This is a genomic window from Methylobacterium sp. GXS13 (assembly GCF_001455965.1).
Taxonomy (GTDB): domain Bacteria; phylum Pseudomonadota; class Alphaproteobacteria; order Rhizobiales; family Beijerinckiaceae; genus Methylobacterium.
In genome coordinates, this window is record NZ_LKKO01000043.1 from 1 (window position 1) to 51,747 (window position 51,747).

Genomic DNA, 51,747 nt, shown 5'->3' on the forward strand with positions numbered 1-51,747 from the left:
CGACCTCGTCGCCAACGCCGCCGACGCCAACATGCCCGCCGACGACCTGGAGCACGCGATCGACCTCGGCGAGGCGGTGCTCGACGGCCGCGCCGATCTCGCCCTTCTGAACCGGCGCTCCCTGGCCTGGCGGGGCAAGATCGCCACCGCCCCGGTGCCCGACGGCCTCCGGGACGGCGACCTGCTCCTGCGCCGCTGGCGCCCGGACGATACGGCCCCGTTCGCGGCGCTCAACGCCGACCCAATGGTGATGGAGTTCTTCCCCCGGCTGCGGACGGAGACGGAGAGCGCCACCGAGGCGGGCCGCTGCGACCGGCGCTTCGTGGCGGACGGGTTCGGCCCCTGGGCGGTCGAGCGGGACGGGCGCTTCGTCGGCTTCGTCGGCGCATTCCGAATCATGCAGGCCATGCCGTTCCCGGGGGGCGAGCGGATCGGCGCGACGATCGAGCTGGGCTGGCGCCTCGCCCGGGATGCCTGGGGCCACGGGATCGCCACGCGGGCCGCGCGGCTGACGCTGGCCGACCTCGTCGGGCGCTGCGGCCTCCGCACCGTCGTGGCCTACACGGCCTCCGGCAACGACCGCTCCCGCGCGGTGATGGAACGGCTCGGGATGGTCCCGTCCGGGACCTTCCCGCATCCGGCGGTGCCGGACGGGCCGCTGCGCACCCACCGGCTTTACCGGCTCGACCCCGTGGAGGTTTCGGCATGAGCGCGTCGATCAACGTCGTCGGCGGCGGCGCCTGGGGGACGGCGCTCGCCAACGCGGCTGCCGCGGCCGGGCACCCGGTCACCCTCTGGCTGCGCGACCCGCAGGCCGCCGCCAGACTTCAGGCCGAGCGGGAAAACCCGCGCTACCTGCCGGGCGTGCCGCTCCAAGCTGGCATCCACGCGACCGCGCTCTCCGAAAAACTCGCGGGCGCCCGGGCGACCCTGCTGGTCGTGCCGGCCCAGACCGTGCGCGGCGTGCTGGAGGCCTTGCGCGAGCCCCTGGCCTCGGCCGGGCCGGTGATCCTCTGCGCCAAGGGCATCGAGCGCGGCACCGACAGCTTTTTGAGCGCGGTGGCCGAGCAGGTCCTGCCCCCGGGAACGCCGGTGGCGGTCCTGTCCGGCCCGAGCTTCGCGGCCGACGTCGCCCGCGGCCTGCCCACCGCCGTGACCCTGGCAGCCGCCGATCCCGAGCTTGCGGCCGCGTTGAGCGCGCTGCTCTCGGGGCCGAGCTTCCGGCTCTACCACACCGACGACGTGCGCGGCGTCGAGATCGGCGGCGCCGGCAAGAATGTGCTGGCCATCGCGTGCGGGATCGTGGCGGGCCGGGGGCTGGGCGAGAGCGCCCGGGCAGCCCTGATCGCCCGGGCCTTCGCCGAGTTGATGCGCTTCGCCCGCGCCTTCGGGGGCCGGCCCGAGACCCTGATGGGCCTCTCGGGCCTGGGCGACCTCGTGCTCACCGCCTCCTCGCCGCAATCGCGCAACTTCGCCTTCGGGCAGCGCCTCGGCGCCGGGGCGAGCCCCGAGGCGGCGTCAGGCGGCAAGCTCGCCGAGGGTGCCTTCACGGCCGCGGCGCTCGCCGGCCTCGCGGCGGCACGGGGCATCGAGATGCCGGTGGCCCAGGCGGTAGCGGCGATCGTGGCCGGCGAGGCCGGCGTCGAGGACGTGATCGCCGGCCTGCTGGCCCGGCCGCTGCGCGGCGAGACGGATTAGGGTTTCAAAAGGTCCGAGACCTTTTGCGGGTCCAGGGCGGAGCCCTGGTCGCCTGAAAGGTGTCTCAGGGGCTCCGCCCCCGAACCCCGCCAAAGGGCTGAGCCCTTTGGAAACCCGCGATCCGTCGTGCGAGCGCCCTAACCCCGCCGATGCTCCCGGAATGCCGCCGTGATCGCCCGGAGCGCGTCCTTGCTCCGCGGGTCGGTGAGGGACGAGTGCAGCACGAGGGCGAGCGCGGGGATCGGCGGGAGCCTCAGCGCGTCGCCGACGTCGATCACGTCGGCCGGGGCGAGCCGGCGCGGGAAGGCCGCGACCGCCAGGCCGGCCGACAGGGCGGCGCTGATCGCCGCGGTGCCGCCGACGAACACCTCCGCCCAGGGAATGCCGGCCCGGTCCAGGAACTGGATGGCGACGTCCCGGACGGAGCAGCAGGGCGAGGTCGCAGCCAGCCGCAGCGTCTCGCCGGCCCGGTGCTCGAAATGCGGTGCCGCGAACCAGCCGAAAGGCTCCGGCCCCAGGATCTCGCCCTCGCGCCGGTCGTCGTCGCTGCGGATGATCACCGCGTCGAGCGTGCCGGCCTCGAACCCGTCGAGCAGGGGTCGGGCATTGTCGAGCAGCACCTCGATCGCCAGCGCCGGGTCGAGGCACTTCAGCCGGGCGAGCAGGCCCGGCACCTCTGGGCCCATGACGTGGGCGGCGATCCCGAGCCGGAACCTGCGGCGCGGTTCCGCCAGGCCCGCCACGGCCCGCTCATGCGCGGCCAGGAACTCGCGTGCCGCGCCGATGAAGATCTCGCCCTGCGCCGAGAGCCGGACCTGACGCGGCGTCCGCTCGATCAGCCTTTGGCCGAGCCGGTCCTCCAGGCGCCGCAGCTTCACGCTGACGGCGCCCTGCGTTACCCCGAGCGCCTCGGCGGCGCGGGTGAAGCTCTTGTGGTCCGCCACCGTTACGAAGGTCCGCACCGCGTCGACGTCGAGGGTCAGCACCGGCACCATCCCGTTTCGTCATCACTGAAATAGATTTGCATTCGATTGTGTTGTGATCAAGCACGCGCCAGGGTCCGCTACGTTCTCGTATCACCCGTGACGGTGCGGATTCATGCCGAGCAAGCTTGGTGACCTTCAAGACATTCCGGATTCCCTGCCCGGTTCCGGGTCGGATCACGGTCCCATCGATCGCAAGACCGGAAATAGCCTGGCGCTGGCGGCCGTCTGCCTCTCGGCCCTGATGCTGGGGCTGGAGATCTCCAGCATCCCGTCGATCCTGCCGACCCTGGAGCGGGTCCTGGGGGCGGATTTCCGGCAGCTCCAGTGGATCATGAACGCCTACACGGTGGCGATGACCACCTGCCTGATGGCCATGGGGACCCTGGCCGACCGGTTCGGCCGCAAGCGGGTGTTCCTGATCGGCGTGACGGCGTTCGGGGCGGCCTCCCTCGTCTGCGGGCTGGCGCCGAGCGCCCCGGTCCTGATCGCGGCCCGGTTCCTTCAAGGATTGAGCGCCGCCGCGATGCTGGCCTGCCAGACCGCCGTGCTGTCGCACCAGTTCCGGGACGGGCGCGAGCGCGGGACGGCCTTCGGCTGGTGGGGGATCGTGTTCGGCTTCGGTCTGGGCTTCGGCCCGCTGATCGGCGGCGTCACCGTGGCGGCCCTGAGCTGGGAATGGGTCTTTCTGGTCCACGTCCTCCTGGCGCTGGTCGCCCTGGGCCTGGCGCGGGCCGGTGTCGTCGAATCCCGCGATCCGCACGCCCGGCGCGTCGACGGCCCCGGCATCGCGACGCTGTCGGTGGCGGTGTTCAGCCTGGTCTACCTGATCACCCGGGGGCAGCCGCTCCAATGGGACGATCCGGCGAGCCTGCTGGCGCTCGCCGGCGCCGTGAGCTTCGTGGCGTTCGTCGTCGTGGAGACCCGGGCGGCGCGGCCGATGTTCGACTTCGCGGCCTTCCGGAACCGCCGCTTCGCGGGGGCCCTGCTCGGATCGAGCGCGATGAACTTCAGCTTCTGGCCGTTCGTGATCTACCTGCCGATCTACTTCCAAGCGGTGCTGGGCTACGACAGCGTGACCGCGGGCCTCGCGCTCCTGGCTTATACCCTGCCGACCCTGGTGGTGCCGCCCTTGGCCGAGCGGCTGCTCCTGCGCCACGGCCCGGGGCTGGTCATCCCGCTCGGCCTGTTCACCATCGGCGCCGGCTTCCTGCTGATGCGCCTGGCCGCCGCCGGCGCGGAGGCGAGCTGGCTGACGCTGCTGCCCGGCTGCATCCTGGCCGGCACCGGGCTCGGCCTCACCAACACGCCGGTCACCAACACCGCCACGGGCGCCCTGCCCCCGGAGCGTGCCGGGATGGCCTCGGGCATGGACATGAGCGCGCGGATGATCGCGCTCGCCGTCAACATCGCCCTGATGGGCTTCCTCCTGCTCCAGGGCGTCCGGTCCGGCCTCGGCCCGCTGGCGCAGGGGACGGCGCTCGACGCCCTCGCGGAGGCGGTCGCCGCCGGCAACCTTGCGGTGGCCGGGGCCGCGGATCTCACCGAATCGATCGCCCGGCAGGCGCTGGTCCGGGGCTTCGACGGGGTGATGCTCTATGGCGGGCTCTGCGCCTGGGCCTTCGCGGGGGCGAGTCGGCTCGTGCTCGGCCGCAACGGGCGGTGAGCGGTTGCCCGAGGGGCCTGTGCGCATCGGGGAGAGCTGCGCTATGGGGGCCGGGCCGCCGCGACGGGGCGGCCCACGAGAGACGGCGTGATGGCGTACTGGCTGTTCAAATCCGAGCCCGCGACCTGGTCGTGGGATCAGCAGGTCGCGGCCGGTGAGGCCGGGACGCACTGGAACGGCGTGCGCAACCACCTCGCCAAGAAGCAGCTGATGGCCATGCAGGTCGACGAGCAGGGCTTCTTCTACCACTCGAACGAGGGCAAGGCGGTGGTCGGCATCGTCGCGGTGATCCGGCCCTACTACCCCGACCACACCGACGAGACCGGCCGCTTCGGCATGGTCGACGTGAAGGCCGTCGAGGCCCTGCCCCGGCCGGTGACGCTGGACGCGATCAAGGCCGATCCGGCGCTGGCCGACATGGTGCTGGTGAACAACTCGCGCCTGTCGGTGCAGCCGGTCACCGAGGCCGAGTGGGACCGGATCCGCGCCATGGCCGAGACCCCGTAAGGTCCCGGTTTCGAAAGGTCGATGACCAGCGCCTTCAAGGTGTCTGGCTAGGTGCGTGTCATGGGATCGGCGCTACCGAGCCGATCACGCGCCCCCCTTTTCCCGGACAGGTGAAGCGAAGCGGAACCTGATCCGGGACCCAGCACACGAAGCGCCGCGCCAGCGGCACGGGTCGATCAGGCGGACGCTGCGCGCCGTATTGTGCTGGGTCCCGGGTCGCATTCCGCTGGCGCTGCATGCGCCCGGGAAAAGGGCCGTGCAGACCGGCCCGACGCCACGGCCTGGCTCTCAGACCAACATCTTGAAAGGGCTTGCCCTTTGGGAACCCCTTTTCCTCAGGCGGCGCGGTTGAAGGCGTTCCTCGCCGGCACGAAAGCGTCCGCGCCGACATCGACCGGCGGCAGCGTGTCCATCACCCGGGAGGCTGGCAGGGTCACGATCACCTCGGTGCCCTCGCGCGGCCGCGAGGACAGCTGGAACTGGCCGCCGTGGAGCTCCACCAGCCCCTTCACGATCGGCAGGCCCAGCCCCGACCCCTGCTCGGCGGTCTTGATCGCCAGGGAGCCGCGGCCGAACGACGACATTACGGTGCCGAGCTCGTCCTCGGGGATGCCGGGGCCGCTGTCCTTCACCGAGACGTACTGCCCGCCCGAGGCGGTCCAGCCGACCTTCAGCCAGATCTCGCCGCCGGGCGGCGTGAACTTCACGGCGTTCGACAGGAGGTTCAGCACGATCTGGCGCAGGGCCCGCTCGTCGGCCCAGAGCCGCGGCAGCGAGCCGTCGACGAGGTCGTGGAAGGTCTGGTTCTTCGCCTTGGCCCGCAGGCCCATCATGTGGCGGCACTCCTCCACGATGTGGGCGAGCTGCACCGCCTCCTCGTTGAGCTCGTAGCGGCCGGCCTCGATGCGCGACAGGTCGAGGATCTCGTTGATCAGGTTGAGGAGGTGCATCCCGCTGTCGTGGATGTCGTTCGAGTACTCGCGGTAGGACGGCGCCGTGTGGATGCCGAACACCTCGTTCTTCATCACCTCCGAGAAGCCCAGGATGGCGTTGAGCGGCGTGCGCAGTTCGTGGCTCATGGTGGCGAGGAAGCGGGACTTGGCGAGGTTCGCCTCCTCGGCCCGGCGGCGCGCCTCGTCGGAATTGGCCTTGGCCTGCTCCAATTCGCCGAACACCGCATCCTTCTCGGCGCGCGAGCGCAGGGCGCCCACCGTCGAGGCATAGAGGCGGCGGGACAGGCCCAGGAAGAAGATCTGCGCGCCCCCGGCCATCGCCACCAGCAGCAGCGCGTCCATGCCCTTGGAGAAGGCGGCCAGCGACGCGGTGGCCAGCGCCAGCGGCATCAGGGCGGTCACCGCCGCCGCCGGTACGGTGGCGGCCAGCATGGTGGTGACGGCGGCCGCGATCACCAGGCCGAACAGCGCGAAGGTCCAGCCACCGGTGGCGCCGAGGCCGATCATCGCCGACCACGACAGGCTCTGCAGCACCTCGCCGATCAGGAACCGGCGGCGCCAGCGGGCGAGCGGGATCGTCGCCGCGTCGGCGCGCAGGAAGCTGCGGCTTAGCGTGGTGTTGAGCGTGATCATCAGGAACACGCCGAGCGCCCAGAGGGCGGCGACGACCGGCGCGATCCAGAAGGTCGCGGCCGTGGCCATGATTGCCGCGAACAGGACCAGCGGGATGCCGGCCCCGGCGCGGTACTGGGCGTAATGGCGCAGCAGCTCGTGGTCGAAGGCCCGCTCCAGGCCGGTCTGCGAGGTCAGCTTCTCGCGGGCCGAGCGGATCTCGCGGGCGACACCGAGGCGTCGCGCCGCCTCCTCCGTCGAAGGGCCGCGACCGCGCTGCACCATCTCGACGGTGAGATCGGACATGGGTCTCTTGAAACTCGGCTCGAACGCGGCGCGGGCCAGCTGGGAAGGGTTGGTGATGGCGCCAGGATGGGGCGGATGTCTTAAGAAGCGGCTGCCGACATCGGTCGGATCTTATGCATCGGCCCCGGTTTCGCGGCGGCCCGAGCTCGGGGCGTCCGTGCGCTGCCACACATCGTTGCCGGCCCGGGGCCGATTACGGTAAACGACACGCGTGGCGGGCCGAGTGCCGCGATCCGGTGCGCGCCGGATTCCGCGTGTCGACCGAGGGCCGCCGACCATGCCGAAGCTCACCGTCAACGGCGTCACCCACGCGATCGACGCCGATCCGGACATGCCGCTGCTCTGGGTCCTGCGCGACCGCCTCGACGCGACCGGCACCAAGTACGGCTGCGGTATCGCGCAATGCGGCGCCTGCACGGTCCATCTCGACGGGCAGCCGGTGCGGTCCTGCCAGACGAAAGTGGGCGATGTCGGCACCGCGCAGGTGACGACCATCGAGGGCATCTCGGGCCGGGTGGCCGAGGCCGTCCAGGCCGCGTGGCGCAAGCTCGACGTCGTGCAGTGCGGCTACTGCCAGTCCGGGCAGATCATGTCGGCGATCGGGCTCCTGTCCGGCAACGCCAAGCCCAGCGACGCCGACATCGACGGCGCCATGGACGGCAACATCTGCCGCTGCGGCACCTACCAGCGCATCCGCGCCGCGACCCCCGAGGCCGCGCGCGACCTCGCCTGAAGACCCTGCCCCTCCCCGCGGTCCTGACCGGAGCATCGCCGCCATGCTGAACGCCCGTCGACCGAACGCATCGCCTGTCCGACCCAGCCGCCGCGGCCTCCTGGCCGGTGCCGGCGCCATCGTGGTCGCCTTCCGGCTGGACGCGAAACCCGCCCGGGCCGCCGCCGGCCCGGACCTCGCGAGCGTCAAGGCCCAGCCCAACGCCTTCGTGCGGATCGCCCCGGACGACACCGTCACGGTGGTGATCAAGCATCTCGACATGGGCCAGGGCAACACCACCGGGCTGGCCACGATCCTGGCCGACGAGCTCTGCGCCGACTGGAAGACGGTCCGCACCGAGTTCGCGCCCGCGGACGCGACGCTCTACAACAACAGCCTGATGGGCCCGATCCAAGGCACCGGCGGCTCCACCGCGGTGGCCAATTCCTGGTTCCAGCTGCGCAAGGCCGGCGCCGCCGCCCGGGAGATGCTGATGGCCGAGGCCGCCTTCCGCTGGAAGGTCCCGGTCTCGGAGATCACCGTCGCGGACGGCGTGGTGCGCCACGCCGCGTCGGGCCGGCAGGCGCGGTTCGGCGAGCTCGCCGCCTCGGCCGCCTCCCTGCCGGTCCCGTCCGAGCCGCGGCTCAAGGACCCGAGCGAGTGGAAACTCATCGGCCAGACGGTGCCGCGCCTCGATTCCGTTGCCAAGACCAACGGCTCGGCGATCTACTCCCTCGACATCCGCCGCCCGAACCAGGTCACCGCCGTCGTCGCCCGCGCGCCGCGCTTCGGCGCCACCGTGAAGGGTTTCGACGCCGCCGCGGCCCGGACGGTCGCCGGTGTGCTCGATGTGGTCCAGGTCCCCACCGGCGTGGCCGTGATCGCCCGGGACACCTGGGCGGCCATGAAGGGCCGCGAGGCGCTGACCGTCACCTGGGACGACAGCACCGCCGAGACCCGCTCGTCCGAGGCGATCCTGGCCGAGTACCGCGAGCGCGCCAAGGGCCCCGGCCTCACCGCTTCGGAGCGCGGCGACCCGCAGGCGGCGCTCAAGGGCGCCGCCAAGGTGATCGAGGCCGAGTTCACCTTCCCGTACCTCGCCCACGCGGCGATGGAGCCCCTGAACGCCACGATCGAGCGGGCTGCCGACGGCGGCTACGACGTCTATGCCGGCTTCCAGTTCCAGACCGTGGAGCAGGCGACCATGGCAGCGATCCTCGGGGTGACGCCCGACCGGGTCCGGCTCCACAGCAACTGGGCCGGCGGCTCCTTCGGGCGCCGGGCGACGCCCACCGCCGACTACCTCGCGGAAGCCGCCACCGTGCTCAAGGCCTCCGGCGAGAAGGCCCCGGTCCACCTGGTCTGGACCCGCGAGGACGACATGGCCGGCGGCTATTACCGGCCGACCGTGCTGCACAAGGTCCGGGCCGGCATCGACGCCAAGGGCGCAGTGGTCGGCTGGGACCACGTCATGGTCGGCAAGTCGATCATGATCGGCTCGCCCTTCGAGGCGATGATCGTCAAGAACGGCATCGACTCGACCACCGTCGAGGGCGCCTCCGACACGCCCTACGCGCTGCCGGCCTACCGCTTCGGCGTCCATAACGGCCGCGAGGGCGTGCCGGTCCTGTGGTGGCGCTCGGTCGGCCACACCCACACGGCGCACGTGATGGAGGTGATGATCGACGAGCTGGCCCATGCCGCCGACGTCGATCCGGTGGCCTACCGGCTGTCGCTGCTCGCGCAGGCGCCGCGCCTCTCCGGCGTGCTGAAGCTCGCCGCCGACAAGGCCGGCTGGTCGGCCAAGGCGCAGAACAAGCCGCAGGAGAAGGGCCGCGGGCTCGGCGTCGCGGTCCACGAATCCTTCGGCTCCTACGTCGCCATGGTGGCCGACGTCACAGCACAGGATTCCGGGATCCGGGTGAACCGGATCGTGGCGGCGGTGGATGTCGGCATCCCGGTCAACCCGGACGTGATCCGCGCCCAGGTCGAGGGGGCGGTCGGCTTCGCCCTCTCGGCGGTGCTGCGCAACCGCATCACCCTCAAGGACGGGCAGGTGCAGGAGCACAATTTCGACGCCTACGAACCGACCCGGATGAGCGAGATGCCGAAGGTCGAGGTGCATATCGTGCCGAGCCAGGCGGCGCCGACCGGGATCGGCGAGCCCGGCGTTCCGGTGCTCGCCCCGGCCATCGCCAACGCGGTGTTCTCCGCCACCGGCCAGCGCCTGCGCGCCCTGCCCCTCGACCTCTCCGGCGTGAAGGGCGCGTGACGAATCGCACGCCGCGCCGGTCTACGCCGGCGTAGGACTGAGGGGCCTTCCCCCCAAGGCAAGAGACCCGACTGACGACGGCGCGGCGCGACACCGCGCCGTTTTTTTTGGTTTCTGCGCGGCCGCTCGCCATCTTGGAGTCGATGCCCGCACCCGTCCCGTTCGAAGACACCGCCACCCGCGGACGAGCCGGTCGCCTCTGCCGGGACAGCCCGCTCTACGGGCCGCCCCTGCCCCAGGAGCCGCGGCCGATCGTGCAGGGCAGCACCGGCGCGCGGCTCTGCGTGGCGAGCCAGGCCCCCGGGACGCGGGCCCATCGCACCGGCCTGCCGTTCACCGATCCGTCGGGCGTGCGGCTGCGGAGCTGGCTCGGCCTCGACGAGGCGCGGTTCTACGACCCCGCTCAGGTGGCGATCGTCCCGATGGGCTCCTGCTTCCCCGGTCTCGACCCCAAGGGCGGCGACCGGCCGCCGCGCCGGGAATGCGCCGAGCGCTGGCGCGCCGAGCTGTTTTCCGGCCTGCCGAACCTCGATCTCATCCTGGTGATCGGCCAGTACGCGCAGGCCTGGCATCTGGGCCGGATGGAGGACGGCCTGACCGGCACCGTGCGGCGCTGGCGCGCGATCCTGGCCGAGCCCCGCCGCCCCCGGCTCCTGCCCCTGCCCCACCCGTCCTGGCGCAACAACGGCTGGCTGAAGCGCGAGCCCTGGTTCGAGGCGGAGTTGCTGCCGGTGCTGAAGGCGGAGGTGGCACGGGTGCTGGGTGCCTAAATCCAGCTGCGGATTTCGCCGAGCTGCCGCTTCCGGTCCCAGGGTTTGGGTCTATGCTGCGGTTCGTGAAGTTCATCGCGCAGGAACCGAAACGGTCGGCGAACATCGCCAAGCACGGATTCGATCCGGCCCAGTTCGAGGAGGCCTTCAGCTTCGACCGTTACGCAACTGCCCCGACCAAGCCGAGCCGCACCGGCCGTGCGCGTTTCCTGCTCATCGGGACTTGGTTCGGCGAGGCCGTGGTTGTCGTGATCGTCTCGCCGCTGGGGACCGAAGCCTTCGACGTCGTGAGTGTCCGCCGCGCCAACCGGACGGAAAGATCCCGCTATGAAGCCCTCTGACCACGCCCCCGGCTATGTCCCGAACGCGGCCTATTCGCAGGCAGATTGGGACGTGGTGTCCGACAATCCCGAATTGACGACCGAACAGCTGGCCCAGATGCGGCTCGGCTCCGAAGGTCTGCCGCCGGACCTCGCGGCCGCCCTGGACCAGCGCGGCCGGCGCCCCGCGAAGGCGCAGGGCGTCCCCGTCTCGCTGAACGTCGATCCCGACGTGCTCGCCGCCTACCAGGCCGGCGTCGCCGGCTGGCAGGCGCGCATGAACGCGGCCCTGGCCGAGGGCATCGCGCGCGGCAAGCTGCGCACCAAGGCCGTCAAGCGCGGCTGATCGGCTCCGGTCCTGATTGACAGGGATCGCCGCGGCATGGTCGGTGCCGCTAGCCTGAAGGACGACTCGATGACCGTGCGTGCCGACCCCCGCGACCGCCTGATTGTGGCCCTCGATCTCCCGAGCGTGCCCGAGGCCGAAGCGCTGATCGACCGGATCGGCGATGCCGCGACCTTCTACAAGATCGGCTACCGGCTGGGCTATGCGGGCGGGCTGGCGCTGGCCGAGCGGCTGGCGGCGCGGGGCCTCAAGATCTTCCTCGACCTGAAGCTCCACGACATCGGCAACACCGTCGAGGAGGGCGTGCGCTCGGCCTCGGGCCTGGGCGCCACCTTCCTGACCGTGCACGCCTATCCGCAGACCATGCGGGCGGCTCTGCGCGGGCGGGGCGAGGGCCTCAAGATCCTGGCCGTGACGGTGCTCACCTCCTACGACGACGCCGACGCCGCGGAGGCCGGCTACGGCCTGCCGGTGGCCGAGCTGGTCGCCAAGCGCGCCGCCCAAGCCGCGGAGATCGGCGTCGACGGCTTGGTCTGCTCGGCCGCCGAAGCGACCTCGGTCCGGCGCATCGTCGGGCCGGACCGGCTGATCGTCACCCCGGGTATCCGCCCGGCGGGCGCCGAGGCCGGCGACCAGAAGCGCGTGATGACCCCCGGGGACGCCCGCAAGGCCGGGATCGATCACGTGGTGGTCGGGCGCCCGATCACCGGCGCTGCCGACCCGCGCGCGGTCGCCCAGGCGATCGTCGCCGAACTGGCCTGATCCCCGGCATTGCCTTCGGGCAACCGGAATCCATCTCAACTTCGCAACCGATGAGGCGCAGGATGGCGAAGGGCTACTGGATCGGGCGGGTCGATGTCCGCGACGCGGAGGCCTACAAGGATTACGTGGCCGCCAACGGCATGGCCTTCGCCAAGCATGGCGGGCGCTTCCTGGTGCGCGGCGGCGCCTTCGAGGCGGTGATGGGCCAGCCCCGGTCCCGCAACGTGGTGATCGAGTTCCCGAGCTACGCCGACGCCCTCGCCTGCTGGAATTCCGACCTCTACCAGGCGGCCAAGGCCAAGCAGCGCGGCGGAGTCGATGCCGAGATTTTGGTGATCGAGGGCTATGACGGCCCGCAGCCGAGCGTGTCCGAGCCCACGCCGGAAGCCGGACGGGCCTCCGAATAGGGTTTTCGGCCCCGGGCCTCGAAGCTGGTCTTTGTCTGACTGAGGCCGTGTGAGGCGTCCTACGCCGATCCATCCTGGGGGGCGGTCCGCCCCGTCGGCGCGAGGCCCCGCAGCAGGAACGCGGTCATGGCCTCGAGCGAGGGCACCGGCTGGAGCGCGGTTTGTCCGACCAGCAGCGGATGCGTGTAGCGGGCGATGCCGGCATGGATGCAGGCGGCCGCTTCCGCCGGGTCGGCGGCCTCGAACTCGCCCAGGTCCACGCCCTCGCGGATGATGCGCTCGAACCCGGCGGTGACCCGGGCGATGTGGTGGCGGCAGACCTCCCAGCTCTCGCCCATGGCCGCCTCGACCATCTCGTGCAGCCGGGGAAATTCCTGGCAGCGCCGGGTGCAGTCGCGGTGCAGCAGGTCGATCGCCGCCACCAGCCGCTCGGTGGCGCTGAGGCCGGGCCGGGCCGCGACTTCCGAGACCAGGGCCTCGATCTCGCCGATCAGCCGCTCCAGCACCGCCTCGTTGATCGCCTTCTTCGACTCGAAGAACCGGTAGACGTTGGCCGGGCTCATCTTCAGCGTCCGGGCGATGTCCGCCACGGTGGTCTTCTGGTAGCCGATCTCGCGAAAATACGCCGCCGCCGTCGCCAGGATCCGGCAGCGGGTGGTGGGCGCGCTCTCCTCTGCGAGCAGGGGGGTCGGGGCATCCAGGGACATGCACCCTCAGTAGGGCACGGGCGCGGCGGGCGTCAAAGACCCTGGCTCGAGCCCTTGCGGAGGCGGAACGGCCTGCGGCGGGTCGGCGCGTGCGGAACCGTCCCCGGCCGCACCGATTGCCCCGGCATCCGGCCGTCTCCGAAGGCGGCGAGCGAGCGAGATGCGCAGAATGAACCTGACCGACAAACGAGCCCTGATCACCGGAGCCGATTCCGGCATCGGGCAGGCGACCGCGGAGCTGTTCGCCCGCGAGGGCGCGGACGTGGCGATCACCTACCACTCCGACGAGACCGGCATCCGCGAGACCGCCGCCCGGGTCGAGGCGGCCGGCCGCCGCGCCCTGGTGCTGCAGCTCGATATCGGCGATGCCGCCGCGGTGAACGCCGCCTACGATCGCATCGGCAGCGAGCTGGGCGGCCTCGACATCCTGGTGGCCAATGCCGGCCAGGCGATGAGCGGCATGCCGGTGGCCGAGATGGACGACTCGGTGCTGGAGCGGATCCTGCGGGTGAACCTGATGGGCCCGCTGTTCTGCGCGCGCCCGTTCATCGGGATGCGTCGCGCGGAGGGCGGCGGCGGCAAGATCGTGTTCGTCTCCTCCGTGGCCCAGCATCTGCCGACCCCCGAGAGCGCCCCCTACGGCATGTCGAAGGCCGGGCTCGGCTCCCTGTGCCGGAGCCTGTCGCGGGAGCTCGCCGAGGACCGGATCAACGTCAACAACGTCGCCCCCGGCCTGATCGAAACCCCGATGACCGCCGACCGCTTCGAGAAGACCGAGGTGCTCGATCAGTCCCTGGAGCGGATCCCGTGGCACCGCGCCGGTCAGCCGGACGAGATCGCCAAGGCGATCCTCTATCTCGCCTCCGGCGCGTCCGACTACGTCACCGGCCACACGCTGGTGGTGGATGGCGGCCTGACGATGCAGTGGGGCGGCGCCTGAAACGGCGGCGGGCGCCGGGTTTCTACCCGGCGCCCGTCGCTGACCTCAACGCGTCGAAAAAAAGGCCCGCCGGCAGGGTGCCGGTCGGGCCGATACCGATCGTGGGCTATGAGCCGAACTGCGAGCCGAGCTGCTCCAGATACTCGGCGAGATCGAGGCCGCCGACGCGCTTGCCGTAATCGAAGCGCATGCCCTGCTGGATGTCGATGCTGGCATCGCGCGTGGTCAGGGTGAACGGCCGAACGCACACCCAGGCCCCGTCGCGGCGATGCTCAAAGTAGCCGAGGATCTCGTGCTTGGCCATGTCCTGCCCTCTGGAAAGTGTTCGAGGACATAACGGTCAGGCTGCCGTTCGGTTCGCAGGGGCAGGACTGTTTTTCACGCGTGATCCGGTGCGGATCGCGTATTCGTGCTCTGAACCTCGCCCGGCCCGTCTCCGTAGAGCTTGACTATAACAGGTCAAGGCGGCGCGCAGCCGCTCGCTTACCATCCGCGCGTTTTGGGTCCCGGAGCAGTGGTGTATCCGCTCCCCGCCGGCCGGGACCCGTTGCCTCAGCGGTCGGCCTTCTCGCCGGCCGCGGTCAGCGCGAGGTAGCGCTCGGTCGTCGGCTTGATCAGCGCGCGCACCGCCTCCGCCATGCCCTGCTCCTCCTTGAGAGATTGCTGGAAGCCGGTCCGGTGGCCCTGCTGACCGGCCGCGTCGGCGATCGTGAGCAGCGACTCGTAGGCCGCGATCTCGAAATTCTCGAAGGCGTGGTTGGCGTAGGTGTTCTTCAGGATCTCGTCCTGGGCCGGCGTATGGCCCAGCGCCATCATGTTTCCGACGAAGCCCAGGAACCCTTCCTTGAGCGCCGACGGCCCGTCGCCCAGGCTCTGCAGGGCTTCCTCCAGGCGCTGGCGCTGGCCGTGGGTCTCGCCGATATGCCGGCGGAGGGCCTGCTCCATCTCCGGGTAGTGCTCCAGGCGCTCCACCTGCCGCTCCATGATCTGCAAGGCCTGCATCTCGACGGCGTGGGTGTTCTTCAGGGCCGTGACGTAGATCGAACGTGCGTCCAAGGTCATGCTGCTGGCTCGCGATTGGGGTGGATCGTGGCGATCCGGTCGCCAGGGCAACCCCGTATGCGCACGGCCAAGTTCCGGCCCAGGCTGCCCTATGGCAGCCCCTCCTCCTGCAACGCCGTCCGCACCGCCGGACGCCCGCGCACCCGGCCGTACCAGGACTGGAGGTTGTGCAGGTGGTCGAAGTGGATATCGGCCCGGTAATAGGAGGTCAGCCACGGGGCCTGTCCCCAGCCGGTGAGCGCGAACAGGTAGGCGTCGGCCACCGTGAAGGTGTCGCCCAGGAGGAAGTCGTGCGCGGCGAGCTGCGCGTCGATCCAGGCATAGCGCGCCGCGAGCTTCGGCTTGGCGGTCTCGACCCAGCGCCCCGCCAGCCGGGCGTAGAGCAGGGGAACGAAGCCCTTGTGGATCTCGGACGAGAGGAATCCGAGCATCTCCTGGAGGCGGTAGCGATCGACGCTTCCGTTCGGCGGGGCGAGACCCGCGTCCGGCTTCAAGTCGGCCAGATATTGCAGGATGGCGGGGCCCTCCCGCAGGACGGTGCCGTCGCCGAGATCGAGGGCCGGGACATAGCCGTGCGGATTGACGGCGACGTAATCCGCGCCCGCCTCCGTCCTGTGCGTCGCGGGATCGACGCGGCAGAATGTCAGATCGAGGTCGAGTTCACGGGCGATGATATGGGGCGCAAGCGAGCAGCTCGCGGGGATGCAATACAGTTTCATAGACAATCTCTGAAGACGTGCGGTAACGTCGGTGCCGGTATCGGTGGTGTCCTGAATTTTACGTAGCGCAGTCGAGACGATGTTGGAAGAACGCAGTAGTTTTAGTGCAGGGAACAAGAATTATACTTTGGGACATGTGGGGCCCGGCCGATGAGGGCGACCGTGACCGGGTGCTCCGTCGAGCACGCGATGCACCTGCTCGGCGGCCGCTGGCGCCTGCTGCTGGTGTCCTACCTGATCGACGGCCCGAAGCGCTTCAACGAACTCCGGCGCGACCTGCCGGGCATCTCGCCGCGGATGCTGACCCTGGACCTGCGCGCCCTCGAATCCGCCGGCCTGATCAGTCGGACCGTCTATCCGACGACGCCGGTGAAGGTGGCATATGCCCTGACCGAGGACGGGATGCGGCTGAAGACCGTGGTGTCCGTCGTCCAGGAATTCGGCCTGTGGTTGAAGCAGCGCGACGCGGCCTGAGCGGTTCCATCCGCCTCCCATCCTGTCCGGTGCGGTCAATGCAGGGATTGGTTCGCCGGCGCGCGCTGCCGGTCCGCAAGATGTTTGCCGATTTCGAGAAGCAGGGTCTCCGTCAGCGTGACGATGCGGGTATCGCCCAGGTCCGAGACGGCGTTGTGCAGGGACAGGCACAGGTCGGCGGTCTTGTTCAGGGCATCCTCGATCGTGTTGCCGTCCCGGGTCGCGAAGGCGATGCCGGCGGCCTTGCTGTCCGAGATCTCGACGACGACGCCTCGCCCCGTGGTCGGCCGGCCATTCTCGTCCAGGTAGAAATGGCCGCGGGTAAAGACCCAGCGCAGCCGCCCGTCCGGGGAGCAGACCCGGTACTCCGCGGTATAGGAGCTGCCGGATTGCACGCAGTCCAAGATAACCTGCGAGATATGCGCCTGATCGTCGTGATGGACGGCCCGCATGATCTCGGCGAGGCTGACGCCGGCTCGCGACCGGGCCGGGCTGATGTTGAACAGCAACGCCGTGACCGGATCGGCCCGGGCGTCGTCGTTGGGGATATCCCACATCCAGAAGCCGACGCCGCCGGATGCTTCGAGCGCCGCGATTAGTGCCGCCTCGGAGACGACATCGTCCGAATGGTCCACCTGGATATCCCCCGATATCGGTATCACGCTTTTTCGCCATGCCGGTTACTGGATCGGCATGGCCAATCTGGCGGGATGTATCAGAAATCGACGGTCGAATAGAGCGCTGTGGCAACAGCCGGGCCGGGTCCGCGTGCGGCGGGACACATCCGGATCCGACGATCGGCGGGTCGCCGCAGGGCCATCGCGCGGTCGCGGATCCCATCGACCCGACGGCCTTGAGACAGGCGTGATTCGTGCGGGTCCGGCTCCCCGCCGCCGAGGCTGTGGCCGATACCTGTGGACCACACAAAGTACCGATAGATTTGCCTTTCAGAATCCAAACCTTTATAAAACAGCTCAATTCGCTTCAAAAAAATGAATTTAGGCTAGATCATGTCGGGACTGCGATACATTCTTCTCGGATGCTCGGCTCTATCGCTGGCTGTCGTGTTGGTCTTCTGGACCGTGAGCGGGCATGCGGGGGATCTGACCGTGTTTTTGGTGATGGCGTTTCTGGTCGCCAACAGCATCTATCTTCTGTTTTCCCAGCCAACATTGAAAGCGAGTTCCGTGTTCGACCGTGCAGCCACAGGGCTTGCTTTCGCCTCGCTCGAACTGCAGCACCAGGCCAAGGAGGCCAAGGTCCGGGAAGCCGAAGCCGAGCGGATTCGGGCGCAAGAGGCGGAGCAGAACACATCAAAACTGCGAGCGGCCGAGGAATTCATCAGCTACGTGCGCCAGAACCCGCTCATGCGGGGGCGGCAGGCGGTGGAGATCAAGCAGATCACGCTGCTCAGCGACCCGAAAAGCATCACGCTTCCGGCCCTCGAACTACCCCGTCCCGCTCCGACGGAGCTGAATGGCCGGCACCACGCCGACCCGGTTACCCCGATCACGCCTCAGCCGCCGCCGCCCGGTGCGATGCCGCGGCTCGAGAACTAAGCGCGCGCCCTGCGACCCTGCCGGTCGCAGACGTGAACACCGATGTCTCCTCGATCGCGGCAGCGCCAGGGGTCGTCATGACGCTTGCAGAACCTTTGCGGGTCTTCGCGTTTGGCGGGTCGCACGCGCTCTGTAGGGAGTAGCCGGTCGCGAGCAGCTTGCGGCCCGCCGGCGCCGTATCGATCACCAGCGCGCGATTCGGGTCGGTGCCGTCGTCGAGGATCCGGTGCGACTTGACGAGCCGGATGGAGCAGACGGCGTCATCGTCCCCCGCCCCCAGGATGAGATCGCCGGGGCGCTGCTCCACGCCGCAATCGGCCTTCTCGGTCGCCAGCACCGTGGCCACCGGGTCACGGTAGCCGTGCCAGGCCACGGTGGGTGCGGCGGCTTGCCCCGCCCCGCGGAGGCCAACGCGCCGGTGGTGAGGACGACGAAGAGCGGCCACCGCACGCGCATCAACGGAATATCCGGTCGTCGTCACGCCGCCCGACACGCCGATCTGCCATGGCGACCACCCGGCCTTGCGCGGATCGTGTGCGCCCGTGATCCGCCCGTCAGGGCGATTCGAGCTCAGATGCTTCGCCGCGTTGCGCGCTTGCTTACGCGGATCGCACAGGTCCTGTCCGGCGGCGGCGATTTGTGCCGTGGCACGCCTTGCCCCGTCCGGTGCCCCTGCCGCCACCTGTCCCGGCCGTCCGGGCGAGCGCCGCTCTCCCGTTTCCGATGTCTCCTCGGCCACGGTGGAACCAACTTGGCGGTCCGCGGCTTCTTGAGCGGGTTCCGGGAAGGATTTGCTCCTCTCACGGCTCCGAGGAAAACAACCGCCCTCGACGGCGGATATGAGAGGAAATATCCTTTGCGCACCACGCTCATCACCGCAGCCCTGCTCGCTGCCTTCGGCGCCGCCGTCGCGTCGCCCGCATCCGCCGCGCCGATCGCTCCCGGTGCCGTCGCCGCCCCGGCCGACATCGTCTCGACCGTCCAGATGGACCGTATGGAGCGCCGCATGGAGCGTCGCCACATGGAGCGCCGGATGATGCGGCGTCACATGGAGCATCGCATGATGCACCGTCACATGCGCCACCGCATGATGCGCCGCGAGATGATGCACCGCATGTAGTCGATCGACTGGCCCCCGCCGGCAGACGCGTCGGCGGGGGCCTGGCTCTGCTTCAGAAATCCGCCGAGAGGGATGCCAGGAACGTCCGCGGCATGCCGTAGGTCAGAATGCTCGATCCTGCGGAACTCCAGTATCGTTTGCCGGCCGCGTTCTCGACGTTGAAGCGGGCCGTCAGCGGCGTTCCGTTCGCCGTGAAGCTGTAGCGGACGCCGAGATCGAGGCGCGTCCAGTCCGGGATCTTCTGCGTGTTCGCCTGATCGTAGTACTGGGCGGACGTGTAGATCACGCGCCCGGTCAGGGTCATGCCGCGCAGCATCCAGGCCGGCAGATCCACCTCGCCGCCGAGATTGGCCTGCACGTTGGGCACGCCGGGCGCGACGTGGCCGTCGAAGCGGCCCGCCTCCGTCTTCACCAGGCGGCCATCCGACAGGGTCAGGCCGCCCAGCACGCGAAACCCCTCGGCCGGCGCGCCGAAGACGTTCAGGTCGATGCCCTGATTGCGCTGCTCGCCGTTCAGCCCGAAGATCTGCGTCTTCGGGTCGAGAATCCCGGATGGCTGCGTGATCTCGAAGAACGCCAGGGTGAGCCCGACCGGGTCGAGATCGAGCTTGGCCCCCGTCTCGATCTGGCTCGTCACCACGGGCGGGAATACCGTTCCGGCATTGCGTGCGAGGTCGGGGACATCCGGCCCGAAGCCGAAACCTTCCGCGTAGCTGGCGTAGAGCGACAGCCGATCCCACGGCTTGACGATCAGCGCCGCCACCGGGGTCGAGGCCGGCTTGTCGTAGCGCGATGAGAAGAGGCCATTTGGCAGGATCGTGTCGCGTTGCGCGTTCTGGAAACGGCTGCCGGCGATGAGTTGGATGCGCCCGTCGAGGACGGACGCGGTGTCGGTGACGGCCAGACCGTCCAATCCGGACTGGGTCGTCAGCTGAAGCGGGGGCCTTGTCCGGTATGGGCGCGGGACGATGACTGGAACGTAGAGTGACGACGTGAATCGTGGGCCGGATGCGGAAGAGGACGGCTCCCGCGCCTCGTAATGCGTGGCGACGACCGCCACCGCATGATCGATCGGGCCGGTCTGGAAGTGGCCCCTCAGGCCGGTCTCGCCCGACCACTGGCCGTTCTTGACGGATATGGTTGTCGCTTGTTGCGACAGCGTGCCGGACGCGCGTGTGATGCTGCTGCGCGTGGTGAAGAAATCGCGTTGCGTCGCCGAACCGCCGACGGCGCCGAACAACGCGATGTCCGGCGTAATGTCGAATTCCGCCCGCAGGACGGCGAACTTCTGATCAATGTTCGAGCGCTCCCATGGTTGCTGCACGTTGCGGCTCAGGCGTGGCGCGCGCGGGATCCGGACTCCCGGAAGAACAGAGAGGCCCGAACTTTGGGCGTCCAGGTCGAGGTGCTGGTAGCCGGCATCGAGGCTGAGGCGGAGCGCGTCGCCGCGGAGATCAAGGCCCAGCGTCAGGGCGCCGAGGTTCTGGTTCTGGCGATCGATCGGGGTCGGCCCGTCGCGGTAGACGCCGTTGATCCGGACGCCGACGGCGTTGCCTTCTCCGAAGCGACGGCCGACATCGAACGTCCCGCCGACATTGCCGCGCGAGAGGTATTGCGCCGTGACGCGCGTCAGGGGCGTCTCGGTTGCGCGCTTGGGGACGAGGTTGACCACGCCCACGGCGCTGCCCGAGGGCGGGAAGCCGTATAGGAACGAGCCGGGCCCGCTCAGGACCTCGACGCGCTCGATGCCCTCGATCGCCGGCCGGTAGACGCTCGCGATGCCGTACAGACCGTCGAATGCCGTATCTCTCGAGATGACGACGAATCCGCGGATGAAAAGGTTCTGTTGTGAGCCGTAGGGCGGCTGTTGTTCGCGGACGGAGGCGTTGTTCGCCAGGACGTCGCCGACCGTCAGTGCCTGCTGGTTGCGGATCAACTCCGCGGTGTAGTTCGATTGTGTGAACGGCAGGTCGAACACGCTGCGATTGCCGAGGAAGCCGGCACGGCCGCCGCTCGCGACTTGCCCGCCGGCGAACGGGGCCGGGGGCTGTCCGATCGTACCGATCGGCGGCGGCGAGCCGGGATCCGGAGCAGTTCCGCCGTGGGACTCCACCGAAAGTTCGTCGAGCAGCATCGCCGGCTGTGCCGCTGCAGCTTGGCTCATCACGGCCATCGATACTGCTGTCAGCAAGACTTGGATGAAAGGACCGCGGTCCGACGGAGCTCGATGACTCCGTTTTTGATCGAATAATTTGTATAAACTCAAATATTGTTTGGTCATTCTATCGACGCATCCCGCGCACGAAGACTTTTTCGTGCGTCGTTCGCTTATAAGGCGCGCAATAAAATCCAAAATCTCAAGTCATTGATTTGAGTGATTGCAATTTATGTTGCGGCGGCATCTACGTTATTGCCAAATCAAGATATAATCATCGAAATTTTACGATAAAATATTTAAAGATCTCATGCAGAAAATGAGCACAAAATAAATTGGTGTAAAAAATATTTTTACTGAGGCATGTCTGTGGACATTTCGCTGGGACACCTTTTTCTCCGACTGACGAGGCGGCGGATTTCGTCAGCGCCGGCATATGGAGCGCCAGTGGCGGCCATCCGGGTACGCCCGAGCTTCGGCGCAAGCGCCGGCTTCAGAGCGATCCGACCGGGATGGCCGATGGTTGGGCCGTTCGCACGCACGCTGTTCAGTCCAAGGCTCCGACGCGCTGAATGGACATCCCGCGAACGGGCGCCCCCGCGCTCTCGGGGCGACCCGCGGATGGGTTTTCCGCGCTACGCGTCTCGACCGGCAGGCCGAGCCGATCGAACCATCTGGGCCGCAACGCGTTTCAAGCCTCCGGTAGGAGACAGGTACGATGAAAGCGTTTTTGGCAGCGGTCGCCGTCGGTTTCGGCGTGATGTCCGCGCTCGGGCCGGCTCTGGCTCAACGCGGCCCCGATTACGGCTATGGCGATCGGGATTACGGCGGCCGGGATCGCGATGACGATTACCGGGGCCGCGACCGCGGCTATCGGGACCGCGGCTACGGCGAGCGCGCCTATGGCGGCTTCGACGAGCGCGAGTATCTGCGCTGCAACCCCGATGTCCGCCGGGCGATCGCGAACGGCCAGATGGAATCCGGCGCGGCCCATTACCGGACCTTCGGCCGCCGCGAGGGCCGTCGCCTGAGCTGCTGATACGCCGCGCGCATCGCCCCGAAAGGCGGCCTCCGGCTTTCGGACATACGACGATGGGGACGAGACGGACAGCGCGTCGTGCCGGTTTTCGATATCCCGGCCGATGCGCTAGCGCGATCGGGCTCGGTCGCGCAGCAGATTGAGGATCAGCGCGGTCCAACCGGTCTGATGCGAGGCGCCGAGCCCCCGGCCGGTATCGCCGTCGAAGAACTCATGGAACAGCAGAGCCTCCTCGGCGCCGGGTGCCGGGGGAATCGGTGGCCGCGCCCCGAACGCGGGCCGGCGCCCCGCCGGATCCTTCGCGAACAGGGCGATCAAGCGGTCTTCCAGGGCGTCGGCGATCGCGCTCAGGGTGCACATCGCCCCTGAGCCGGTCGGGTATTCGACCACGAATTCGTCGCCGTAATAGGTGTGGAACCGTCGCAGCGCCTCGATGATCAAGTAGTTCATCGGCATCCACACCGGCCCGCGCCAGTTCGAATTGCCGCCGAACATGTTCGAGGTCGAGTCGGCCGGGTCGTACCGGACCGTGAAGGAGGCGCCCAGCTCGTTGAGCACGTAAGGCGCGTCCCGGTGGACTTTCGACAGGGAGCGCACGCCGTAGGGCGAGAGGAACTCGGCCTCGTCGAGCATGCGCCGCAGCAGCGCCTTCATCCGGTGGCCGCGCAGCAGCGACAGGAGCTTGCGGTCCTTCACGCCGCCCTCGTTCCAGCGCGAAACCAGGCGGGCCAGGTTCGGCCGGTTCTCCAGCGCCCAGTTCAGCCGCCGGGCGAAGTCCGGCAGCCGCTGGAGCACGGAGGGCTCGATCACCTCCACGGCGAAGAGCGGCACCAGCCCGACCATCGAGCGGACCCGCAAGGGGAGCATCCCGCCGCCGGGGATGTCGACCTCGTCGTAGTAGAATTCATCGACCTCGTCCCAGAGGCCGAACCCCTCCCCGCTTCCCTGCGCGCCCCCCTGGCCGCCCATCTCGGTCATCGCCTCGGCGATGAGCAGGAAGTGCTCGAAGAACTTCGAGGCGGTGCTCTCGTAGACGTCGTTGTGGAGCGCCAGCTCCAGGGCGATGCGCATCATGTTGAGGGCGTACATCGCCATCCAGGCGGTGCCGTCGGCCTGGTGGACCACCCCGAAGCCCGGGGGCGGTCGCGATCGGTCGAACACCCCGACATTGTCGAGACCCAGGAAGCCGCCCTGGAAGACGTTGCGCCCCTGCGCGTCCTTGCGGTTCACCCACCAGGTGAAGTTGATCAGCAGCTTGTGGAACACGCCCTCCAGGAAGGCGAGGTCGCCGCGCCCGCCCCGGCGGTCCCGGTCGATCTCGAACACCCGGTAGGCCGCCCAGGCATGGACCGGCGGGTTGGCGTCGCCGAACTCCCACTCGTAGGCCGGGAGCTGCCCGTTCGGGTGCATGTACCATTCGCGGGTGAGCAGCAGGAGCTGCTTCTTGGCAAAGTCCGGGTCGAGCAGAGCCAGCGGCAGGCAATGGAAGGCGAGGTCCCAGGCGGCGAACCAGGGATATTCCCAGGTGTCGGGCATCGACAGCACGTCGGCCGCCGCGAAGTGGCGCCACTGGCTGTTGCGGCCCCCCTCGCGCTCGGGCGGCGGGACCGGCTGGAGCGGGTCGCCCTCCAGCCAGCGCCGCACGTCGTAGCAATAGAGCTGCTTCGACCAGATCAGGCCGGCGGCGGCCTGCCGGAAGATGGTGCGGGCATCCGGGTCCGTGATGCCGTCCTGAAGCCCCTCGTAGAACGCGTCCGCCTCGGCCACGCGACGCCGGACGACGGCACCCTCGGTGTCGACCGGGCGCACCCTTGAGCCGGCCGACAGGCGCAGGCGGATTTGGGCAGTGGCGCCGGGTTCGAGCCGCAGGGCGTAATGCAGGCCGAGCTTCGTGCCCGCATCCCGGCGGATCGCCGCGGTCTCGCCCTCGACGATCGCCGCGTGCAGGCCGTCCTTGAACGGGCCGGGCGCGTCGGGCTGGGCGCCGTGCAGCCGGAGGTTGGTGTCGTTCTCGCAGAACAGCAGCTCCGGCGTGCCGTCATAGGCCAGGCGATAGGGGCCGAGCCGCGGATGCGTGCAGGTCGCGCCGCCCTCGGGATCGGCGGCGATAAGCGGGCGGCCCTGCCCGGCCTGCCAGGACCAGGTGTTGCGGAACCAGAGCTGCGGGATCAGGTGGAGCTCGGCAGTCTCCGGGCCCCGGTTGAGCGCGGTGACGACGGCGTGGATGTCGTCGGCATCCGCCTTGGCGTATTCCACCGTGATGTCGAAGAACCGGTCGTCCTCGAAGATACCGGTTTCCTCGATCTCGTATTCCGGCTGGTCGCGCCCGCGCGCCAGGTTCTCGCGCACCAAAGCCTCGTAGGGGAACGGCGCCTGCGGGTAGCGGTAGAGCTGCTTGAGGTAGGCGTGGCTCGGGACCGCGTCGAGGTAGTGGTAGACCTCCTTGACGTCCTCGCCGTGGTTGCCCTCCTGGTTGGTCAGGCCAAACAGACGCTCCTTCAGGATGCGGTCGCGGCCGTTCCACAGGGCCAGCGCCAGGCAGAGGCTGCCGCGCTCGTCGCAGATCCCGGCCAGCCCGTCCTCGCCCCAGCGGTAGGCGCGCGAGCGGGCCTCCTCGTGCGGCAGGGCCCGCCAGGCATTGCCGTCCGGGCTGTAATCCTCCCGCACCGTCCCCCATTGCCGCTCGCTGAGATACGGACCCCACAGGGACCAGGCGCGATCCCCCCGGCCCTGCTCGGCGATTCGGCGGCGCTCCGCCCAATCCACGGAGTCATCCCCATGCGGACTCATCGGCCGTGCCCCGGCTGGGTGGTGGCGGGCGGCCTGCGGCTAGGCGGTGGAGGAGCGGTCATCGATCTCGACGGGCTGCGACGGACGTGGCCGTCCGATGCATCTTCGAAGCCACGCCACCTGAGGTCGGCGAACGCCGAGATCTCTCCGGCAGGATCGGGGCGGCGTCACAGAAAGCCGGCGCCCATCATCCCTATGCGTGTGGCCTTGACGGCGCGGCACGTTGAACTGAGGGTCGGTCCCACGTCGCCGCAAGCTGATACGCGGTTTGTAAGTCCGGCCGAAATGTCGCGTGCGGATGGCGGTGCGAGTTTATCTTCGAACGCGGGGGCGGATATGAAGACAATACTTTCTCTGGCGATTGTCGGTCTGATGACGATCGGTGCCGCACAGGCCCAGGACAGGAGCGGGCCGGTGAAGATCGGTATCTCCGCCGGCGTAACCGGACCGTATGCGGCCTTCGGGGTGCAGGTGAAGAACGGCGCCAGTCAGGCGATCGAGGACATCAACAAGGCCGGCGGGATCAAGGGCCGGCTGTTCGAGCCCGTCTATGGCGACGATGCCTCCGACCCGAAGCAGGGCGTCTCGGTGGCCAACAAGCTCGCCGCGGACGGCGTGACGATGGTCGTGGGCGCCTTCGCGTCGAGCGTGTCGATCCCGGCTTCCGACGTCTATCTCGATGCCGGCATCATCCAGGTCACGCCGTCCTCCACCAACGTGAAGTTCACCGAGCGGGGGATGTGGAACACGTTCCGCACCTGCGGTCGCGACGACCAGCAGGGTGTGGTCGCCGGCGCGTATCTGGCCAGTCACTTCAAGGACAAGAAGATCGCCTTCGTCCACGACAAGTCGCCCTACGGAAAGGGGCTGGCCCAGGAGACCCAGATGACGCTCAAGGCCAAGGGCGGAAAGGCCGTGCTGGTCGAGGGCATCAACCCGGGCGAGAAGGATTTCTCCGCGCTCGTCTCCAAGCTGAAATCGGCCGCGATCGACGTGGTCTATTACGGCGGCTTCCACACCGAGGCCGGGCTGATCCTGCGCCAGATGCGCGATCAGGGCCTGCCGTTCGCCCTGGTCGGCGGCGACGGCCTCGCCCCGAAGGAGTTCGTGCAGATCGCCGGCGACGGCGCCGAGGGCACGCTGATGACCTTCTCGCCGGATGCCCGCAAGAACCCGAGCGCCCAGGCGGTGGTCGCGGCCTTCAAGGCCAAGAACATCGATCCCGACGCCTATACGCTCTACGCCTATGCGGCCGTGCAGGTGCTGGCCAGGGCCGCGGCCGAGACCGGCTCCACCGAGGGCAAGGTGCTGGCCGACTGGCTGCACCAGGGCAAGACGATCGAGACCGTGGTCGGCCCGATCGCCTACGACAAGAAGGGCGACCTCACCCGGCCCGATTACGTCCTCTACGCCTGGAAGAAGGGCGCCGACGGCCGGATCGACTACGCAGGCAACGAACTGGCGCCGTGAGGCCGGCAGCCGATCCCCGCCGTGACCCGCGCGCCGCCGCACCGGTGGCGCGCGCTTCGGAAAGCCCCCCACAGGCGTCGCAGCGCCGTTTTCGATCCGGGAGCGAATCGTGAGAGCAACCCTGACGTTTTGTCTTCTCGGGCTCCTGATGGTGGGCCCCGCACAGGCACAGGATAAAGGCGGGCCGGTGAAGATCGGCATCGCCGCGCCCCTGACCGGGCCCTACGCGGCCTTCGGGGCGCAGATCCGGAACGGTGCCGCCCAGGCAATCGAGGATCTCAACAAGGCCGGCGGCCTCAAGGGCCGGACGTTCGAGACCACGGTCGGCGACGACGCCTCCGATCCGAAGCAGGGCGTCTCGGTGGCCAACAAGTTCGCCAGTGCCGGCGTGACGATGGTGGTCGGAACCTACAATTCCGGCGTGTCGATCCCGGCCTCGGACGTCTATCTCGACGCGGGCATCATCCAGATCACCCCGGCTTCCACCAACGTGAAGTTCACCGACCGCGGGATGTGGAACACGTTCCGCACCTGCGGGCGGGACGACCAGCAAGGTGCGGTCGCCGGCACCTACCTGGCCACGCACGTCAAGGACAAGCGGGTCGCCTTCGTTCACGACAAGACCCCCTACGGCAAAGGTCTCGCCGACGAGACCCTCAAGGCGTTCAAGGCCAAGGGCGGCAAGGAGGTCATGGTCGAGGGCATCAACCCGGGTGAGAAAGACTATTCGGCGCTCGTCTCCAAGCTGAAATCGGCCAACGTCGATGTCGTCTATTACGGTGGTTACCACACCGAGGCCGGGCTGATCCTCCGGCAGATGCACGATCAAGGCCTGAAGGCGATCGTGGCGGGCGGCGACGCCGTGGCCGACAAGGAGTTCGCACAGATTGCCGGGCCGGCCGCCGAGGGCACGCTGATGACCTTCCCGGCCGACCCGCGCAGGAACCCGAATGCCAAGGCGGCGGTGGCTGCGCTCAACGCCAAGGGAATCGATCCCGAAGCCTTCACCCTGTACGCCTATGCGGCGGTGCAGGTGTTCGCCAAGGCGATGGCCGAGACCGGCTCCAGCGACGGCAAGACGCTGGCCGACTGGCTGCACCAGGGCAAGCCGGTTGAGACCGTCATCGGCCCGATCGCCTACGACAAGAAGGGCGACATCACCCGGCTCGACTACGTCATGCACGTCTGGACGAAGGGCCCCGACGGCAAGATCGATTATGCCGGCCACGAGCTGACGCCGTAAGGACGCCGCGCTTTCGGGGCTCCGCGCCCCGAACCCCGCCAAAGGGCCGCGGGCCCTTTGGGATCCCTGGACCGATGCGTGGATCCGGTCGAAGCGCGTACCTCTATCGGGCGAACCACCGAGGAGCGCCGAGGCTTTATGATCCTCCTTCGCGTCCCGGCGCGCAGGGGAAAACCGATGTTCGACTTCAGCCAGCTCCGGTGCTTCGCCGCCGTGGCGGAGGAGCTGCATTTCGGCCGCGCGGCCGCCCGGCTGAACATGACGCAGCCGCCCCTGTCGCGGCAGATCCAGGTGCTGGAGCGGATCCACGACGTACAGCTCCTGGAGCGCACCAGCCGCTCCGTCCGGCTGACCGCGGCCGGGCGCAGTTTCCTGCCGGAGGCGCAGCGCATCCTGCGGCTGGCCGAGACCGCGATGCTCGGCAACGGCCAGGTGGCGGCCGGGCGCGCGGGGGTGCTGAAGCTCGGCTTCACGGCGGCCTCGGCCTACGATTTCCTGCCCCGCCTCGTCACGGTGCTTCGGCGGGCGCTGCCCGATGTCACGCTCGCCTTGCGCGAGATGGTCAGCCAGGATCAGCTTGAGGCGCTGCTCGCCGGCCGCGACGGCGCCGCCCTGGTCCGGCCGCCGGTCACCCATCCGGACCTGATCGCCGTCCGGGCGCTCGCCGAGCCGCTCGTTGCGGCGCTGCCGGCGGGACATCCTCTGGCCGCGCGCGTGCAACTCACCCTGGCCGACCTCGGCGGCGAGCCGATGATCGCCTACGCGCCAAACGAGGCCCGCTACTTCAACGACCTGATTCAGGGCCTGCTGGCCGAGGCCGCGGTGGAGCCCCGGATCGTGCAGCGCCTTACCCAGATCCATGCGATCCTGGCCCTGGTCCGGGCCGAGCTCGGGATCGCCCTGGTGCCGGCCGCGGCCGAGCGCCTGCGCTTCGAGGGCGTGGTGTTCCGGCCGCTGCTGCTGCCGGCCCCCCGCCCCGCCGAGCTGGTCCTGGCCTGGCGGCGCGACGCGGACGAGCCGCTGCTGTCCCGGCTGGTCGCGATCCTGACGGAGATGCCGTCGGCTTGATCGATGCGTGGGCCGCATCGATCGATCCAGCCTTTGGCTTTGACCTTCGGCGGAAAGGCTGCGCCTGATAGCCTGACGGCACGCAGATGCCGAGACGCTCCGGAGGAATCGCCATGGACAGCCTGACCAACCGCTTCAAGGCTGCCCTCGGAGACGGGCGCCAGCAGATCGGCCTGTGGTGCAGCCTCGCCAGCCCGATCTCGACGGAGATCGTCGCCGGTGCCGGGTTCGATTGGCTGCTCCTCGACATGGAGCACTCGGCCAACGATCTGCGGGATATCTATTTTCAGCTTCAGGCCATGATGGAGAACGCCACCAACCCGGTGGTGCGGGTGCCGAGCGACGATCCCATCACCATCAAGCGCATCCTCGATGCCGGCGCGCAGTCGCTGATGATCCCCAATATCGACGATGCCGCGCAGGCCGAGCGGGTCGTGGCGGCGACGCGCTACGCGCCCCGCGGCATCCGCGGCTTCTCGCAGGCGCCCCTCGCCGGGCGGTTCGGCCGCATCCCCGATTATCACACACGCTGCGAGGCCGAGATTGTCGTGATCGTTCAGGTCGAGTCGCGCCGTGCCCTGGACAATCTGGATGCGATCGCGGCCGTCGAGGGCGTGGATGGCGTCTTCATCGGGCCCGGCGACCTCTCCACCAGCCTCGGCCACCTCGGCCAGCAGGGCCATCCGGAAGTGGTGCGCACCATCGAGGACGCGATCGGCCGGATCGTGAAGGCCGGCAAGCATGCCGGCATCCTCACGCCGAGCGAGGAGCTGGCCAAACGCTACATCGCGGCCGGCACCCGGTTCACCGCGGTCGGCTCCGATCTGGGACTGCTGGCCCGCAACGCCGAGGCGCTGGCCGGGCGCTTCCGCACCGCGGGCTGAGCGAGGAGCATCCGATGCAGGCCGAGATGGACGCCGCGACGCAGGATCGCCCGACGCTCGAGCGCCCGGCCGGGGACGTGCCGCGCACGATCCGGTTGAGCGCGCACGACAACGTCGCGATCGTGGTCAACGCCTTCGGGCTGCCCGCGGGCACGACCTTCCCGGATGGGCTGCGGCTCACCGAGTTCGTGCCGCAGGGCCACAAGGTGGCGCTCAGCGACATTCCGGAGGGCGGGGAGGTGCGCCGCTACGGCGAGGTGGTCGGCATCGCCACGCAAGACATCCCGCGCGGCGCCTGGGTCGAGGAATCCCGGGTCGCGACGCCCACCGCCCCGTCCCTGGACGCGCTGGAACTCGCCACCCGGGTGCCGGCCCCCCTGGCGCCGCTCGAAGGCTACACCTTCGAGGGCTACCGCAACCCGGACGGGTCGGTGGGCACCAAGAACATCCTGGCGATCTCGATCAGCGTGCAATGCGTCGCCGGCACCCTCGACGTGGCGATAAGGCGGATCAAGCAGGAGCTGCTGCCGCGCTTTCCCAATGTCGACGACGTGGTCGGCCTGACCCACGCCTATGGCTGCGGCGTCGCCATCAACGCCCCCGAGGCGGTGATCCCGATCCGCACCCTCCAGAGCCTGGCCCAGAACCCGAATTTCGGCGGCGCCGTCATGGTCGTGGGGCTGGGCTGCGAGAAGCTCGTCTCGGAGCGGCTGCTGCCCGATGGCGGCGCGGCCGGGGATGGGGTGGTCCGCCTCCAGGACGAGCGCCACCAGGGTTTCTCCGCGATGCTCGACAGCATCCTGGCCATGGCGGAAGCCCGCCTGGAGGTCCTGAACCGCCGCACCCGCGAGACATGCCCGGCCTCCGAGCTCGTGGTCGGCCTGCAATGCGGCGGCAGCGACGCCTTCTCGGGCGTCACCGCCAACCCGGCGCTCGGCTACTGCGCCGACCTGATCGTGGCCTGCGGCGGTACGGTCCTGTTCTCCGAGGTCACGGAGGTGCGCGACGCCATCCACCTCCTGACCCCCCGGGCCAGGACACCGGAGGTCGCCCAGGCCCTGATCCGCGAGATGGCCTGGTACGACGCCTATCTCGCCAAGGGCGAGGCCGACCGCCGGGCCAACCCGTCGCCCGGCAACAAGAAGGGCGGCCTCAACAACATCGTCGAGAAGGCCCTGGGCTCGGTCGCCAAGTCCGGCACCGGGGCGATCTCAGGCGTGCTGGCGCCGGGCGAGCGGGTTCGCGAGAAGGGCCTGATCTTCGCTGCGACTCCGGCGAGCGACTTCGTCTGCGGCACGCTCCAGCTCGCCTCGGGGATCACCCTGCAGGTGTTCTCCACCGGCCGTGGCACGCCCTACGGCCTGGCCCAGGCCCCGGTGATCAAGGTCGCGACCCGGACGGAGCTGGCCGAGCGCTGGTCCGACCTGATCGACCTCGATGCCGGCCGCATCGCCACCGGCGAGGCCACGATCGAGGAGGTCGGCTGGGAGCTGTTCCACCTGATCCTCGACGTGGCGAGCGGGCGCAAGCGGCCCTGGTCCGACCGCTGGGGCCTGTTCAACGACCTGACCCTGTTCAACCCGGCGCCGATCACCTGAAACCCCGGCATGCGCGGCACGGCGTCGCATGCCGGGCCGGACTCTGCTAGGCATTCGGCACTGTGATGTCGCTGCCGATTCCCGCCCCCCGGACCGTCCTGTTCCGCCTGCACTGGGCGCTCGGCCTCACCGCCGGCTTCGTGCTCGCGCTGATGGGCGTGACCGGGTCGCTGATGAGCTACGAGGAGGCAATCACCGCCTTCGTCAACCGCGACCGGACACGGGTCGAGGCGAGGGATCGGGTTCCGCTCGCGCCATCGGCCCTCGCCGCCCGGATCGACGCGCAGGCCGGCGGCCGAACAGTGAACGTCCTCACCCTGTCGGACGACCCGGAGGCGAGCGTGTTCGTGCGCTTCGCCCGGGATCCCGAGACCCGTGCGCGGCCGCCCTCTCTCTATGCCGACCCCTATGACGGCGCGGTGCTCGGGCCCGTGCGACTGGAGGCAGCGTTCTCGACGGTGCGGGACCTGCACCGCTGGCTGCTGATCCCCGGCGGGTCCAAGGGCTGGGGCCGGACCATCACGGGCGCCTGCACGCTGGCGCTGATCGTGTTCCTCGCCACCGGCCTCTACCTGCGCTGGCCCAAGATCCATCGCTGGCGGATCTGGCTGAAGCCGACCCTGTCGCGGCCTGGGCGGCCGCGCTGGTGGTCCCTGCATGCCGTGGCCGGGACCTGGCTCTTGCCGATCTACCTGGTCATCGCGCTCACCGGACTGACCTGGTCCTACCCGTCGTTCAAGGACGGGGTCAGCTGGCTGCTCGCCGGGACGCCGGAGCGGGGCAAGCCCACCCGCATGGCCGGAAGCCGGGAGGCGCCCCCGGTGCCGGAGGCCAGCGCCGGGCCCGCCCTCGACCGCGCCTGGGCGGCATTCCGGGCCGGCGAGGGGCACGCGGCCGGCCTCGCCATCCTCACCCTGCCGGGGGCCGACACGCAGGCCATCCGCATCCGCTGGCTGCCCCGGGGCGTCGACGCCCTGAGCGCCCGCAACGAGGCCCGCTACGACGCCGCCACGGGCACGCCGCTCTCCACCGCGCACGCCGCCGACACGCCGCTGGGGCGGCGCATCGTCGAGAACATCCTGGAGGTGCATCGCGGCCGGTTCTTCGGCAGCCTGTTCGCGCTGCTGTTCTGCCTCGCGGCGCTATCCCTGCCGGGCTTCGCCGCCACCGGCTTGGTCCTCTACATCCTGCGCCGCCGCGCGAGCCGCCGACGTGCGCAGCCGAGAGCCGCGACGCCGACCCGTGAAACGAGGCCTCGCGAACAGCCCGTCGTGGGCGCCGATCGATAGCACGCCGGCGAAGATCGGGTTTCCAAAGGGCCCAGCCCTTTGGCGGCATTCAGGGGCGGAGCCCCTGAGGCCGCCAGACTTCGTGCACCCCAGGGCTCTGCCCTGGACCCGCGAAAGGTCCCGAACCTTTCGAAACCCAAACTTTGGCCGACCCGGCTCACATCCGCGCGGTGATCGTGGCCAGCACCGACAGGGGCGCACCGGGCGCATTGTTCCACTGGTTGAACGGCTGCTCGATGTAGCGCCGGTCGGTCAGGTTGCGGGCGTTGATCGAGAACCGGGCATGCTCGTTGAAATCGTAGAACACGGCGGCGTCGAGCCGCGCATAGCCGCCGACCGAGTAGCTGTTGTTCAGATCGCCGGTGCGCCGGCCGACATAGGTGATCCCGGCCCCGATGTTCCAGCCGAGCAGGAAGCCCTCTTGGAACTGGTAGGTTGACCAGATGCTGCCGCTGAAAGCGGGCGCGCCCACGAGGCGATTGCCGACCGGGAAGACCTGATCCTTGGTAATGCGCGCGTCGAGGAAGCTGATCCCGCCGATGACCTTCCAGCCCGGCAGGATCTGGCCGGCGAGATCGGCCTCGACCCCCTCGGAGCGTTGCTGGCCGGTGATCACCGAATAGAGGCTGTTGGTCGGATCATTGGCCGCAACGTTGTTGCGGGTAATACGGAAGGCAGCCGCCGACAAGGTCAGGTCAGGGGTGAGGTCGAGCCGGCTCCCGATCTCGTACTGGTCGCCGGTCTCCGGCGCCGGGTTGGTGACGTTGAGGACGTTGGCGATCTGCGGCTTGAACGAGGTCGAATAGCTCACATAGAACGTCAGCGGGTCGAATGGCCGGTAGATCAGCCCGACCCGCGGTGAGGTGCCCGAGAGCTGCTGATCCGGCGGGATCGTGCGCGAAGCCGGCAGGCGGTTGAAGTAGTACTGCGTTCCGGTGTCGTAGCGGACGCCCAGCAACACCTGGAACCCGAGGCCGAGATCGATCTGATCCTGGACGTAGAGGCCGTTCAGCTCGTTCTTCTGCTTGAGTTCGGATTGGAACTGGAGCCCGACGAGGCCGGCGCCGAAGACCGGATTCTGGAAGCTCACCGACGGGTAGTTCCGGCTCTCGGTCTGGTAGGCGTGCCGGTATCCGTTGGTGTATTCGATCCCGGCCAGCACTGTATGCTTGAAACCCAGCAGATCGAACTTGGCCACCATCTCGGTCTGGCTGTCGACGGCTGCGTAGGTCGAGTTGACCGTGGCCTCGCGCCGGCTCACCAAGGTATTACGGTTGGTCAGGCCGGTGGCGCGGGTCGCCAGCAGGGCGAACGCACCCCATTGCACGTTGAGCACCTCGCGCAACGTGATGTTCTCGTTGAGGTCGTGCTCGACCTTCAGAAGCCCGAAATTCGCGTTGCTGTTGTACCGGGAGAACGGCTCTCCGTAGAACCGCGCGATGTTGTCCAGCGGCACGCGGCCGTTCCGGGCGATCAGGCCCTCGTCATACTGCGTGTCCACCCGGGTGAACTCGCCGAGGAACGAGACCCGGGTGTCCGGGCTCGGGTTCCAAGTGAAGGCGGGGGCCACGAAGGTGCGTGAATTGTCCCGGCCTCCGAAATTGCGGAAGGTCGGGTCGGACTGGCCGGCGAAGCTGACCCGTCCGGCCAAGCCGTCCACGCCCGCGATGGCGCTCGAGACCGAGCCCTGAACGCGGCGGAAGCCGAAGCTGCCGCCCTGCAGGCTGATGTCGCCGGACGGTTCGAGCGTCGGCTGGCGGGTGACGATGTTGATCAGGCCACCGGGGTCGCCGCGGCCGTACAGGACCGAGGCCGGGCCCTTCAGCACCTCGATCCGCTCCACGTCGGCCAGATCGCGGGTGACCGACGAGAAGGTGTTGGTCGGGCTCAGCAGCACGCCGTCGATGGCGTAGATCTGGGTCTTGAAGCCGCGGATGATGAAGCTGTCGCTGCGGCCCTGGATCGTGCCCCCGGGCTGGACGCTGCTGACGTTCTGCAGGGCGTCGCCCAGGCGGATGTCCTGCTGGTCGACCAGTACCTCGCGCGGCACCACCTGCACCGATTGCGGCGTGTCGCGCAGGGGCGTGTCGGTCCGGGTCGCGGTCGCCGAGCGCGTGGCGCGGTAGCCGACGACCGGGCCACCGGCCCGCTCCACTGCGGGGCCGGTGCCGGTGACGCTCAGTTCTGAAAGGGTGACTTCATCCTGTGCGGGATTGGGTTGTGCTTGAACGACAGTCGTCGATGCCAGAATCAGAGTGATCGCCAGTCCAAGGCGCGTATTGGTGCTGCGTGTGCGACAAACGTTTGCGATAACAGCGCGGTCTGATCGGCCCTGTGGCATAGCTTTTAGTCGTTCTCAAGAAGATCGTCGCCACGAGGCGCCTCGATCCTTGAGTACGATTGCCCGAGCGGTTCAATGCTCGATTGTAACGGATGGGCTCAGAGCCGCGGTAACTCGGTGGCCGTGTCCAACGCGTCACAAATTACCATTGGAATAATTTTAAATTTGGGTGGTAGTGCAAACTTAGGCGTGCGCTGAGACGACGAATGCACGTTCTAACGTTGATTCGGAGCAGCGCCGTGATTGGGATCGCCCATCGCATCCACGGCCTTGTGCGAATCAGAGGCGGGCTCGCAGCGCCCAGGAGGCGGGCTTTCCCGGACGGTCTCGCTGAATGCGGCCGGCCGGCCCGCGTGAGGGGGGATCGCGAGCCGGCCAGCCTACCGCGCGCCGTGATTCGACGCGCGATCTCGGTGATTTCGGGGGACGAACGCGGAGGCGTCGCCATCGGGATTCTGCGGCGCGGGTCAGCGCGGTGGGGCGGCTTTCTCGTCGGAGCCCTTGGCCTTCGTGCCGGCGGCAGCCCATTCGGGATCGGATCGGGGGCCGCCCGGCGCGTCGGTCGCGGCCTGCAACTGGCCCGGCTCAACGCCCGTCACCCGCGTCCAGGTCTGCGTGCCGCACAGCACTGTGAGCAGGCAGCCGCGCACCGAGAGCTCGCTCGGCTTCTCGCTCCAGATCGACACGTCGTAGGACTTGCCGTTGTCGCCGTTGTAGATCCTGCCGGCGTAGCGGCCGTCCGAATCCGGCTTCAGCCCGAGGATCATCTGGTGGCCGAGCAGCGGGCGGGCCTGCCGGCGCGGATCCGGGTTGGCTTTGTCCAGCGGGCCCTGCGCCTTGTCGTCCTTCGGATTGCGCCAGACGACGTAGCCACATAGATGCCCGCGATCCGATCCGCAGAGCTCGGTCCGCACCCGGGCACGCCCGTCCTCGGTAAGCCAGGTGCCCGTGGGATCGGCCGCAGCTGCCGGACCGCACTCCAACGCGGCGACGCCGATGACGGCGACCGTGACGAGGCGGGCGAGGATCTGAGGCATGCGGTATCCTTCTTCGTGCAGGCGCGCGTGGTGCAAGCGCGCGTGGTGTTTGGGGCGGGGCAGCGCGGGAACGCCGACGGATCGGTGCCCGCGTGCACGGGCCGACACGGATCAGCCGTTCGGTGGCGGCCCAGCGGTGACGGCGCGCGGCAGGCGCCCGTCAAGGCCGGTCTCCAGCAGGGTGTGGAGCTCGGTGACTGCGGGACCCGGGTCGTAATCGGGCAGGATCGCGCGGCCGACCAGGATTCCCTTCATCAGCGGCGCCAGCAGCGCGTAGAGCCGGTCCGGATCGCAATCCGGACTGGTGGCCAGCGCCGAGAAGGTTGCGGTGAACCAGTCCCGGGTCTCCGCCTCGGTCCGCGCCGTCAATGCGGCGATGGCCGGATTGCGGGTCGCTTCGGACCAGACCTCCAGGCGCAGCACCGCGGCCGCACGGGTGATCGACACGAAGTACCGCGCGATGATGTCCAGCAAGGCCCCGCGCCGGTCGCCGCTGCGCTCCATCTCTTCGACAAGCCGGGCACCACGCTCGCGCTCGCGCTCTACCAGCCCGACGACCAGAGCCTCCTTGGATTCGAAATAACGGTAGAAGTTGCCCGGGCTCATCGCAGCCTCGCGGGCGAGGTCCTGCATGGTGGCGCGATGGAAGCCGTTGCGTACGAAGCAGGCTTCGGCGGCGTCGAGGATGTGCTCGCGCCGGGCGGCCGGGTTGCCGCGCGCCTCGACGCTTGCCGGTATGCTCACGGGGCGAGCTGCGTGACCGGAGCGACGCGGCTCTGGTCCTTCGCGGAAGCGGCAGCCGCACAGGCCTGGGCGGTCTGGCTCACATCTGCACAGAGACGCGCCTGCCAGCCTTTCGGGCCGGCACCGGTCCAGCTGATCAGCGCCATCCAGGCCAGGACAAGCACGGCGGCGAAGGTGAGATTCGCGGGGCTGCAGAAAGTCCGGAGCGCTGCGCGGAAGTGCGCCCCACCCGGCCCGGACGAGTCAAAGCTGTCCTGTTCGAGATCGGACCAGCGGCCTTCGAGCGACAGAGCCATGGCTCACTCCTGCTTGCCCCACCTTCGTAATGAACGTTCATTCTCGCGTCAATGAACGGTCGTTCTCATACGTTGGGGAGAGGCGGGCGTTGAGGCGACATGGTTTCCAGACCCTTGCTTCGGCGCCGTCCCGGCACAGCGAGCGCAGGGAAGCAAGCCGGTGCGGCCCCACGGTTGACCGGCGCGCACAGGGCCGGGGCACCGCGCTGCGCTCGCGAGGACGGTGAAGGCCCGCTTGACCGCGGCCGCTGGCCGGGGCGCCGTCGGAAAGCTCTCTCCCGGTGGGGCTGCTGCGTGGACGCTAGCGGGCCCGTGTCGAAGGGCGACCCGCCACCCGCAGGCCGGTGCGATCGCTCGGGCGATTCAAAGGGCCGTTCCTCCGGGGCCGAGGTCGCTGCCTCGGCCTCCGGGATCGCGTCGGCTCAGGCGTGCCCGGCCGGCTTGAGGGCGCCGGTCCGGTCGTGGAAATCCGGGCCGTTCACCGTTCGGGCCACGTGCCCGGCCCGGATCAGGTAGTCGCCGAAATGCTCGCCCGGGTTCCGGCCCTTGGCGAAGTCGGCGAAGAGCGGATCCAGGGTGTCGCGGATGTCTGAGGCCGCCACGTCTTCCTTGTAGAGCTTGCTCAGGCGCGAGCCGTCGAAGGCGGCACCGAGATAGAGATGGTAGCGCTCGGGGCCGCGGCCGACGAGGCCGATCTCGGCGATGAACGGGCGGGCGCAGCCGTTCGGGCAGCCGGTGGAGCGGATCGTGATCTCCTCCTCGGCGAGCCCGTGGGTGGCCAGGCTCTCCTCCAGCTCGGTCATCAGGTCCGGCAGGTAGCGCTCGCTCTCGGCGAGCGCCAAGCCGCAGGTCGGCAGCGCCACGCAGGCGATGGAGTTGCGCCGCAGCGCGCCCGCGCCCTTGGTGATGCCGTACTGGTCGACCAGGGCCTCGATCGCGGCGCGCTTCTCCGTCGGCACGTTGGCGATGATCACGTTCTGGTTGGCGGTGAGGCGGAAATCGCCCTCGTGCACCTGGGCGATCGTGCGCAGGCCGGTGAGGAATTGCGGACCGTCCTCGTAATCCTTGATCCGGCCGGAGGGGACGTAGAGCGTCAGGTGGTGGCGGCCGTCGTCACCCTCGGTCCAGCCGAATCGGTCGCCGTTGTTGGTGAAGGTGAAGGGCTTCGGCTCGCCGAGCGTCTTGCCGATCCGGGTCTCCACCTCGGCCCGGAACGCCGCCAGGCCGTAGCGCTCGATCGTGTACTTGAGCCGGGCGTTCTTGCGGTTCTTGCGGTTGCCCCAGTCGCGCTGGACCGTCATCACGGCCTCGGCGACCTTGATGGCGTCCTCGGGGGCCACGAAGCCCATCACGTCGGCGGTGCGCGGGAAGGTCTCGGGCTCGCCATGGGTCATGCCCATGCCGCCGCCCACGGTGACGTTCCAGCCGGTCACCTGGTTGTTCTTGTCCAGGATGGCGATGAAGCCGAGATCGTGGGCGAAGATGTCGACCTCGTTCGAGGGCGGCACCGCCACGACGATCTTGAACTTCCGCGGCAGGTAGGTGCGGCCGTAGACCGGCTCGACCTCCTCCTCCTCGCCGCCGACCACGCGCTCACCGTCGAGCCAGATCTCCCGCCAGGCGCTGGTCTTCGGCAGCAGGCTGTCCGAGATGTCCTTGGCGAGCCGGTGGGCGGCCCCGTGGGCGCCGACCTGGGCGGGGTTGGTCGCCGCCATGACGTTGCGGTTCACGTCGCCGCAGGCCGCGATCGTGTCGAGCAGGGCCCCGTCGATGGCCGCCATCGTGCGCTTGAGGTTCGACTTGATCACGCCGTGATACTGGAAGGTCTGGCGCGTGGTCGCCCGCAGGGCGCTGCCCGCATAGGTGACAGCGATGTCGTCCAGCGCCAGCCATTGCTGCGGGCTGATCACGCCGCCGGCGATGCGCAGGCGGATCATGAAGCTGTAGGCCTTGTCGAGCTTCTTCTTGGTCCGCTCCGGGCGCAGGTCGCGGTCGTCCTGCATGTACATCCCGTGGAACTTCACGAGCTGCCCGTCATCCTCGGAGATCGCCCCGGTGGCGTGCTTCAGCAGGCCGTCGGCCAGGCCGCCGCGGAGATAGCCGCTGGCGATCTTGATGTGCTCGTTCGCGGCGAGCTGGGCGGCGCGGGCCGCCTCGGCATCGGTGATCGGCCGATCCTTGGGCGGGGTCTCGTAGACGCGCGGCGCCGGGGTTGGAGCCAGGGCCTGGGCGTCGTCGCGGGGGCTATGGTCGTCCATGGGATCACTTCCAAAGTCTTGACTGCGTCCCCGCCCCCTGAACGGGCGGGATCGTCACAAATCCCAGATTCAAAAGGTCCGGGACCTTTTGCGGGTGCAGGGCGGAGCCCTGCTGTCGGGCTCCGACCGGTGCATCAGGGCTCCGCCCCGACAACCCGCCAAAGGGCGACCCGCCCTTTGCAAACCCGGATCTACCGGTGCTCCGTCGCCATAGGGTCTAGTAAACGTCCTGCTGGTAGCGGTGGCTGCGCTCCAGGGCCGCAACCTGCGCCTCGGCGTCGGCCGGGCTGAGGGATTTGGCGATCTCGTAGGCCCGTACCACTGCCGCGCGCACGTCCTTGGCCATGTTCTTGGCATCGCCGCAGACGTAGAAATGGGCGCCGCCCTCCAGCCAGGAGACCAGCTCCTGCGCGTTGTGGGTGATGCGGTTCTGCACGTAGATCTTCTCCGGCTGGTCGCGGGAGAAGGCGACGTCGATCTTCGTCAGCGATCCGTCCTCCAGGGCCTCCTGCCATTCGAGCTGGTACAGGAAGTCGTGCAGGAAGTGTCGGTCGCCGAAGAACAGCCACGAGCGGCCGGGGGCCTCGATGGCGCGGCGCTCCTGCACGAAGGCGCGGAACGGCGCGACGCCGGTGCCGGGGCCGACCATGATGATGTCGGTGGCCGGATCCTGCGGCAGGCGGAAATGCCGGTTCGGCTTCACCCGCACCCGCAGCTTGGCGCCGTCCCGGATCCGGTCGGCGACATGCACGGAGGCGACGCCCGAGCGGGCGCGGCCATGGGTCTCGTAGCGCACCGCCACGATGGCGAGGTGGACCTCGTCGCCCACTTCCTTGCGCGAGGACGCGATCGAGTAGGCCCGGGGCGGCAGCGGCCGGGTGATGGTGTTGAGGTGCTCGGCGGTCAGCGTGGCCGGGAAGGTCGCCAGCAGGTCGATCAGGTGCCGGCCCTCGATCCAGGCCCGGGCCTCGCCGCTGTCGATCAGCGTCTGCGCGTCCGCGTGGCCGGTCGCCTTGACGAAGCGCTCGATCGTGGCGGCCGACAGGGTGGTGATGTCCCGCTCGGCGAGCAGCGCCTGGCGCAGGGTCTCGTCGCCCAACAGTCCCGCGGCGTTCAGGATCTCGTCCACGAGCTGCGGGTCGTTCTCGGGGAAGATCTCCAGCGAATCGCCGGGCTCGTAGGCGGGCGCCCCGTCCTCGAAGGCGAGCGCCAGGTGGATCGTCTCCTTGTCCGAGCGCGAGGAGTTGAGGTTCACGTGCTCGACGACCTCGACCACCACCGGCTCGCGGCTCGGCTCGGCCTCGTCGTCCTCGCCGGCGGCGGCGCGGGCGAAATCCACCGCCACGACGTTGTCGGGCGTCTCTGCCGGGGCGAGTGCCTTGAGGGTGTTCTTGATCCAGTCGGCGGCCGGCTTCTCGAAATCGAGGTCGAGGTCGGCGCGCTCGGCGGCGCGCTTGCCGCCCAGGGCCTCGAAGCGCGCGTCGAGCGCCTTCCCGATGGCGCAGAACTCGACATAGGAGGTGTCGCCCAGCGCCAGCACGGCGAAGTCCACGCCGTCGATGCGGGGTGCGCCCTCCCCCATCAGCTCGCCATAGGCCCGCACGGCCCGGGCCGGCGGCTCGCCCTCGCCCCAGGTCGCCGCGATGGCGATGAGCTTGCCGGCCTTGGGCAGGCTCGCGATGTCGAGATCGGAGAAATCCACGACCTTGGGCTTGAAGCCCTGCTTGCGCGCCAGCTTGGCGACGTTGCCGGCCAGCGCCTCGGAATTCCCGGATTCACTGGCGTAGACGATCGTCAGCGGCTCGGCCGCCTTGGGCGGGGCAGACGGGGCCGCGGCCGGCTGGCCGCCGGCCGCGTCGAAGGCCGCCAGGAAGCCCGCGAGCCAGGCGCGCTGCACGGGCGTCGCGGCGCCGAGCACGGCATCGAGGCTGGCGCGCTCGCCGTCGCCGAACGGGGCGGTGCGCGGAAGGAGATTCTGGCGTGCCATCAGGGGACCATGTCGTGGCCTACGGGGCCGGTGTCAATCGAAAACGTTCTTTTTGCAGAACGCGCCTGAACTAGGATATTGCTTTCGCTGCGCCGCAGAAAAATAGAAAATCATTCTCCTACGACGGCGAGCACCGGGGCGGTCCCGGGTAGGTGGCGCCCGGTTTTCGGCGGTGCCGGCAGCGGCAGGGCGGCGGTGGACTTCACCTTCTCCATGGCGAATCGCGACGTGACGTTCTTCAACGGCAGCACCGCGATAAGCTGCTTATAGAAACTGTCATAGGCCTGCATGTCGGCCACGACGACGCGCAGCATGTAATCCACATCCCCCGCCATCCGGTAGAATTCCAGTACCTCCGGCATGGCTGAAATGGTCGCGGCGAAGCGCTGCAGCCATTCCTGGGAGTGGTCGGCGGTCTCGATGGAAACGAACACGGTGAGCCCGAGGCCGAGTTTGACCGGGTCCAGCACCGCCACCCGCCGATCGATCACCCCGTCCGCCTCCAGCTTCTGGATGCGCTTCCAGCACGGGGTCTGAGACAGGCCGACGCGCTCGCCGATCGCCGCGATGGACAGGGTTGCGTCCGCCTGCAGCAGGGCCAGAATCTTCAGATCGATGGCGTCCAAAGTCGTCTCCGTGGGATCCTTCCACGCTGCGCCGCGCGCGGAGAGTTTAGGCGTTTCACAGGGCCGCCGAGAAGAATCTTTTGTCGTGCGGGGTCTTGGGTGCCGAGGAACAGAGTGCGCCACCGCACGCCAGGCCGCCCGGATATGCCCGACAAGCAACCCGCGCCGCCTTGACTTCGTTCGTTATAGCGAACATCTCGACCCTTCGACAACAGGGTGCGGCACCGTCTGCATCTTTCCCATGATCCAACCTCAGGACATGTCGCGATGACCCGTCCGGACCGAACGATGGCCGACTCCCTCGCGGAAAGGTTGTCCGGGCTCGACCTGCCAGGCCGCCTCCACCTGATCGCCGCCGAGATCCTGGGTCGCCTCGTGTTCACCACGAGCCTCGGCGTCGAGGACCAGGCGCTGACCCACGGGCTGGCGATGGCCGGGCTGGCGAAGGGCCGCGTCGAGATCGTCACCCTCGATACCGGCCGGCTGTTCCCGGAGGCCTACGACACCTGGGCCGAGACCGAATCGGCCTACGGGATCCGGATCGGGGCCTACGCGCCGGAGCGGACCGCCGAGGAGGCGTTCGTCCGCGAGGAGGGCATCAACGGTTTCCGCCGCTCGGTGGCGGCCCGACAGGCCTGCTGCGGCTTCCGCAAGGTCGAGCCGCTCGGCCGCGCCCTCGACGGCGCGAGCGGCTGGCTCACCGGCCTGCGCGCCGGTCAGTCGGCCAACCGCGCCGAGACGCCGCTCGCCGAGTTCGATCCCGCCCGCGGCCTGATCAAGCTCAACCCCCTGGCCGACTGGACCCGGGCGCAGGTCGACAGCTTCGTCCGGGAGAATTTCATCCCCTACAACGTGCTGCACGATCGCGGCTTTCCGTCGATCGGCTGCGCCCCCTGCACCCGCGCCGTGAAGCTCGGTGAGCCGGAGCGAGCCGGACGCTGGTGGTGGGAGCAGGAAGAGAAGAAGGAGTGCGGCCTGCATGTCGGGCAGCCCTCCGCGTCGATCCAGCCGGGCCAGGAGCCCGCCATCTTCGAGAGCAACCCAGACGTGAAGACCCGCCAGCCGGAGTTCGCCCGATGAGCGCCGCCCCGGCCGCCGTGCCGCCGGGCGCGCCCGCCTCCGCCGACCGCCTCAGCCACCTGAAGCGGCTCGAGGCCGAGAGCATCCACATCTTCCGGGAGACGGTCGCCGAGGCCGAGAACCCGGTGATGCTCTACTCGATCGGCAAGGATTCCTCGGTACTGCTGCACCTGGCCCTGAAGGCCTTCGCGCCCGGCACCCTGCCGTTCCCGCTGCTCCACGTCGACACCACGTGGAAGTTCCGGGAGATGATCGCCTTCCGCGACGCCCGGGTAAAGGAGCTCGGTCTCGACCTCCTGGTCCACACCAACCCGGACGGGCTCGCCCGCGGCGTCGGGCCGGTGAGCCACGGCTCCGAGGTCCATACCGACGTGATGAAGACCCAGGCGCTCCGGCAGGCGCTCGACAAGTACAAGTTCGATGCGGCCTTCGGCGGCGCCCGCCGGGACGAGGAGGCGAGCCGCGCCAAGGAGCGGATCATCAGCTTGCGCACGGCGCAGCACCGCTGGGATCCCAAGCGCCAGCGCGCGGAGCCCTGGCACCTCTACAACCTCAAGAAGAAGCGCGGAGAATCCCTGCGGGTGTTCCCGCTCTCGAACTGGACTGAGCTCGATATCTGGCTCTACATCGAGCAGGAAAACATTCCGATCGTGCCGCTCTACTTCGCCGCCGAACGCCCGGTGGTGGAGCGCGACGGCCAGCTGATCATGGTCGACGACGACCGCCTGCCGCTCGAGCCCGGGGAGGTTCCGCAGCAGCGCCTCGTGCGCTTCCGGACGCTCGGCTGCTACCCGCTCACCGGGGCGGTGGAGAGCGACGCGGCCACCCTCCCGGAGATCGTCGGCGAGACGCTGGCGGCCCGCACCTCGGAGCGCCAGGGCCGGGTGATCGACAAGGACGGCGCGGGCGCCATGGAGCGCAAGAAGCAGGAAGGCTATTTCTGATGACGGTGCACCAGGCTCCCACCGCGTTCAGCGACCGTGCCGCCACCTATCAGGCGTTCCTGGCCGCGCACCAGAACAAGGCCGTGCTGCGCTTCATCGCCTGCGGCTCCGTGGACGACGGCAAATCGACCCTGATCGGCCGGCTGCTGCACGACACCAAGCAGATCTTCGACGATCAGATCTCGGCGCTCCAGCGGGATTCCCGCCGCCACGGCACGCAGGGGCAGGAGATGGACCTGGCCCTGCTGGTCGACGGCCTCCAGGCCGAGCGCGAGCAGGGCATCACCATCGACGTCGCCTACCGGTTCTTCTCCACCGACAAGCGCTCGTTCATCGTGGCCGACACCCCCGGCCACGAGCAGTACACCCGCAACATGGCCACGGGCGCCTCGACGGCCGACGTGGCGGTGATCCTGGTGGACGCCCGCCAGGGCCTGATCCGCCAGACCCGGCGCCACGCCCTGCTGGTCTCGATGCTGGGTATCCGCCGGGTGGTGCTGGCGGTGAACAAGATGGATCTGGTCGGCTGGTCGCAGGACAAGTTCGACGCGATCGTGTCCGGCTTCGGCAGCTTCGCCCGCGAGCTGAACTTCGCTGAGGTGAAGGCCATCCCGCTCTCGGCCAAGAACGGCGACAATGTCGTGGAGCCGGGCATCGCCGCCCCCTGGTATCGGGGCGGCACCCTGCTCGATTACCTGGAGACCGTGCCGGTGCACGCGGAGGCGCTCAACGCTCCGTTCCGCATGGCGATCCAGTGGGTCAACCGGCCGAATTCCGAGTTCCGCGGCTATAGCGGCCGGATCGCCAGCGGCCGCGTCCGGCCGGGCGACGCGATCACCATCCAGCCCTCCGGCCGGACCTCGACGGTGGCGCGGATCTACACGGCCGACGGCGACCTCGCGGAGGCCGGCGAGGATGAATCGGTGACCCTGGTGCTCGCCGACCAGATCGATGCCTCCCGCGGGCAGGTGATCGCGGCGTCCGATGCCCCGCTGCGCATTGCCGAGCAGTTCGAGGCCCGCCTGTTCTGGGCGGCTGAGACCGAGCTGGCGCCGGGGGCGAGCCTGCTCGCCAAGATCGGCACCGCCACGGTCAACGCCACGGTCGAGCGGATCGTCTCGCGGATCGATCCCGAGACCGGCAATCCGGGCCCGGCCGAGCGCCTCGCGGCCAACGACATCGCGGACGTGGCCCTGCGCCTCGACCGCCCGGTGGCGGTGGATGCCTACGCGGCCAACCGCGAGACCGGCAGCCTGATCCTGATCGACCGGGAGACCACCGACACGGCCGCCCTTGGGCTGGTCCTGGCGCCAAAGGGTGAAGCCGCCCCGGCAGCCCCCGCCGCGCCGTCCGCGAGCGAGAAGTCTGCCGGCCTGCTCGGTCGCCTCGGCCGCCTGTTCGGCCGCTGACGCTGATAAAGTCCCGGATCCACAAGGTCCGGGACCGTGTGCGGGTCCAGGGCGGAGCCCTGGTTCATCGGGGCTTCGCCCCGATACCCCGCCAAAGGGCTGAGCCCTTTGGGATCCTCTTAGGCCGCTTCCGAGACCGCGCCGAGGCCCCAGGCTTGGGCCAGCCGGGTATAAGAGTCGTGCCGGGCCGCCTGGTCGGGGATCGCCGTGACGATCATCAACTCGTCGGCCTGCGTCCGCGCGACGAGATCCGTGAGCGTCGCCCGCAGGGTCTCCGGCCCGCCCACATGCAGCTTGTCGCGGCCGCGCTCGAGCAGGGCGCGCTCCGCATCGGAATACGGATAGGCCAGCGCTTCGTCCAAGCTCGGCAGCGGACGGTACTCGCCACGCTCCCGCCGCAGGGTGGACAGCCGCGCGCTCGCGGCCAGTCGCTCGGCCTCCGCGTCGGTGCTGCCGGAGATCGCCGCCACGGCCAGGATCGCGTGGGGCCGCGCGCCCAGGCGGGTCGGCCGGAACAGGCGGCGATACGCCAGCATCGGCGCCTCGGCCGGCATCCCGGAGAAGTGCTGCGCGAAGCCGAAGCCGCAGCCGATCTCCCCGGCGAGCTGGGCGCTGTAATCGGACGAGCCGAGCAGAAAGATCGGCGGCAGCGGCACCCCGGCGGGGCTCGCCTGGATCTTGCCGAACGGATGCCCCTCCGGGAAGCCGCCGTCCCAGAACAGCAATTCCTGCAGGCGGTCCAAAAAGTCGTCGTTGCCGCCCTCGCCCGGCGCCTCCCGGCGGCGCAGGGCCCGGGCGGTGAGCCCGTCGGTGCCGGGCGCGCGCCCGAGGCCGAGATCGATCCGCCCCGGGAACAGGGCCTCCAGCACCCGGAAGCGCTCGGCCACCATCAGCGGTGCGTGGTTCGGCAGCATGATGCCCCCCGAGCCGACCCGGATCGCCCGGGTCGCGGCCGCGATCTGGCCGATCATGATCTCGGGGGCCGGGCTCGCCACGTTGGGCAGCGCATGGTGCTCGGCCAGCCAGTAGCGCCGGTAGCCGAGGCCATCGACGTGGCGCGCCAGCGCCAGCGTGTCGTGTAGGGCCTGCGCCGGGGTCGAATCGGCGCTGACGAAGGAGAGGTCGAGGACGGAGAGCGGTGTCATCGACAGGAGATGGGGAGGCCGATGGGCCGGTGCGAGGGCCGAACCATCCGCGTCGGCGCGGTCAAGGCGCCGGCTCGTCGTCCGACCGGTCGCTCCGGTACAGGGCCTCGAAATCCCGGCCGCCGTAGAACACGTTGGTGATTATCACCCGCTCGGCTTGGACCCGATAGGCGATGATTGCGGATCGCTCGAACGGCACCGTCCGCAGACCGGGCTCCAGGTCGTCGCGCGGCCGACCGCCATGGGGCGCATCGCCGATGCGCCGGCAGCGCGCGATGATCCGACGGATGAAGCCCTCGGCGATATCGTTGTCGTGGCTGGCGTGGAGCACGACGCCGAAGATGTCCGCGAGGTCGATCCGGGCCTCACGCCGGAGAGAGACCGGCAGCCTACGCACGGCGGCGATCGTCCCGGGCCTGGGCGAACAGGACTTCCATCTGCGCCTCCACCTCCTCGAGGCTCAGATCGGGGCTAGGATCCTCCAGAGACCGGCGGATGCGAACTCGGATCGCGTCGAGGCGCTCGGCATCCTCCCGGCGCCGGCTCTGCCAGGCCTGTACCGCATCCTCCAGGGCTTCACCGAGCGAGGCGTATTCGCCGGCTTCCACGCGCTCGCGCAGGGCGCGGAGCGTGTCGGGGGGCAGCGTGACGCTGATCGTCTCGGCGGGTGGCATGAATCGCCCTCGTCAATCGCCCTCTTCGAATCGGCACGATCTTAGCATGGAAACCGAGCCGCCGCGCAGCCTTGTCCGCACCGCACCGTCGGCCTAGGGTCCCGGCCGAATCGCGGACGCCCGAGACCGCCGCGCCCCTCACGGAGATCGAAACGCCATGGCTCTCCTCGCCGACGTCCTCTCGCGGGTGAAGCCGTCCGCAACCATCGTCATGACCCAGAAGGCCCGGGACCTGAAAGCCTCCGGCGTCGACGTCATCAGCCTGTCGGTGGGCGAGCCGGATTTCGACACGCCGGACCACATCAAGCGGGCCGCGATCGAGGCGATCCACCGCAACGAGACCCGCTACCCGCCGGTCTCGGGTATCGCGCCCCTGCGCGAGGCGATCGTGCGCAAGTTCAAGCGCGAGAACGGGCTCGACTACAAGGTCGCGCAGACCATCGTGGGCACCGGCGGCAAGCAGGTGCTCTACAACGCGTTCCTCGCCACCCTGAACCCCGGCGACGAGGTGGTGATCCCCCGCCCCTACTGGGTGTCCTACCCCGAGATGGTCGGGCTGTGCGGCGGCACGCCGGTCTTCGCCGACACCGACATGGCGCACGGCTTCAAGCTCCAGGCCGAGGAACTCGACCGGGTGCTGACGCCCAAGACCAAGTGGATCGTGCTCAACTCGCCGTCGAACCCATCCGGGGCCGCCTATACGCGCGACGAGATGAAGGCGCTCACCGATGTGCTGCTGCGCTATCCCGACGTGCACATCCTCACCGACGACATCTACGAGCACCTGACCTACGGCGACTTCGCCTTCGTCACCCCGGCCCAGGTCGAGCCGCAGCTGATCGAGCGGACGCTGACCATGAACGGCGTCTCCAAGGGCTACGCCATGACCGGCTGGCGGATCGGCTACGCGGCCGGGCCGGAAAAGCTGATCAAGGCGATGGACTTCGTCCAGGGCCAGCAGACCTCCGGGGCGAGCACCATCGCGCAATGGGCCGCGGTGGCCGCCCTCGACGGCCCGCAGGACCACCTCGCCACCTTCCGGGCAGCGTTCCAGGGCCGGCGCGACCTCGTTGTGTCGATGCTCAACCAGACCAACGGCTTGACCTGCCCGACGCCGGAAGGCGCCTTCTACGTCTACCCGTCCTGCGCGGCGCTGATCGGCAAGACAACCGAAGCCGGCAAGACCATCGAGACGGACGAGGATTTCGTCACCGAGCTGCTTCAGGCCGAGGGCGTGGCCGCCGTGCACGGCTCGGCTTTCGGGCTCGGCCCGAACCTGCGCATCTCCTACGCCACCTCGAACGCGGTGCTGGAGGAAGCCTGCCGGCGGATCCAGCGGTTCTGCGGCTCGCTGCGGTAGGGCTCAGAGCGCCGGCCGCGCCGGGCTCAAGCCACCGGATTGCTCCCTGGGGTTGAGGAGCGATCTGCCGGCCTGTGAGGTTCGGGCAGGACGTTGATGCTACGCAGCCGCATCAGAGACCGGCGTCGCGGGCCGGGATCGCCACGGGCTCGGATTCGAGATCGATATCGCGGAAGGGCGATGCCTGTAGCGCATCGATCAGCGCCTGGCCCGTCACCGGTCCGGTCAGCTGACGGAACTCCGCGGCCGAGATGATCACCACAGCGTCCTGGCCGGGCACGATCACGCACTGCGGACCCTCGGTGCAGGCGCGTTGGACCACCTCGCCGAAACGGGCCTTCGCGTCTTGAAAGCACCAAGTTTCGGACTGGCTGAAGGGTTGGACTGCGCCGGTGGTCATGCTGAACAAGCGACCCATCGATTTCTCAATCGCGCCAATCGAATGCTGCCGCGATGAAGCGTAACGCTTCGACTTCCTCGCTGGCGCCCTTCAGAAGCGAAGCCTGCCGGGCCGCTTCCGCGTTGAAGCCCGGCCTCGATGGATCGGGCACCCAAACGCGCGGGACCTTCAGGTCGTCGCGTCGCCGCGCGCTGCGGCAACGCCGTGACCTCGACAGAGCATCGCTGGGCTTGGGCTGGTTCATGACGGTGATCCGTTCCGCGAAACACTATGACCCCGCCGGCGCGCTGGCTACCATGGTCCCAGCAGCGCATGTTCGGAGCCTCCCATGCCCACCATCGTGGTGATCGCCCCCGGGGCCATGGGCAGCGCCATCGGGGCGCGGCTGGTCGAGCACGGTGCTCGCGTGCTGACCGCGCTCGATGGGCGCGGAGAGGCGAGCCGGGCACGGGCCGCGGCGGCCGGCATGGTCGATGCCACCATGGCCGAGCTCGTGGCCGCCGACATCCTGCTGTCGATCGTGCCGCCCGCCGACGCGGAGACCCTGGCCCGCCGCCTCGCCCCCGCTCTGGCGGCGGCCCCGCGCAAGCCGGTCTATCTCGACGCCAACGCCGTCAGCCCGGACACCATCGCGCGGATCGCCGCGGTCGTCTCGGAAACGGGGGCCCCCTTCCTCGACGGGGCGATCCTGGGCCTGCCGCCCAAGCCCGGCAGCCAGGGGCCGCGGGTCTACGTCTCGGGGGCCGACACCGCCTCGGCGCTGGTCCTGCGCGATCTGGGCCTCGACCTGCGCGTTTGCCCCGGGGGCGTCGGCGCGGCCTCCAGCCTCAAGATGAGCTATGCCGGCCTCAACAAGGGGATCACGGCGCTCGCCGCGATCATGATCCTGGCCGCGGAGCGCACCGGCGCCGGCCCGGCGCTGCTCGACGAGCTCACGGAGAACGAGCCGGCGCTGCTCGCCCGGTTCGCCAAGGCTCTGCCCGACATGGCGCCGAAGGCTTATCGCTGGGCGCCCGAGATGGACGAGATCGCCGATTTCCTCGGGCCGGACGCGGCGGGGCGGCAGGTCTTTTCTGGTTATGCCGATCTCTACACGCGCCTCGCTGCCGAGGTGGGAGGGTCCGAGACCGCCGCGCTGATACGCTTCGCCGCGGCCGCCGCGGAGCGCTGATCGCCGCGGGGGCGCCGAAACCGCCCGCGCTCTGTTGCCGGCTCGGCTGCCACCCTCTACACGGACGGTCCCCGCAGCCGATGCGCCTGAAGGTTTCGCGAGCCCGCTCGGGCCTGCATGGTAGCGGGGTCGGCAGTGACGGGGTGGTCCGGACCAGTTCTCTGGGCCGATCCTGTGAGGCTCAGTGGGCCGAGTCGCTGCAGGAGTGTCGGGAGCGCGGGGAACAGGAACCGCGGGCTCGGCGCAAGGCCCACTTAGAATTCCGGCTTCTCGCGTTCGAGAACGCGCGTTCCTCCGGCGCTTTGCCCCGATCCGGGACAGCCGCAGAGGGAATGTTTGCAGCTTCGTTCACGCTCCGGCGCGATGATGTGACGAGGCCGGGGATCCGGTCCGGCGTAACCGCGTTCTTTCGGGCCTGACGACCATGCGAGCCCTGCTCACCGGCGGCATCAAGGCGATCCTCGGGATTGCCGCCCTCTCCACCGCCGCCCATTGGACCTTGCGCGTTCAGCGCGAATCCACCCCCGCGAGTCCGATCGCGGCCTTCGCCAGCCTTCCCGATCCGGCGGCCACCGGCTCGATCGAGCCGCGCCGGCCCGTGAGCGCCCCCACCGTCGTGCCGACCCCTGTTGCTATGCCCGCGCCGAATGCGGGCCTCGACCAGGGCCATCTGGCGGCGCTGATCGCGGGTGCGACCCCAGCCAAGGCGAAGGTCGCCAAGGCGGCGACCAAGACCGCGGCCGCCGAGAAGGTCACGGCCAAGCGCTGAGCCGGATTGCGGGCCGGCGAACCGTGCCGGCTGCATACTTCCCCTGCGCCGTGGCGGGTGCCGCCGCGGCGGTCGGCATGGCAGGAATACAGGCCTCCACCGAGATTTGGCAGGCATGAGCACGCAGGTCGCGACAACCGTCGCCAACGACAGGGCCCCCGCCCGCGCGGCCCCGTCACCCGACCTCGCGCGCCGTCGCCGGATCGTCGGCATCGCCCTGATGTGCGGCGCCGTCGCCTTCTTCGCGAGCCTCGACGCCAGCGCCAAGACCCTGGCCCGGGCCGGGGTCGACCCGCTGGTCACCACCTTCATGCGCTACGCCGCCAGCGTCGCGATGATCTCGCTGTTCATCAACCCGGTGCGCACCCCGGGGGTCGTGAAGAGCCGGCGGCTGACGTTGCAGATCGTCCGCTCGCTGCTGCTGTTCGCCTCCACGGCCCTGAACTTCCTGGCGTTGCGCTACCTGCAGCTCGCCGAGACGATCTCGATCCAGTTCGCCGCGCCGCTCACCGTCGCGCTTCTCGCCGGGCCGCTGCTCGGTGAATGGTCGTCCCGGGGCCGGATGGTGGCGATCGGCGTCGGCTTCATCGGCGTTCTGGTGATCGTACGCCCGGGGTTCGGCGGGATGCACCCGGCCGCCTTGCTCTGCGTCGCCAACGTCGTGGTCTACGCCTTCTACGCGATCATCACGCGCAAGCTTGCAGCCTACGATTCCACCGCCACGACGATGTTCTACACCGGGCTGGCGGGCCTGGCGCTGATGGCCCCGCTCCTGCCCTGGATCTGGACCAGCCCGGCCAACCTCACCCATTGGGCGCTGCTGATCGCGGTCGCGCTGTTCGGGACGATCGGGCACTGGCTGCTGGTGCTGGCCCATGCCCGGGCGCCGGCCAACATCCTGGCGCCGTTCATCTATACCCAGCTGCTGTGGTCGGTGACTCTGGGCTTCCTGCTGTTCGGCGACGTGCCGAGCCGCTGGACGGTCGCCGGCGCCATGATCGTGGTCGGCTCCGGCCTCTATCTCCTGGCGCAGGAGACGATCCACCGGGACAGACCGGCCGCCTGAGGCGACCGG

The 51,747-nt window shown here is 69.3% G+C and carries 51 protein-coding genes; 29 read left to right on the top strand and 22 right to left on the bottom strand.

Features of this window, described 5'->3' with window-relative positions; all coding sequences use genetic code 11:
* Both AO398_RS16060 and AO398_RS16065 read left to right on the top strand, forming a co-directional pair.
* Window positions 1–709, top strand: a 709-nt coding sequence (locus AO398_RS16060) for a GNAT family N-acetyltransferase (protein WP_058193127.1), incomplete at its 5' end; no start/stop codon positions are given.
* Window positions 706–1,698 carry an NAD(P)H-dependent glycerol-3-phosphate dehydrogenase gene (locus AO398_RS16065; protein ID WP_058193128.1) on the top strand — a complete coding sequence of 331 codons (993 nt, stop codon included), beginning with the start codon at window positions 706–708 and terminating at the stop codon, window positions 1,696–1,698. The genes AO398_RS16060 and AO398_RS16065, both read left to right, overlap by 4 nt.
* A 137-nt stretch (window positions 1,699–1,835) precedes the next feature.
* Here the strand turns inward: AO398_RS16065 and AO398_RS16070 are convergent, their stop codons facing one another.
* Window positions 1,836–2,693 carry a LysR family transcriptional regulator gene (locus AO398_RS16070; RefSeq protein ID WP_058193129.1) on the bottom strand — a complete coding sequence of 286 codons (858 nt, stop codon included), beginning with the start codon at window positions 2,691–2,693 and terminating at the stop codon, window positions 1,836–1,838.
* A 103-nt stretch (window positions 2,694–2,796) separates the two neighbouring features.
* Here AO398_RS16070 and AO398_RS16075 point away from each other — a divergent pair, with 103 nt between their 5' ends.
* On the top strand, window positions 2,797–4,347 hold the full coding sequence (locus tag AO398_RS16075; protein WP_152997544.1) for an MFS transporter: 1,551 nt from the start codon (window positions 2,797–2,799) through the stop codon (window positions 4,345–4,347).
* Window positions 4,348–4,437: 90 nt separating this feature from the next.
* The gene (locus tag AO398_RS16080; RefSeq protein WP_058193130.1) at window positions 4,438–4,854 is read left to right on the top strand and encodes an EVE domain-containing protein; all 417 of its coding nucleotides are present in this window, start codon (window positions 4,438–4,440) and stop codon (window positions 4,852–4,854) included.
* 335 nt (window positions 4,855–5,189) lie between these two features.
* Here the strand turns inward: AO398_RS16080 and AO398_RS16085 are convergent, their stop codons facing one another.
* Window positions 5,190–6,725: a HAMP domain-containing sensor histidine kinase gene (locus AO398_RS16085; protein WP_058193131.1), complete on the bottom strand. Its 1,536-nt coding sequence runs from the start codon at window positions 6,723–6,725 to the stop codon at window positions 5,190–5,192.
* A gap of 277 nt (window positions 6,726–7,002) precedes the next feature.
* Between AO398_RS16085 and AO398_RS16090 the strand changes: the two genes are divergently transcribed.
* From AO398_RS16090 to AO398_RS16120, 7 genes are all read left to right on the top strand, one after another.
* Window positions 7,003–7,458 carry a (2Fe-2S)-binding protein gene (locus AO398_RS16090; protein ID WP_058193132.1) on the top strand — a complete coding sequence of 152 codons (456 nt, stop codon included), beginning with the start codon at window positions 7,003–7,005 and terminating at the stop codon, window positions 7,456–7,458.
* A gap of 43 nt (window positions 7,459–7,501) precedes the next feature.
* Entirely contained in the window at window positions 7,502–9,709 is a 2,208-nt protein-coding gene (locus tag AO398_RS16095; protein WP_058193133.1) for a xanthine dehydrogenase family protein molybdopterin-binding subunit, read from the top strand.
* Window positions 9,710–9,852: 143 nt separating this feature from the next.
* Window positions 9,853–10,479, top strand: coding sequence for a uracil-DNA glycosylase family protein (locus AO398_RS16100; RefSeq protein ID WP_058193134.1), 627 nt, complete (start codon window positions 9,853–9,855; stop codon window positions 10,477–10,479).
* Window positions 10,480–10,544: 65 nt separating this feature from the next.
* Window positions 10,545–10,820 carry a BrnT family toxin gene (locus AO398_RS16105; protein ID WP_082643309.1) on the top strand — a complete coding sequence of 92 codons (276 nt, stop codon included), beginning with the start codon at window positions 10,545–10,547 and terminating at the stop codon, window positions 10,818–10,820.
* A complete protein-coding gene (locus AO398_RS16110; protein WP_058193136.1) occupies window positions 10,807–11,145 on the top strand; it encodes a BrnA antitoxin family protein in 339 nt (112 codons plus the stop codon). The genes AO398_RS16105 and AO398_RS16110 overlap by 14 nt, the downstream gene beginning before the upstream one ends.
* Window positions 11,146–11,214: 69 nt before the next feature.
* Window positions 11,215–11,907, top strand: a complete 693-nt coding sequence (gene pyrF, locus AO398_RS16115) for an orotidine-5'-phosphate decarboxylase (RefSeq protein ID WP_058193176.1) — start codon at window positions 11,215–11,217, stop codon at window positions 11,905–11,907.
* Between the two features lie 62 nt (window positions 11,908–11,969).
* Window positions 11,970–12,314, top strand: a complete 345-nt coding sequence (locus AO398_RS16120) for a DUF1330 domain-containing protein (RefSeq protein ID WP_058193137.1) — start codon at window positions 11,970–11,972, stop codon at window positions 12,312–12,314.
* 59 nt (window positions 12,315–12,373) lie between these two features.
* Here the strand turns inward: AO398_RS16120 and AO398_RS16125 are convergent, their stop codons facing one another.
* Window positions 12,374–13,021: a TetR/AcrR family transcriptional regulator gene (locus tag AO398_RS16125; RefSeq protein WP_058193138.1), complete on the bottom strand. Its 648-nt coding sequence runs from the start codon at window positions 13,019–13,021 to the stop codon at window positions 12,374–12,376.
* 169 nt (window positions 13,022–13,190) lie between these two features.
* Between AO398_RS16125 and AO398_RS16130 the strand changes: the two genes are divergently transcribed.
* Window positions 13,191–13,961 (top strand): SDR family NAD(P)-dependent oxidoreductase, encoded by a 771-nt coding sequence (locus AO398_RS16130; RefSeq protein ID WP_058193139.1) that lies wholly within the window; start codon window positions 13,191–13,193, stop codon window positions 13,959–13,961.
* A gap of 106 nt (window positions 13,962–14,067) precedes the next feature.
* On the opposite strand, the gene AO398_RS16135 is transcribed toward AO398_RS16130, so the two are convergent.
* The 3 genes from AO398_RS16135 to gstA form a co-directional block, all read right to left on the bottom strand.
* Window positions 14,068–14,265, bottom strand: a complete 198-nt coding sequence (locus tag AO398_RS16135; protein ID WP_058193140.1) for a hypothetical protein — start codon at window positions 14,263–14,265, stop codon at window positions 14,068–14,070.
* Between the two features lie 248 nt (window positions 14,266–14,513).
* Complete coding sequence (locus AO398_RS16140) at window positions 14,514–15,023, bottom strand: ferritin-like domain-containing protein (RefSeq protein WP_058193141.1); 510 nt, start codon at window positions 15,021–15,023, stop codon at window positions 14,514–14,516.
* An 89-nt stretch (window positions 15,024–15,112) separates the two neighbouring features.
* A complete protein-coding gene (gstA, locus tag AO398_RS16145) occupies window positions 15,113–15,742 on the bottom strand; it encodes a glutathione transferase GstA (protein WP_058193142.1) in 630 nt (209 codons plus the stop codon).
* A gap of 150 nt (window positions 15,743–15,892) precedes the next feature.
* Here gstA and AO398_RS16150 point away from each other — a divergent pair, with 150 nt between their 5' ends.
* Window positions 15,893–16,216 (top strand): helix-turn-helix domain-containing protein, encoded by a 324-nt coding sequence (locus tag AO398_RS16150; protein ID WP_058193143.1) that lies wholly within the window; start codon window positions 15,893–15,895, stop codon window positions 16,214–16,216.
* A 35-nt stretch (window positions 16,217–16,251) separates the two neighbouring features.
* On the opposite strand, the gene AO398_RS16155 is transcribed toward AO398_RS16150, so the two are convergent.
* A complete protein-coding gene (locus tag AO398_RS16155) occupies window positions 16,252–16,851 on the bottom strand; it encodes a PAS domain-containing protein (protein WP_058193144.1) in 600 nt (199 codons plus the stop codon).
* Window positions 16,852–17,283: 432 nt separating this feature from the next.
* Between AO398_RS16155 and AO398_RS16160 the strand changes: the two genes are divergently transcribed.
* Window positions 17,284–17,775, top strand: coding sequence for a hypothetical protein (locus tag AO398_RS16160; protein ID WP_058193145.1), 492 nt, complete (start codon window positions 17,284–17,286; stop codon window positions 17,773–17,775).
* Here the strand turns inward: AO398_RS16160 and AO398_RS28365 are convergent.
* Window positions 17,726–18,514: a hypothetical protein gene (locus AO398_RS28365; protein ID WP_152997545.1), complete on the bottom strand. Its 789-nt coding sequence runs from the start codon at window positions 18,512–18,514 to the stop codon at window positions 17,726–17,728. The genes AO398_RS16160 and AO398_RS28365 overlap by 50 nt on opposite strands.
* A gap of 117 nt (window positions 18,515–18,631) precedes the next feature.
* Between AO398_RS28365 and AO398_RS16170 the strand changes: the two genes are divergently transcribed.
* Complete coding sequence (locus AO398_RS16170) at window positions 18,632–18,895, top strand: hypothetical protein (protein WP_058193147.1); 264 nt, start codon at window positions 18,632–18,634, stop codon at window positions 18,893–18,895.
* Between the two features lie 52 nt (window positions 18,896–18,947).
* Here the strand turns inward: AO398_RS16170 and AO398_RS16175 are convergent, their stop codons facing one another.
* Window positions 18,948–21,248, bottom strand: coding sequence for a TonB-dependent siderophore receptor (locus AO398_RS16175; protein WP_244498800.1), 2,301 nt, complete (start codon window positions 21,246–21,248; stop codon window positions 18,948–18,950).
* Window positions 21,249–21,768: 520 nt separating this feature from the next.
* On the opposite strand from AO398_RS16175, the gene AO398_RS16180 reads away from it, so the two are divergent.
* On the top strand, window positions 21,769–22,089 hold the full coding sequence (locus tag AO398_RS16180; protein WP_058193149.1) for a hypothetical protein: 321 nt from the start codon (window positions 21,769–21,771) through the stop codon (window positions 22,087–22,089).
* Between the two features lie 108 nt (window positions 22,090–22,197).
* Here the strand turns inward: AO398_RS16180 and AO398_RS16185 are convergent, their stop codons facing one another.
* Window positions 22,198–24,879: a glucosidase gene (locus tag AO398_RS16185; protein WP_058193150.1), complete on the bottom strand. Its 2,682-nt coding sequence runs from the start codon at window positions 24,877–24,879 to the stop codon at window positions 22,198–22,200.
* 336 nt (window positions 24,880–25,215) lie between these two features.
* Here AO398_RS16185 and AO398_RS16190 point away from each other — a divergent pair, with 336 nt between their 5' ends.
* From AO398_RS16190 to AO398_RS16215, 6 genes are all read left to right on the top strand, one after another.
* Complete coding sequence (locus AO398_RS16190) at window positions 25,216–26,349, top strand: branched-chain amino acid ABC transporter substrate-binding protein (RefSeq protein WP_058193151.1); 1,134 nt, start codon at window positions 25,216–25,218, stop codon at window positions 26,347–26,349.
* Between the two features lie 148 nt (window positions 26,350–26,497).
* Window positions 26,498–27,592 (top strand): branched-chain amino acid ABC transporter substrate-binding protein, encoded by a 1,095-nt coding sequence (locus AO398_RS16195; RefSeq protein WP_058193152.1) that lies wholly within the window; start codon window positions 26,498–26,500, stop codon window positions 27,590–27,592.
* 177 nt (window positions 27,593–27,769) lie between these two features.
* Window positions 27,770–28,660, top strand: a complete 891-nt coding sequence (locus AO398_RS16200) for a LysR family transcriptional regulator (protein ID WP_058193153.1) — start codon at window positions 27,770–27,772, stop codon at window positions 28,658–28,660.
* A gap of 113 nt (window positions 28,661–28,773) precedes the next feature.
* A complete protein-coding gene (locus AO398_RS16205) occupies window positions 28,774–29,544 on the top strand; it encodes an HpcH/HpaI aldolase/citrate lyase family protein (RefSeq protein WP_058193154.1) in 771 nt (256 codons plus the stop codon).
* Between the two features lie 26 nt (window positions 29,545–29,570).
* Entirely contained in the window at window positions 29,571–31,142 is a 1,572-nt protein-coding gene (gene garD, locus AO398_RS16210) for a galactarate dehydratase (protein ID WP_058193177.1), read from the top strand.
* A 65-nt stretch (window positions 31,143–31,207) separates the two neighbouring features.
* Window positions 31,208–32,431 carry a PepSY-associated TM helix domain-containing protein gene (locus AO398_RS16215; protein ID WP_058193155.1) on the top strand — a complete coding sequence of 408 codons (1,224 nt, stop codon included), beginning with the start codon at window positions 31,208–31,210 and terminating at the stop codon, window positions 32,429–32,431.
* A gap of 157 nt (window positions 32,432–32,588) precedes the next feature.
* Here the strand turns inward: AO398_RS16215 and AO398_RS16220 are convergent, their stop codons facing one another.
* The 7 genes from AO398_RS16220 to AO398_RS16250 all read right to left on the bottom strand — a co-directional run bounded on the left by AO398_RS16220 (window position 32,589) and on the right by AO398_RS16250 (window position 41,720).
* The gene (locus tag AO398_RS16220) at window positions 32,589–34,772 is read right to left on the bottom strand and encodes a TonB-dependent siderophore receptor (protein WP_058193156.1); all 2,184 of its coding nucleotides are present in this window, start codon (window positions 34,770–34,772) and stop codon (window positions 32,589–32,591) included.
* 467 nt (window positions 34,773–35,239) lie between these two features.
* Window positions 35,240–35,809, bottom strand: a complete 570-nt coding sequence (locus tag AO398_RS16225) for a DUF2147 domain-containing protein (RefSeq protein WP_058193157.1) — start codon at window positions 35,807–35,809, stop codon at window positions 35,240–35,242.
* Between the two features lie 111 nt (window positions 35,810–35,920).
* Window positions 35,921–36,553 carry a TetR/AcrR family transcriptional regulator gene (locus AO398_RS16230; RefSeq protein WP_058193158.1) on the bottom strand — a complete coding sequence of 211 codons (633 nt, stop codon included), beginning with the start codon at window positions 36,551–36,553 and terminating at the stop codon, window positions 35,921–35,923.
* Window positions 36,550–36,849, bottom strand: a complete 300-nt coding sequence (locus AO398_RS16235) for a hypothetical protein (RefSeq protein ID WP_058193159.1) — start codon at window positions 36,847–36,849, stop codon at window positions 36,550–36,552. The genes AO398_RS16230 and AO398_RS16235 overlap by 4 nt, the downstream gene beginning before the upstream one ends.
* A gap of 422 nt (window positions 36,850–37,271) precedes the next feature.
* Entirely contained in the window at window positions 37,272–39,107 is a 1,836-nt protein-coding gene (locus AO398_RS16240) for an NADPH-dependent assimilatory sulfite reductase hemoprotein subunit (protein ID WP_058193160.1), read from the bottom strand.
* A 217-nt stretch (window positions 39,108–39,324) separates the two neighbouring features.
* Window positions 39,325–41,094 (bottom strand): flavodoxin domain-containing protein, encoded by a 1,770-nt coding sequence (locus AO398_RS16245; RefSeq protein ID WP_058193161.1) that lies wholly within the window; start codon window positions 41,092–41,094, stop codon window positions 39,325–39,327.
* Between the two features lie 110 nt (window positions 41,095–41,204).
* A complete protein-coding gene (locus tag AO398_RS16250; protein ID WP_058193162.1) occupies window positions 41,205–41,720 on the bottom strand; it encodes an Lrp/AsnC family transcriptional regulator in 516 nt (171 codons plus the stop codon).
* 267 nt (window positions 41,721–41,987) lie between these two features.
* Between AO398_RS16250 and AO398_RS16255 the strand changes: the two genes are divergently transcribed.
* Genes AO398_RS16255 through cysN form a run of 3 tightly spaced genes read left to right on the top strand, consistent with a single transcriptional unit; the run spans window position 41,988 to window position 45,153 of the window.
* The gene (locus tag AO398_RS16255; protein ID WP_058193163.1) at window positions 41,988–42,800 is read left to right on the top strand and encodes a phosphoadenylyl-sulfate reductase; all 813 of its coding nucleotides are present in this window, start codon (window positions 41,988–41,990) and stop codon (window positions 42,798–42,800) included.
* Window positions 42,797–43,744, top strand: a complete 948-nt coding sequence (cysD, locus tag AO398_RS16260) for a sulfate adenylyltransferase subunit CysD (RefSeq protein ID WP_058193164.1) — start codon at window positions 42,797–42,799, stop codon at window positions 43,742–43,744. Before AO398_RS16255 ends, cysD begins: the two co-directional genes overlap by 4 nt.
* Window positions 43,744–45,153 (top strand): sulfate adenylyltransferase subunit CysN, encoded by a 1,410-nt coding sequence (gene cysN, locus AO398_RS16265; protein ID WP_058193165.1) that lies wholly within the window; start codon window positions 43,744–43,746, stop codon window positions 45,151–45,153. The genes cysD and cysN overlap by 1 nt, the downstream gene beginning before the upstream one ends.
* 119 nt (window positions 45,154–45,272) lie before the next feature.
* Here the strand turns inward: cysN and AO398_RS16270 are convergent, their stop codons facing one another.
* The 3 genes from AO398_RS16270 to AO398_RS16280 form a co-directional block, all read right to left on the bottom strand.
* Entirely contained in the window at window positions 45,273–46,298 is a 1,026-nt protein-coding gene (locus AO398_RS16270) for an LLM class flavin-dependent oxidoreductase (RefSeq protein ID WP_058193166.1), read from the bottom strand.
* 61 nt (window positions 46,299–46,359) lie between these two features.
* Window positions 46,360–46,695, bottom strand: coding sequence for a type II toxin-antitoxin system RelE/ParE family toxin (locus AO398_RS16275; protein ID WP_058193167.1), 336 nt, complete (start codon window positions 46,693–46,695; stop codon window positions 46,360–46,362).
* Window positions 46,688–46,972 (bottom strand): ribbon-helix-helix domain-containing protein, encoded by a 285-nt coding sequence (locus tag AO398_RS16280; protein ID WP_058193168.1) that lies wholly within the window; start codon window positions 46,970–46,972, stop codon window positions 46,688–46,690. Before AO398_RS16280 ends, AO398_RS16275 begins: the two co-directional genes overlap by 8 nt.
* A gap of 157 nt (window positions 46,973–47,129) precedes the next feature.
* Between AO398_RS16280 and AO398_RS16285 the strand changes: the two genes are divergently transcribed.
* Window positions 47,130–48,332: a pyridoxal phosphate-dependent aminotransferase gene (locus tag AO398_RS16285; RefSeq protein WP_058193169.1), complete on the top strand. Its 1,203-nt coding sequence runs from the start codon at window positions 47,130–47,132 to the stop codon at window positions 48,330–48,332.
* Between the two features lie 112 nt (window positions 48,333–48,444).
* Here AO398_RS16285 and AO398_RS16290 read toward each other — a convergent pair whose 3' ends face one another.
* Complete coding sequence (locus tag AO398_RS16290; protein ID WP_058193170.1) at window positions 48,445–48,750, bottom strand: type II toxin-antitoxin system prevent-host-death family antitoxin; 306 nt, start codon at window positions 48,748–48,750, stop codon at window positions 48,445–48,447.
* 7 nt (window positions 48,751–48,757) lie between these two features.
* Window positions 48,758–48,976: an antitoxin MazE-like protein gene (locus AO398_RS16295; RefSeq protein ID WP_058193171.1), complete on the bottom strand. Its 219-nt coding sequence runs from the start codon at window positions 48,974–48,976 to the stop codon at window positions 48,758–48,760.
* 84 nt (window positions 48,977–49,060) lie between these two features.
* On the opposite strand from AO398_RS16295, the gene AO398_RS16300 reads away from it, so the two are divergent.
* The 3 genes from AO398_RS16300 (at window position 49,061) to AO398_RS16310 (ending at window position 51,738) form a co-directional block, all read left to right on the top strand.
* Window positions 49,061–49,903, top strand: coding sequence for an NAD(P)-dependent oxidoreductase (locus AO398_RS16300; RefSeq protein WP_058193172.1), 843 nt, complete (start codon window positions 49,061–49,063; stop codon window positions 49,901–49,903).
* 424 nt (window positions 49,904–50,327) lie between these two features.
* Window positions 50,328–50,672: a hypothetical protein gene (locus AO398_RS16305; protein WP_058193173.1), complete on the top strand. Its 345-nt coding sequence runs from the start codon at window positions 50,328–50,330 to the stop codon at window positions 50,670–50,672.
* Window positions 50,673–50,787: 115 nt separating this feature from the next.
* Window positions 50,788–51,738 (top strand): DMT family transporter, encoded by a 951-nt coding sequence (locus tag AO398_RS16310; protein WP_058193174.1) that lies wholly within the window; start codon window positions 50,788–50,790, stop codon window positions 51,736–51,738.
* Window positions 51,739–51,747: the final 9 nt, after the last annotated feature.

Coding starts and splice junctions, on each gene's coding strand:
- AO398_RS16075 (WP_152997544.1), top strand. CDS start 2,797: ATGCCGAGCAAGCTTGGTGACCTTCAAGACATTCCGGATTCCCTGCCC.
- AO398_RS16140 (WP_058193141.1), bottom strand. CDS start 15,023: ATGACCTTGGACGCACGTTCGATCTACGTCACGGCCCTGAAGAACACC.
- gstA (WP_058193142.1), bottom strand. CDS start 15,742: ATGAAACTGTATTGCATCCCCGCGAGCTGCTCGCTTGCGCCCCATATC.
- AO398_RS16135 (WP_058193140.1), bottom strand. CDS start 14,265: ATGGCCAAGCACGAGATCCTCGGCTACTTTGAGCATCGCCGCGACGGG.
- AO398_RS16180 (WP_058193149.1), top strand. CDS start 21,769: ATGAAAGCGTTTTTGGCAGCGGTCGCCGTCGGTTTCGGCGTGATGTCC.
- AO398_RS16090 (WP_058193132.1), top strand. CDS start 7,003: ATGCCGAAGCTCACCGTCAACGGCGTCACCCACGCGATCGACGCCGAT.
- cysN (WP_058193165.1), top strand. CDS start 43,744: ATGACGGTGCACCAGGCTCCCACCGCGTTCAGCGACCGTGCCGCCACC.
- AO398_RS16235 (WP_058193159.1), bottom strand. CDS start 36,849: ATGGCTCTGTCGCTCGAAGGCCGCTGGTCCGATCTCGAACAGGACAGC.
- AO398_RS16100 (WP_058193134.1), top strand. CDS start 9,853: ATGCCCGCACCCGTCCCGTTCGAAGACACCGCCACCCGCGGACGAGCC.
- AO398_RS16245 (WP_058193161.1), bottom strand. CDS start 41,094: ATGGCACGCCAGAATCTCCTTCCGCGCACCGCCCCGTTCGGCGACGGC.
- AO398_RS16280 (WP_058193168.1), bottom strand. CDS start 46,972: ATGCCACCCGCCGAGACGATCAGCGTCACGCTGCCCCCCGACACGCTC.
- AO398_RS16285 (WP_058193169.1), top strand. CDS start 47,130: ATGGCTCTCCTCGCCGACGTCCTCTCGCGGGTGAAGCCGTCCGCAACC.
- AO398_RS16150 (WP_058193143.1), top strand. CDS start 15,893: ATGAGGGCGACCGTGACCGGGTGCTCCGTCGAGCACGCGATGCACCTG.
- AO398_RS16065 (WP_058193128.1), top strand. CDS start 706: ATGAGCGCGTCGATCAACGTCGTCGGCGGCGGCGCCTGGGGGACGGCG.
- AO398_RS16270 (WP_058193166.1), bottom strand. CDS start 46,298: ATGACACCGCTCTCCGTCCTCGACCTCTCCTTCGTCAGCGCCGATTCG.
- AO398_RS16305 (WP_058193173.1), top strand. CDS start 50,328: ATGCGAGCCCTGCTCACCGGCGGCATCAAGGCGATCCTCGGGATTGCC.
- AO398_RS16220 (WP_058193156.1), bottom strand. CDS start 34,772: ATGCCACAGGGCCGATCAGACCGCGCTGTTATCGCAAACGTTTGTCGC.
- AO398_RS16205 (WP_058193154.1), top strand. CDS start 28,774: ATGGACAGCCTGACCAACCGCTTCAAGGCTGCCCTCGGAGACGGGCGC.
- AO398_RS16255 (WP_058193163.1), top strand. CDS start 41,988: ATGACCCGTCCGGACCGAACGATGGCCGACTCCCTCGCGGAAAGGTTG.
- cysD (WP_058193164.1), top strand. CDS start 42,797: ATGAGCGCCGCCCCGGCCGCCGTGCCGCCGGGCGCGCCCGCCTCCGCC.
- AO398_RS16095 (WP_058193133.1), top strand. CDS start 7,502: ATGCTGAACGCCCGTCGACCGAACGCATCGCCTGTCCGACCCAGCCGC.
- pyrF (WP_058193176.1), top strand. CDS start 11,215: ATGACCGTGCGTGCCGACCCCCGCGACCGCCTGATTGTGGCCCTCGAT.
- AO398_RS16125 (WP_058193138.1), bottom strand. CDS start 13,021: ATGTCCCTGGATGCCCCGACCCCCCTGCTCGCAGAGGAGAGCGCGCCC.
- garD (WP_058193177.1), top strand. CDS start 29,571: ATGGACGCCGCGACGCAGGATCGCCCGACGCTCGAGCGCCCGGCCGGG.
- AO398_RS16310 (WP_058193174.1), top strand. CDS start 50,788: ATGAGCACGCAGGTCGCGACAACCGTCGCCAACGACAGGGCCCCCGCC.
- AO398_RS16290 (WP_058193170.1), bottom strand. CDS start 48,750: ATGGGTCGCTTGTTCAGCATGACCACCGGCGCAGTCCAACCCTTCAGC.
- AO398_RS16185 (WP_058193150.1), bottom strand. CDS start 24,879: ATGAGTCCGCATGGGGATGACTCCGTGGATTGGGCGGAGCGCCGCCGA.
- AO398_RS16190 (WP_058193151.1), top strand. CDS start 25,216: ATGAAGACAATACTTTCTCTGGCGATTGTCGGTCTGATGACGATCGGT.
- AO398_RS16200 (WP_058193153.1), top strand. CDS start 27,770: ATGTTCGACTTCAGCCAGCTCCGGTGCTTCGCCGCCGTGGCGGAGGAG.
- AO398_RS16300 (WP_058193172.1), top strand. CDS start 49,061: ATGCCCACCATCGTGGTGATCGCCCCCGGGGCCATGGGCAGCGCCATC.
- AO398_RS16215 (WP_058193155.1), top strand. CDS start 31,208: ATGTCGCTGCCGATTCCCGCCCCCCGGACCGTCCTGTTCCGCCTGCAC.
- AO398_RS16080 (WP_058193130.1), top strand. CDS start 4,438: ATGGCGTACTGGCTGTTCAAATCCGAGCCCGCGACCTGGTCGTGGGAT.
- AO398_RS16130 (WP_058193139.1), top strand. CDS start 13,191: ATGAACCTGACCGACAAACGAGCCCTGATCACCGGAGCCGATTCCGGC.
- AO398_RS16120 (WP_058193137.1), top strand. CDS start 11,970: ATGGCGAAGGGCTACTGGATCGGGCGGGTCGATGTCCGCGACGCGGAG.
- AO398_RS16110 (WP_058193136.1), top strand. CDS start 10,807: ATGAAGCCCTCTGACCACGCCCCCGGCTATGTCCCGAACGCGGCCTAT.
- AO398_RS16070 (WP_058193129.1), bottom strand. CDS start 2,693: ATGGTGCCGGTGCTGACCCTCGACGTCGACGCGGTGCGGACCTTCGTA.
- AO398_RS16225 (WP_058193157.1), bottom strand. CDS start 35,809: ATGCCTCAGATCCTCGCCCGCCTCGTCACGGTCGCCGTCATCGGCGTC.
- AO398_RS16195 (WP_058193152.1), top strand. CDS start 26,498: ATGGTGGGCCCCGCACAGGCACAGGATAAAGGCGGGCCGGTGAAGATC.
- AO398_RS16240 (WP_058193160.1), bottom strand. CDS start 39,107: ATGGACGACCATAGCCCCCGCGACGACGCCCAGGCCCTGGCTCCAACC.
- AO398_RS16085 (WP_058193131.1), bottom strand. CDS start 6,725: ATGTCCGATCTCACCGTCGAGATGGTGCAGCGCGGTCGCGGCCCTTCG.
- AO398_RS16295 (WP_058193171.1), bottom strand. CDS start 48,976: ATGAACCAGCCCAAGCCCAGCGATGCTCTGTCGAGGTCACGGCGTTGC.